This window comes from Flagellimonas lutimaris (assembly GCF_051494225.1).
GTDB lineage: Bacteria > Bacteroidota > Bacteroidia > Flavobacteriales > Flavobacteriaceae > Flagellimonas > Flagellimonas lutimaris_A.
On record NZ_JBNPYE010000007.1, the window covers coordinates 1 to 57,671 of the forward strand.

Sequence of the window (57,671 nt, forward strand, 5' to 3'; positions counted from 1 at the left end):
TCCATGCCCATTAGGAACTGGGGCATCATTTTAAACCAGTTCCTAACGATCTATGAAAAAAGGGTCAGACTCTAATAAAGTCAAACCCCCGTTATTTTTAAATTACACACTTATTGGGATAGTGTCCCTCCTTTAAAGGAGGCTTTTATGTTTTCTGAAGAACTTCTTGTCTTGGTTTCACCTATCTACTTTCAGGCTCATCCCATTTCATTTTATAACAGATATCCGTTATTTTTCCATTGGAGTCTACAGTAATTTCAAAGCCTTGTTTTGTCCGGAAATAAGCATCCCGCAAAAAGTACCATTTACCATTTTTAAAAAAGAACTCTCTTTTATCAGGTTTCCAATCTTCGATGGGATATATATAATCCAAAAGAGCTTGAAAGTGTGGCGCGGTATCTGGATTAAGCAAAAAGTCCTCTCTAATATAAGTTGTAAGTTCTGGCAGATTGGTATTGGTTTTTATATATTCAAACCGCTTTACTTGATCACCATTGTCAATAACAATAAATTCATTGACTTGTTTTTTCTTTTCACCATAAATATTTCTGGTCTCTTGGGTAATGTAGAAAACTTTGTGCTTCAGGATATTTTTCACGGACTCTGAGGTAATCTCTTTAAAGTCTGTTGTACAGCTTTTATTTAAGAAGTTGTCCAATCTAAGGGTACGCTCCATATCCTCTTGGCAAAATAATAAAGAGACAGAGAGCAGAAGGATACCAAAGAGGGATTTGCTAACTAAGCTTTTACAGATTTGGGCCATTTTTGCTAAAAGTTTGATCAATATGTCTCAAACTTATATGTAATGGACGGATTTTTCGGGTGCTAATTGATGGATGGGGTGTTTGACTAGATCGAATTAGGTTTTGAATTTTTTTTGTCCTTTACTCATCTCAATTGAATGTGTTAATTGGGATTATTAAAGAGGTGGTCCAGTAACATAATAAAGTTCTCTTCTTTTTTTAAATTCAATCTATTGTTTTTAATGTATGTTTTCGATTGCTTTCGTTTTTTTTCAAACAAATTAAATACGGCTTTCTTATTTAGTTCAAAGGGATTGCTCAGTGTTTCATTTTGGTATAGAAAATATTTGTTTGTCAATTTATAGTAATCATTCTCAGTAGTTCCCTTCATAACATTGGTTCTCCCTTTTTCTATATGGCAATCATATCCTTTCAATAAAGTAATTTTTTTGTTTTTATGTACAATTTCATAAAATGAATTAGAATCAACTTTTTTGAATTTTCGATCTGCAATTTTTAGGGAATCGATCTTATTTTTTTCTAATATTAAAATGGAATCTTTACCTATTTTAAGTACTATGTCCTGGTTCAGGGCGTCTATGTTTAGACCAGACATTGTATGCGTCTTTCCTCCTGTATAAATAATTCCTGGTTCTTGGAAGTTTTGAAATAAAAAACGTGAACCTTTAATGCGTTTTTGTGGATTTAAAAACTTATTTATATTATTTGAAAGAATAGGGTTGTAGCTATGCATTTGTCCCGACCTTAGATTAGGGTCATTTTTCTGACTATAAGAAATAACAGTTAAGAATACGGCAATTAGTGTAATTATTTTTTTCATAATAGATTAAAAAAAGTCCAGGACCCTTTAGGAATCCTGGACATATTAAAGAATAAATTAAATTGTCATGACTAAGGAAAGGGATAGCTTAGTTTCCTTCTCCAACAATATCCCAAAAGACCCTTGAGCTTTTTAAATCGCCACCCATAGCTTGACTGGCAGCCTCATAGTTTACGCTGTTGACATCGCCATCATCATTGCCGTATAAATATCTACGTGGGACAGCTTCACCTGAAACTTCCGGTCTTGTAAATGTATCCGGGTAGTCCAAAAGTCTCCAAGAGGACCAAGCTTCAAACCCTCTACCATATAGTGCTATATATTTTTGTATGCCTATTGACTTTTTCCAGTTTGCCGCATCATATGCTACACTTGCTTGGGCCATATAGTTGTCCGCGTCTTCTTGGGAACCGCCCCAGTACAAAATCGAAGCTGTAATCCCATTGTAATAGTGGGTTCCTGCATCTCCGGTTATCAACCCTCTTTCAATGGCTTCTGCCAACAAAAACTCCACTTCGTCATAGCTCAATATGACTCCTTCCAAATCGGGAGTATGCCATAGGTCGCCAATATGTGTGAAATCCGTATAAGCACTACCAGTCCCGTAAGTACCTCCTTCATAAGGGGTTATGTTGTCATCCATAAAAACGGATGCTCTAGGGTCGTTCAGGGGCGAGATTATATCCACAAAGGTATTTGCCATAACAAAGTCATTACGCCCTGATTGTACCAGACTTGTCCAAATTGGATTTGTGTTCGGAGGGGCTGTTTCAAAAGGGAATGATGCATTATCTGCATTAGAAGTGAAAACCCCGGAAGAAACAGCTTCCGTGGCCAGTTGCTGTGCGGTGGCATTGTTATAATCGGATATTCTTACGGCCATTCTTAATTTCAGGGAATTGGCAAATTTTCTCCACTGCGCCGTTGATCCATTATATATTAAATCGGCAGCACCGAAAGATTCGGAATCGGCGCTCAACATTTGGATAGCCTTGTCCAAGCGAGTGAACAAATCAGCATAAATTACGCTATCTTCATCATACACCGGGGTTAGATTTTCAACGCCCATCAAGGCTTCGGAATAAGGGATATACCCATAGGTGTCCACCAGAACATGCCAAGTGTAGACTTGGAGGACTTCCACTACTCCGGATTGGGTCGATTTGAGGTTGGCATTCAAGGAAGCATCTTCGTCTATAAGTTGTTGGGCTTCCCTGAGGTCGTTCAATATATCACGGTACAGGTATAGGAAAAAGCCTCCGCCGATATCCCTGCCTCTGATATTGTAATTTACTTCGTCCGTATACTGGGTTTCATTCCAGTATTGCGCAAATAATTTGAAAATATTATAGTTCACGCTTGTACTGCTCATTCTTGTGAACAAATCCTTTTCGGCACTTGTCAGAAGATAGTTGGCAGGAACGGAACTGGGGTTTTTCTCGTCAATATTCCAGTCCTCAAAATCTTGACAACCAAATGTGACCCCTAGTACTAGGATTATATATATGATTTTTTTCATTGTCTCTTTTTTTAAAATTCTAATTTTAAGCTGAACCCATAATCCTTGGTGGTTGGATAGGCCCCTGATTGATACCCTTGAAGGTTACCTGAGCTCAAGCCGGCCTCTGGGTCACTGTAGGGTATATTTTTATGGATGATCCATAGGTTTCTACCTGTAGCGGATAGGGTTATTCCTTTGATAAAAGTATTGGCGATAAGGTTCTTGGGCAATGAGTAGGATAAAGCAACCTCCCTTAGCTTGACATAGCTTGCATCGTATACATGCAAGGCATGGGGTGCTCGGGCATAGCCCAAAGTATGTGCATAGTAATCCATTCTTGCCCTTATGGTGTTGGGAGTGCCATCCGCTTGGACACCATCCAATAGGATACCTCCGCTATCAGGACCATCCGTCACAGGGGTTCTTACAGGATTGCCCAGTTCGTTGAGGCCTGCTGTCTCTGGATATAGGCCCGTTGCCATTCCGTACCATGTATCCAAGGAGAATACCTTGCCCCCTTGTTGAACATCTATTAGAAAGCTTAAAGAGAGACTCTTGTATTTGAAAGTGTTTTTGAGTCCACCTTTCCAATCTGGTTGAAAAGTGCCCAAATTTTCATTTTGACTTTCTGTAACCGCATAATTACCATTTTCATCGATTACCCTTTCACCATCCAGATAAACAAAATCGGACCCATATAGTGTCCCGAAAGGCTCCCCGACAACTGCGTTGATCGAAAGACCGGATTGGACGCTTGCCAATTGTAGGGCCGGAAGTCCTTGTGGCAATGAAAGAACCTTGTTTTTATTTTGTCCCCAGCTTACATTGATGTTCCATGAAAAATCTTTTGTTTGCAGAGGTATTGCCCATAGTGCCACCTCAACACCTTTATTTTCCATTTCGCCTGTATTGATCCACTGGCCGGAATATCCAATTGCGGGAGTAACGGCAATGTTGTTCAATAGATCGAACGATCTTTTATCATAAAGCGATAGGTCAAAACCTGCCCTTTTGTTCTTGAATGCCATCTCCAGACCGATTTCCTTTTCTTCCGAACTTTCGTTCGTCAAATTTGAATTGTTGTTGGTGGAGGGCAAAGATCCAGAGGCTTGGCCCCCGACGGGAGTGTTCAAATCATATGTGTTGTAAAGGGTCAATGGACTTGCGGAGTTACCTGTTTTCGCATATCCCAACCTTAATTTACCAAAGGGAATGATTTTTGAATCAAGTAGTTCGGAGAAAACAAAACTCCCCGATATTCCATAATAATCATAACTATTGTTATCGGTCGGCAAGGTGGATGAGACATCATATCTATACGATCCTTCCACAAAGAAGAAATTGTCATACCCGATAGAGGCGTTTGCATAATATCCATCGACACCCATAGAATACTCATATTGATTTGGAGCATTGATGGGGTTTACGGAATTGCTCAAGGCAAATAGCCTATCAACATTTATACCCCCATTGGTAGAAGCATAAAGTGTAGAATATTTCTGCCGCATAATGTTTGTCCCCAAAGTCCCTCTCAAAGCTACCTTGTCACTTAGGTCCTTATCAAAATTGAGCATCAGGTCATAGTTCATCTCGTTAAAGCTCTCGTTGTATATGCTGTATTGGGACACTGAAGTGCTATGGTTGTTTATTCGCTCTTCCTGATTGCCGGAATAGTTGTCCAATGATACCCTGCCAAAAACATCCAGCCAATCAGTGATCTGGTAGTTAAGGGAGGCATTTCCGTACACCCGATTTCTAAGATCGGTCTCATAGTTCTCATAACGCATCCAATACACATTGTCGTGGTAGATGGGGTGTAGGTCATGGTTGATATAAGAAGTGTTCCAAGTTATATTGTCCCCGGTCGCAAAATAAGCGGCCCTTTGTTCTTGAACGTCCACATTGGTTTGCCACCATTGTCTTGCAGTTTGCATAAAGTTTTGGGAATCGTACCCTGTCCCGTAGCGGCCTTTTCCTTTGGTTTTTACATAAGTTATTTTTGCGGCAGCGGTAAGTTTGTCATTCAAGTTGTGACTGGCGTAAAAATCAAAATTGTCCCTTGTGATTTTACTGTTTGGCATGATGCCTTTTTGGTCCAATTTGGTGTACCCGATCTTAAATTGACCGTCTTCATTTCCTCCATCCAAGGAAACACTGTTGAACAAGGTGACCCCAGTTTCAAAGACAGATTCTGGCCCATTTTTTGCTGCGACCCATGGAGTTGCTTTGCCATAGGTTCCTTCAAGTTGGGGATAAAAGGAATTCCATTGGTGGACCAATAAGTTCTCATTAAAGGGAACAACCCCAAATGACCCGTCCCAATCGGCAAGTGTATAGGCTTCGTCTACACCATCATTGTTTTGGTCTTCAAAATAAAAGCCGCCCGGATGAAAACCATCATAATAACCTGCCCCATATTCTTTCTGGTACTTGGCAAAGGTATCAGGGTTGAATTTGTTAAAAGTGGTGGACGAATTTATGGTCACCCCGATTCCTCTGTTCCTTTTCCCTTTTTTAGTGGTAATAACGATCACCCCGTTGGAAGCGCGGTACCCGTATAGGGCCGTTGCGGCACCTCCCTTTAAAACGTTGATGGATTCAATGTCCTCAGGGTTGATATCGGCCGCTGCGTTACCGTAATCATAACCACCCCTACCGGTTTGTTGACTGCTGCCATTGTTGTTTACATTGCTGATCGGTACACCGTCGACAACAAACAAAGCCTGATTGCTGTTGTTGATCGAGGAGTATCCCCTGATAATTACGTTTGATGAACCTCCCAATGTACCGCTGCTCTTGATATCGATACCGGCAACCTTTCCGGATAACGAGTTTACAAAGTTTGCCGCTTTTACGGTACTGACTTCATCACCCTGGACCTCTTGGGTCGCATACCCAAGCGATTTTTTTTCCCTGGCAATACCCAAAGCTGTTACCACAACCTCTTCAAGTGCTTGGGCATCATCTTCCATTTGCACATTGATCATTGCGGATGTGCCAATGGTCCTGTCCACTGTTTTTTGACCAATGTAACTGAAACGAAGTACTTGGCCCGTACTTGCCATAATGGAATAGTTCCCATCAAAATCTGTCTGGGTACCGTTGGTGGTGCCTACCGCCAAAATGGAGACTCCCGGAAGGGGCAATCCATCCTGGTCGGTCACAGTTCCGGTAACATTTTTTTCCTGTGCCAGTGTTGTAGCGCATAAGCATATCAACAACACCAGCAACATGCCATAGTTTTTTGCTTTCATAAATTAAAAAATTTAAAAGTTAGTTAGTGCAATCCGACAAAATGGGAGGTAAATCTTTTTGTAGCTAATTCAAATAATCTTCCTAAAACAATGATCTAGAGAAGAATGGATTCAGGGCTCCCACCTTGTAGATTGCGGCGTAAAAAAAAGGAAAGAAATATGGGGCATTGTAAGCGCTTATTAACCTTTACGTATTTGCCGAAGGAAATTAACATTAACAATTGGACATGATGCTGTCCTGTTCTCGCAGATATTCTTTTGGGGTGATGTTGGTAACCTTCTTAAAAGCCTTATAAAATGAAACCCTATTATTAAAACCGCATTGATAAGCGATGTCAGAAATACAGATTGGTGATTTTATAGAAGAAGACAGCAACCGTTTGGCCTCCTCAATCCGATATGTGTTTATATATTCATAAAAACTTACCTCAAAATTTTCGTTGATGACTTGTGAAGCGTGGTGTCTTGAGATATTCAATTCTTCAGCAAGGTCACAGAGTTTTAATCCATGATTCAGATAAAGTTTTTGGTCGTTCATAAGGCTTTCAAGTTTGCCTCTTAATTCGTGGGAAAATGATTCTGAAAGCCCTGTTTTTTCATATTTGATATTTTTCTCGTCCAATGTTACAACAGGAGGATGTTGTTCGTAGAATCTATCGGGATGTTTAATATATAAGTAGATGAGCAAACTCATTAGCAATAAAATGACGGAAAGAGCGTACACAATTAGGTTCTCAAATCCATTCCCCAACTGAACCAAGCTATATAAAACCAAAATGGTATTGTAGGTAAACAGGAATAGAAGGAGAAAAAGCTTGTTTTTGAGTAGATTTGCTCCTTTTTTTAGTGCCAGGTATAGGGTAAAAAGAAAACCAAAAGCAATAAAAAATATTAAAGTGTACTTCCAAAAAAATAGCATAATATTTTTTTAATTCTGGAAGATTTTTTTTGAGTTAGCTACTTTCTTCGTAGGCAAAGTTATAAAAAACCTACAAGTAAATCTAGCCGATTGATGAATGTAGTATTTGAATGTATCAATGAGTGGGTTTAACTAATTTAAAATAAAGTAGAAATAAAAGTCTTAAATTTTTAAAAATATTTTCTTACAGCTATTTCAAACAATCATCTTCGAATAAGGAATCACGGTGTGGTGCCCTTTCGATTTGAAGTAGGATATAGTTTTGTCATCACCAGTGGCCAACACAAAATCGCCTCCCCATGCCCCCAGGCTTTTTACCATCCCAAAATAGTCAGGGAAAAGGCTTTGTTTTACAGGCTCTATATTTAACACGTTGGAAAGTAATTTTTCATGCTCTTCCATTAATACTTCAAAACCGGACAAGGTGGATGCATCTATCAATTTTTGAGTAATACTGGAAATACTTTTTACAAGTTCGGACTTGTCAAACTGTTGCTCTCTGTAGTTGGCAATGGCTTCTTTGCTACTTTGCTTCTGGTTGAGATGCACAAAAAACAGCGAGTCCTTAAAATTGGGAGCAAAATTAATTTCCTCAACATTGGGTTCGCCGTCTTTGAGTTGATATGTAATGGGGGAGTTATGTTGTGCACAAGCGATATCATAACCACTTCCGCCAAAAGCGTTCCATAAAAGTTGATAAGCATCGACCCGCGCCCATTGGGCCAAGTTGTTAATAAGGGTTGATGATGTGCCCAACCCCCAGAATTTTGGAAAAGTTAAATGTGTTTCTATATCGAAGCCATCACTATCGGTCAACAATAATGGATTTTGGGTATTGGCCTCTAAAAGTAGTGTGATTAAGGTTTTGGCCACTGTTTCGTCCGTAGTGGAAACAACATTTAAGTTGGTCAGGTCAAATTTTGCTGAGAACCAAATATTTTTGTTTTCGTCAAAACTGGTCCATTCCAAAAAACCGGATGTTGTCGGAGTTACATGGAGCGATTGCCCATAGCTTGTAGGAATGGCGAGTCCCACTGCTCCATCCAAAATAGCATACTCGCCTGAAAGTAATAACTTGCCATTGCTGTAAAACTCCTTCTCCATTATTCTGATTTAATCTTTTCCAACGCTTCTTTTACCGAGGCATTGGTTACGGTTTGGTCCTTAAAATAGGTGACTAGTTGCTGCTTTTCAGATTCGGTAGCGCCCATTTGATTGAGCATATTGAGCAAGTGCATCTTCATGTGGCCTTTTTGAATGCCCGTTGTAACAAGACTACGGACTGCTGCAAAATTCTGGGCCAATCCAGCTACTGCAACAATTTGCATTAATTCTTTTGCGGTTGGATTTTGTAGGATTTCCAAAGCAAGTTTCACTAAGGGATGCAAGGAAGTCAATCCTCCTACGGTGCCCAAAGCTAGGGGGACTTCAATCCAAAACTTGAAAATGCCATCTTCAATTTTGGCATGAGTCAAACTTGAATACTGCCCTTCTTTTGCCGCGTATGCGTGTACACCAGCCTCAACTGCTCTAAAATCATTTCCTGTGGCGAGGACCACGGCATCAATGCCGTTCATAATGCCCTTGTTATGGGTTACGGCCCGGTACGGTTCAATATTGGCAATGTTTACGGCCTGCACAAACTTTTCGGCAAATTCTTCGGAGGGCATATCCGCATTGCCCAAGTCAGAAACAGGGCAACTAACTTCAGCTTTTACCAAACAATTGGGAACGTAGTTGGATAAAATACTCATCACTATCTCGATGTCTTTCTCCTTATCGGTAAAAGCATTAAAAGAAAGTGCCTGCTCTTTTAAAGTCTTGGCGAATTGCTCCAAACAGGAATTGATAAAATTCGCACCCATGGCGTCCAATGTCTCAAAAGTGCAATGGAGCTGGTAGTAACCTTTAATTTTACCGCTTAAATCCCTTAATTCAATATTATTGATACCTCCTCCACGTTTTTCCATGTTTTGAGTGATGGAAGCAACACTTTTAAGCAACTCAGGTTTTACAAAATTGAAGAAACCTGATAGTTTCTCTTTATCACCTTTATATATAAAGTGTACCTGCCCTACTTTTTCCGTTCCAATAATCTCGGCCTTAAATCCGCCGCGTTCCAACCAAAATTTGGCAGCCTTGCTGGCTGCAGCCACCACGGAACTTTCCTCTATGGCCATGGGAATGGCCAAATAGTCCCCATTGATCAAAAAATTGGGTGCAATGGCAAAGGGCAGATAGTAATTGGATATGGTATTTTCTATAAACTCATCGTGCAATTTTTGCACTTTGGGGTCGGCATTCCAAAATTGTTCCAATAACCTTTTGGTATTTTCTGGGTCCTTGGTGCAATTAGTGGCTATCCAATCTATTTTTTCAGTTTTGGAGAGTTTGGAAAATCCTTGAACGGGAGTCTTCATAAAGCTGGGTTAAAGCTTTCAAATATACGGATATTGACCATTTAGGCGAGAGGCGTGGTTATTTTGAAAGATTAACGGTTGCCCAAAGGTTAAAATTTGTTGCAAACGCAACATCAAAATTTATTTTTCCGATAAATATTAGTAAACTTGGGAGTTTTTAATCAGATAAACCTAGCGAAGCAATGTTATTTGGTTAGGTGCAATTTGAAGCAAAATGTCATGTCGAACGCAGTCGAGACATTTTTTTTCAGCCTTTTCGACTAAGCTCAAAGTGACCAAAACGTTTTTTTGACATTTAAGAGAATATTTAATCAATTTTTCATTTCATGAACAAACAGTCTTTTCTATTCCTATTCCTTTTGGGAGTTTTTACTTTTTCCACAGCACAAAAGAAAAAAATAACCCTTGAAGAGATTTGGGGAGGAGAATTCAGGACAGAATACATGGACGTTCTCCGGTCCATGAACAACGGTACACAATACACTATTTTAAATACAACACGTTCTCCCCGTTCCAGTAGTTTGGACAAGTACGATTATGAAACCTTGCAAAAGGTGGAAACCATTGTGGCTTCATCCGATGCTATTCCATATTTTTCTTCCTTCACATTTAGTGAAGATGAATCCCAAGTGTTGTTGGCAACAGAAGTAGAACCTATTTTTAGACGTTCCCGTCTGGGCATCTATTATGTGTATGACATTGCCTCAAAGGACTTGGTGAAAATTGCCGAGACCAAAATTCAGGAGCCAACGCTTTCCCCTGATGGAAGCAAAGTGGTCTATGTTTTGGACAATAACCTGTATGTTTTAGACCTGGCGGACAGAACCACCAAACAAATCACTACCGATGGAAACAAAGGTACCATCATTAATGGCGTAACCGATTGGGTGTATGAAGAGGAATTTGGCTTTGTACGTGCTTTTGAGTGGAACAGCGATGGAACAAAAATCGCATTTCTAAGGTTTGACGAGACCGAAGTCCCACATTTTTCCATGGATTTTTACGGAACTGGACTTTATCCATATCAATATGAGTTTAAATACCCAAAAGCTGGGGAAAAGAATTCCATAGTATCATTGCATATGTATGATGTTACTTCGGGAAGTATTTCCGATGTGGATTTGGATGACCCCTACTATATTCCTAGAATCGAATGGATGCACAACCCTAACGATTTGAGTGTTCAGACCTTGAACAGACATCAAAACGATTTGAAGCTATACGCGGTGAACGCAAAGGATAATTCCGTTTCTCTTTTATTGGAAGAAACCGACAAAGCTTATGTGGATGTTGATGATGACCTTACCTTTTTGGATGATGACAGCTTTATCTGGACAAGCGAAACTGATGGTTTTAATCACCTTTACCTATATGGGAGAGATGGGAAGCTTAAAAATCAAATAACCGAAGGGTCCTGGGAAGTGACTCGTTACTATGGTTATGATGAAAAACATGACCGTATTTTTTATCAGTCCGTAGAAAACGGCTCCATCAATAGGGGAGTTTACAGTATTTCTACCAAAGGAAAGCGCAAGAAGGCACTATCTACGGAAGAGGGAACAAATTCTGCCGCCTTCAGTAGTGATTTTACCTACTATATCAACACATATTCAAGTGCGACAACCCCGTACAGATTTACTTTGCATAAAGCTTCTAATGGTGAATTGGTGAAGGAAATCAAGGATAATTCCGCTTTGTTGAAAAAATTGGATGGGTATGAGATAGCTCCCAAAGAATTCTCTACCATCAATGTAAATGGGTACGACCTCAATATGTATATGATCAAACCAGCCGATTTTGATCCCAACAAAAAATATCCATTGTTTATGTTCCAATATAGTGGACCTGGCTCACAACAAGTGGCCAATGGGTGGATGGGTAGCAACGATTATTGGCACCAGCATTTAGCATCGCAAGGCTATATTGTAGCCTGTGTAGATGGTAGGGGAACTGGATTAAAGGGACGTGACTTTAAAAAAGTTACCCAAAAGGAATTGGGCAAATACGAGGTGGAAGACCAGATTGCCGCAGCCAAAAAATTGAGCGAGCGTTCTTATATTGATGAAAACCGAACTGGAATTTGGGGATGGAGTTATGGTGGCTTTATGTCTACCAACTGCTTGCTGAAAGGCAATGATACTTTTGAAATGGCCATAGCGGTAGCTCCAGTGACCTCATGGCGATTTTACGATACTGTTTATACAGAACGTTATATGCAGACCCCACAAGAGAACCCAACAGGATATGATGATAACTCACCATTTAACTACCCAGAATTATTAAAGGGAAAATATTTGTTGGTTCACGGTTCCGGTGACGATAATGTGCATGTACAGAACACCATGCGAATGATCGAGGCATTGGTGCAAGCCAACAAGCAGTTCGATTGGGCAATTTACCCAGATAAAAACCATGGAATATACGGTGGCAATACACGTTTGCACCTATATACCAAAATGACCAACTTCATTAAAGAAAATCTTTAGAATATAAACCAATACAGATCCGTTATGTCAGAAGTATCCAAACCAGAAAGTGAAAAGCAGTTATTTGGGCATCCGCGAGGATTGTTTTACCTCTTTTTTGCAGAGTTATGGGAACGTTTCAGTTTTTATGGAATGCGGGCCCTTCTTACACTCTACATGGTGGAAGTTATTTTCGAGGCCTTAATGGAACGGGATTATGCCACTGCGGCGGTATATTCCTCTTATGGTTCTTTGGTTTACGCCTCAACTGTAATAGGTGGGCGTATTTCGGATAGTATTCTAGGAATGCGAAAATCCATTTTTTTGGGAGGAATCCTAATGTCGTTAGGACATTTTGTGTTGGCCATAGAGAATCACGTTACTTTTTTTATAGCCCTTTCACTGATTATAGCTGGTAACGGTTTCTTTAAGCCAAACATTTCAACATTTGTTGGTTCACTTTATAAGGATGGAGACCCCAGAAAAGATTCTGGATTCACCATTTTTTATATGGGAATAAACATAGGCGGTTGGGTAGCTCCATTGCTGTGTGGTTTCTTGGCAGCCAAATATGGTTGGCACTACGGATTTGGACTAGCAGGAATAGGCATGCTTACAGGGTTACTTGTTTTTTGGAGCGGAATTAAAAAAGGAGTCTTTGGAGATAAAGGACTACCGCCGGAGAATGGAAACATCGATAAAAAGGTATTTGGCCTAAAACAAGGAGTACTTGTGCCCGTTTTGGCATTTGCCTCAGTTCCGGTGATAGCCTATTTATTGTCTGCATATAAAGCATTGGGTGCGGAAGGAACTTTCTTTGATGACCAGAATATCGTTAACGTAATTTTTAAATTGATAGGATTATCTATATTGGTTTATTTGGGTTACATCATGTATAAAGCTACTGTGGATGAGCGTAAAAAACTCTTTGTAGCCGTTCTGATTACCTTTTTTATGACCATTTTTTGGGGCTTTCATGAACTTTCGGGTAGTGTCATCACATTATTTGCAGCTCGAAATGTAGATTTGGAGGGCATCATGTCCGCTTCCCAAACCAATTCATTGAACTCCATGTGGATTATTATTTTGGCCATTCCGATTTCTTTAATGTGGCAATGGCTGTCCAAAAAGAAACTCAACCCAAGAACTCCTTACAAGTTTGGAATGGGGCTTTTGTTTGCGGGAATCAGCTTTTATGCTTTGGCCGTAAGTGGAGCAAGTGCCAATGAGAACGGTTTTGTTCCCTTCACCTATCTATTGTTGATGTATTTCTTGCTGTCGGTAGGGGAATTGTTTATGTCTCCCGTAGGATTGTCAAAAATTACAGACCTATCACCAAAGCGCATTGTTGCCTTTATGATGGGGGTATGGTTCCTTTCGTCCGCATTTGCATTTCAGGTAGTTGGATTTATCGGCAAACAATTGGCTATAGAAAGTACGGATGCTGATATAAGTGGATTTAACACCCTTACCATTTACACGGATGGTTTCATGCTCATCGCCAAATATGCTTTGGGAGCTGGTGTTTTAGTGATTTTAGCTTCGCCATTGATTAAGAGATTGATGGGTAAGGTCCACTAGAGACTTCTTAAAAATCAAAAACATAATATCCCTTTTCACCGGTGTAGTGGAAGGGGATTTCTTTTTGGTTACAGGTTGCTTTCCATTTTCGAATTAAACTAGGATAATTACTTCCATCAGCAAATATCTTTTTGGGCTTGATAGAATCCAACAACCGTTCTAGATTGAGCTTTGGAGATTGGGTGAGCAATAAATAATCTGGACGCTCTTCCAAAGGAAGAATGGCCAAGCTGTCCACAATAAATAATCTCTCATCCCCAATGAGGTAACTATTCTTCAATATTGATGTATCCACCTTTTGAATCGTTTCTGCCACAGCGTAATTGTCAATAACGTTACCAAGGTTGGTTTTGTCAGATGTAAGGATGGAAAGTGAATCCCCCAATTGATGAAATAAAATTGTATTTCTAGAGCGGTGCGCCAAAATAATCGCTTCCTTTTCTTGAACTAGCATTTGGCCCCAAATAATCCAGCTTTGAAAGGCGATGATTCCGCCAAACAACACCAAAGCTACTTTCCATTTGGGTTTGGATAGGAAAACCACCAATACAGTAATAATGAGATATCCCAATAGCAGCTGAACTGAATCAAAAGGAATATTTTTGATGATGAAACCTTCTTGCTGTGCGACCCAACCAATAACAGAATTCATCAGTTTAATGACCCAATTAAAGCCATCTGCCATAAATTGAGGCAAGAAGTCGATCAAAGCCAAGACAATGACCAAGATCCCTAAGCCCAAAATCAACCCTAAAAATGGAATGACCAGCAGGTTGGAAATAAAAAATAGGGCTGGAAATTGATGAAAATAGAACAAGCTAATCGGCAATACACCCAATTGTGCCGCAACGCTAACCGATAACAATTGCCACGTTTTTCGTATGATGATATTCTCGGGAAACCAAAGTTTTTGCAGCTTGGGATAAATCCAAACAATGGCAAAAACGGCAGCATAACTCATTTGAAATCCAACCTGAAATAAAAACAAAGGCTTCACCAGCAAAATGAACAACATGGATAGAGCGATGATGTTGAACGAATTGGTGGGTCGGTTTAGGTAAAACGCATAGGCCACAAAAGAAAACATGGTAACCGCACGGACAATGGAAGGAGAGAGTCCTGCCACGAAAGCATAACTCCAAAATAGCAACACAACCAATATCAATTTGATGGTTTTACCTTTAGGTAATCGCTCCAATGGGGACAAGAAAAATTCCAAAAGGAAAAGGATAATCCCTACATGAAGTCCGGATACTGCCAAAATATGAACGGCTCCTGCATTTTTGTAGTTGTTGTAGGTGGTCTCGGAAATGTCGTCCCGTTTTCCCAGAAGTAGTGCTTGGATAACGCCCATTTCTTCTGATTCGAAGTTTTTTTTCTCTAATTTGGAGATAATATGTTCCCTAAAGTTGCTGGCAATCCCGAACAAGGTATTTGATGCCTTTTCTTTTTTCACGATAGACCCATGGTCAGTTCTGATTTGATGTAGAATACCTTGTTTTTCAAGATAACTTTTGTAATCAAACTGATGTGGGTTTAATGGTGAACGAATGCTTTCAGGCTTTGCATATATCAGAAATTCATCATCAACCTGCAATGGTTTTACCGTTGAATCTGCCGAAATACTGAAGAGCAATTTTCCAGATGCTTGCTCGTCATCTGTAGCTATAATTTGGGCAATGTATCTGTGGGAGAACGAGTTGGGTTTAAGTACTTCCCTCACTTTTAAGTGCCAAACTTTTTCTTGGTTCAAGTCTAGTTTAGTGTAATGGTTGGGCATACCGCTTCCTACGGAAATCCCAACTACAAAAACACCCAAACAGATGGTAATGATAGAAGTAAGTATCTCAAAATACGGGAACCCTTTTCTTTGTTGCTTTTTACTGACCCAATAAACTACAGGCAGCAATACTAGCATGGTAATTAAGGGCAAAAATGGAGCTACTTCATAATAAAAGCCGATGACAATGCCCAAAATAACACACAGGGTGAGTTTTATGGACACAAAATTAAGTTGGCGCACTTTACAGTATGCGCATGGCCTTTATAAAAGCGCTGTTCCAATATCCCTCCCGTAAAGAGGATACCAGTACGCCTCTTGAGGTTGTGGCGTGAATAAATTTAATGTCATCTCCATCCACATCGACTACCAGGCCAACGTGATTGATGCGTCTTCCAGTTTTACTGGTCTTAAAAAAAAGGAGATCTCCTTTTTCTACATTGTTCACCCTAATTTTTTCACCTTCCAAGGCCATTTGGTAGGAAGTTCTCGGGAACATAATGTCATTTTCCTTTAAGGAAACATAGACCAGTCCGGAGCAATCCATACCCTTTTTAGTGGTTCCCCCGTATTTATAACGAGTTCCTGAAAAAGTTAATGCCGTGGAAATTATTTCGCTTGCCTTAGCATTTTTACGCCCCTCTTTTTTGGGTTTTCTTTTAGGGGAAGTGTCGGTGGTGGACCCCTCTACCGTAACGGTTCGGGTCTTGCTGTAGGTGCGTCGTTTTTTACCTGGGCCACAAGCGGCGATGGTAAAAAGCAACAGTAAGATTATGGTTTTTCGTAACATCCAAGAATAGATTTACTTTCTTGGAAGATAAAACTACGCATTTTTCACAATTAATTGGGCGGCCAATTGACTGGCGCCTTTTCCTCCCAATTTTTCTTTCAATAATTTATAGTCGGATAACATGCGTTCGCGTTCTGGTCCTTTTACAATTTTGGTAAGCTCTGTTTTGAGATTTTTTGAGGTTAAATTATTTTGAATCAATTCTTTGACAACTTCCTTTTTCATGATTAAGTTGACCAAAGAAATATAATCCAAGGTGATTATTCGCTTCGCAATCTGATAGGAAATCCAATTTCCTTTATAGCATACCACTTGAGGGATGCCAAAAAGAGCAGTTTCCAAAGTGGCCGTTCCACTGGTTACCATTGCAGCATGGGAATGCTTTAAAAGTGTATAAGTTTTGTTGGAAACATACTCAACTTTGTCGCCTTTGAGAAATGGGCTGTAAAATTCATCGGGAAGACTTGGAGCTCCCGCAATCACAAATTGGTAATTTGGAAAATCCTTTTTCACGGAAAGCATCACCTCCAACATTTTTTGCACTTCTTGTTTCCTGCTGCCCGGCAGTAAGGCAATAATAGGTTTGTCAGGGTCCAGTCCGTTTTCTTTTTTAAACGTTTCATTATCCTGAAGAGGTGTGTTTTCTATGGCATCAATTAACGGATGACCAACAAATTGTACAGGATAATCATGCTTTCTCTCATAAAACTCCTTTTCAAAAGGAAGGATTACGTACATATTGTCAATGTCACGCTTAATTTTTGAAATTCGACCTTCCCTGGAGGCCCAAATTTGGGGAGAAATGTAATAGTTGGTTTTAAAACCGTTTTCTTTCGCCCACTTGGCAATCCTTAGATTGAAACCTGAAAAATCAATAAAAATTATTACATGGGGATGGAAGCTTTGAATGTCTTCTTTGCAATACGAAATGTTTTTAAAGATGGTAGGAATGTTCATGAGTACTTCCAAAAAACCCATAAAGGCCATATCCTTGTAATGTTTGGCCAATTCCCCGCCGGCTTGCTGCATCAAATCACCGCCCCAACAACGAATCTCCGCTGAGGTGTCCTCTTTTTTTAGGGCCTTTATCAAATTGGACCCGTGCAGGTCCCCCGATGCTTCACCAGCTATGATGTAATATTTCATTGGATAGGTACTAAAACTAAGCCATTACTTTGTATAATAGGATAACAAGTGCAGTCACTAAGGTAGCCAGCATAACCCCTTTGGCCCGTTGATCTCTTTTAATTCGTAAAAAACCGAAAAAAGCTATCAAATTTAAAATAGCCCCCAAGGCCAACAAACTACCAATATGACCTTGGTCAATGGCGGCATTAAAAGTGTCCGTTATGCTCAAATCCGAAAATAACAGAATATAGAGCAAGGTCCCAAAGGTATTTGCAATGATTCCCACTATAAATCCTATAATGATCTCTTTCTTATTGTTCATTTAAGTTCCAATTGTTTATTTGTGGTATGACATGGTGTGCCGTAAGGTCGAATTGGGTAGGTACTACCGAAATATAGCCCTGCTCCAAGGCCCACTCATCAGTATCTTCACCTTTGTCCAAAAGTTCAAATTCTCCTGAAAGCCAATAGTAATCCTTTCCGGATGGACTGGTTCTTTTGTCAAATTCCTCTTTCCAATTACCCCTGGCTTGTCTGCATACTTTCACACCTTTAGGTTCTTCTGCTGTTTTGGGAATATTGACATTTAATACGGTTCCCTTTGGGATTCCATTGTTCAAGGCTTCCGAAACAATCTTTTTGATGTAATCCAGTGCAGGCTCAAAATTGGCGTCCCATGAATAATCGCATAAAGAAAATCCTATGGCCGGGATACCTTCGATTCCTGCTTCAATGGCAGCACTCATAGTTCCCGAGTAAATCACGTTTATCGATGAATTGGAACCGTGGTTGATGCCACTAACGCAGATATCAGGCTTTTTGTCCAAAATAACCTGGAGTGCCAATTTCACACAATCCGCAGGTGTGCCACTGCAACTATACTCGCTTGGCGCGCCTTCTTTATGGTCCACGACCACTTTTTTGGAAAACAAAGTGCTATCTACCGTAATGGCATGTCCCATACCGCTTTGTGGGCTGTCGGGGGCTACCACAACAACATCTCCGAGCTGTTTCATGGTGCGTACCAATGCCCTAAGTCCAGGAGCGGTAATTCCATCGTCATTGGTAACAAGAATCAGTGGTTTTTCCATTTTGGATAATTAACGGCATAAAAATACGTTTTTCATAAGGATATGAAGCTTTACGCGTTTAACAAAAAATTAAATGTAGCGTACAGGACTGGCACGGTTTTTTCTGTATATTAGGGAATTCATACAATTAGAAACGACGGATGACGCAATGCAGATTTGACAGTATGAGGTCAGATTATTTCGCTCCAGAAAAATCACATTATGAAAAAGAACTTTATTTTGGCACTTTTGGTTATTCTTGTTGCAGTTGCCTCCTGCAGTTTTACCAATAAGTCTTTTGGGAATGACGACAAGGATAAACTTTTACTTGATTTAATTACCTATGTTTTGGAAAGAGGGCATTATGAGCCTAAAGAAGTGAACGATAGCTTCAGTTCCAATGTCTTCGATGATTTTATAGATGTCATTGACCCTACCAAGAGATATTTCCTAGAAAGTGATATTAGGGAATTTGAAAAATACAGGTTTATGATCGACGATGAGATCAGAAATACCGATATTACTTTTTTCAATGCAGTATACCAACGTTTGATGGTCCGCATGGATGAGGCCAAGGAGATATACAAAGAAGTGCTTGCTGCACCTTTCGATTATACAGTTGATGAAGTTATTGAAATCGATTACTCCGAGCAAGATTTTGCAGCCAACAAAAAAGAACTTAAAGAACGTTGGAGAAAACAGCTGAAATACAATACACTAAACGTTTTTGACAATAAAGTGGATAATATGATTTCTGATGCAAATCAGGAAGCAAGTCTAGATTCCAATGCTATCTTGGCGTTTAATGATATCCCCGGCACGGTTGACAAAGTTACCACGGAAGAAGAAGCAAGGGAAGTAACCAAAAATACCTTGGACGAATTTTTCGATTTTGTAGGTGATTTGGAACGTAAAGACTGGTTTGTCCAGTATTTGAATACCATAGTAGAGGAATTTGATCCCCACACTTTCTATTTTGCTCCAGAAGAAAAAGAAAAATTTGACATTGGTATGTCCGGTAAGTTTGAAGGTATCGGAGCCCGATTGCAGAAAAAGCCGGAAGGAGCCAAAATCGTTGAGATTATTTCCGGTGGCCCCGTTTGGAGAGATCAGTCTCTGGAAGTAGGGGATGAAATTTTAAAAGTTGGACAACAAGGTGAAGAGCCCATCAATATTGTTGGAATGCGATTGGAGGATGCCATTAAATTGATTAAAGGTCCAGAAGGCACCATAGTGGATTTAACGGTTAGAAAAGTTGATGGAACGATTGAAACCGTTTCCATAACCAGAGATGTTGTGGAGTTGGAAGAATCATACGCAAAATCAGCGACCATTGATGCTGGAGATATAAAATATGGACTAATCGATCTTCCAAAATTCTATGTGGATTTTGAAGATTATGCAGAACGAAATGCCGCTACCGATGTGGCCAAAGAATTGGAACGCTTGAAAGAGGCCGGTGCAGAAGGAATTGTACTGGACTTGCGCGACAATGGTGGAGGTTCGTTGAAAACTGTTGTTGAAATGGCAGGATTGTTCATCAAAGACGGTCCTATCGTTCAGGTGCGCTCCTCCGGACAACGTAAAGAGGTACACGAGGATAAGGATGAGCGAATCCAATGGGATGGTCCTTTGGTAATCTTGGTTAACGAACTATCCGCATCAGCTTCAGAGATATTGGCTGCAGCCATGCAGGATTATAAAAGGGCGGTAATCATTGGAAGTAAGCAGACCTTTGGAAAAGGAACCGTACAAAATGTGATACCGCTGGATAATATTGTGAGAGGTAACGAACACGGAGATTTGGGGGCCATAAAATTGACTACCCAAAAATTCTATAGAATAAACGGTGGTTCTACTCAGTTGGAAGGTGTAAAAAGTGACATTGTTGTTCCGGACAGATATAGCTACATTGATCTTGGTGAACGTGACCAGCAAAATCCACTTGGTTGGGATAAAATTACCCCAGCGGAGTACAAGGTTTGGGACGGATATATTGATTTTGATGATGCCATTAAAAAGAGTAATGCACGTATGGCCAATAATGAGCAGATTAAACTCATTGAGGAAAATGCCAAATGGTTGAAGGAGCAACAAGATGAGAATTTGATTTCCCTTAATTACGACGTATACGTAAGCAAAGAAAGAGAGGTCAAAAAGCGTTCAGAGAAGTTTAAGAGCTTAAGAGATTACGATTCCAAATTGTCTTTTAGCTCATTGCAATACGAGAAGGAACTATTTACCCAAGATTCCGTACTTAGGGAAAAACGAGACAGATGGCACAAGGATTTGGCCCGTGATATTTACGTGGAAGAGGCAGTAAATGTGCTTAAAGACCTTCACAAGAATAATATTAAGAAAAAAGAAAATGAATTGGCTAGTGTAAAAGGTTAGTTGATTAAGTGATTATTTTACATAGAAAAAGCCAACTCCTCAGAGTTGGCTTTTTCTATGGAATTTTAATGGTAAAGTTTTTCCAAATTGAAGAATAAATGAAGAATAGGACCATATACACTATACTCTTGGCATTGTGTATTGTTGGCTTTTGGTTGTTCGATAATTTTTATACCCCGGCCACATATTCCAATTCCGATGGTTCTAGTATTGATTTGGTAGAACCCAATTTATTGCCCAGTTCCACAACCGGTGATGTAGTGGAACATACCTATTATACACTTTCCTATCGTGAGTCCCATGAACAGTCAGAATGGGTAGCATATAAGCTAAAAAAGGAGCACCTAACGTATGATGATAGGGAACGTCCATATTTTATCGAAGACCCAAAGGTGAGAACAAAATCGGCCGATTGGAAGAATTACAGAGGATCAGGATACGATAGGGGACATTTGCTTCCGGCAGGCGATCGGCGATTTTCTGAACAGGCTTACAATGAAACTTTTTACACGAGCAACATAAGTCCACAGGATAAATACTTTAATGCAGGTATTTGGAACCGATTGGAAAAGAAGGTACGTTATTGGTGTAAAAAATACGGTGATTTAATAATCATTACAGGAGGGGTGTTGGATGATGATCTAGTTGAAATTGGCGAAGAAGATGTTGATGTACCCGATGCTTTTTATAAAGTTGTATTTAGGAAAAAAGGTGATAAAGTATGGGTTCTAGCATTTTTGATTCCCGCTAAAGAAAGTCAAGAATCACTGCAAAAATTTTTGGTGCCCATTGATGTGGTTGAAGAAAGTACAGGGCTTGATTTTTTTGAAAAGCAACCTAAATCTTGGCAACATGCAATAGAAACTTCTGTTAATACCAAAGGCTGGAAATTCTAAATACCATCTTTTAAACGGTTGGAATCCAGTTTTAGAAAGATGAACAACAACATCGTGAAGAAAATCAATCCAGAACCTCCATAACTAAAAAAGGGCAATGGAACTCCAATGGTGGGCAATAACCCAATCACCATTCCAATATTGATAAAGTAGTGGAACACTAAAATGGAAATTACCCCGTAACCGTACATCCGGCTAAAATCACTTTTTTGTCGCTCTGCAATATAGATTAGCCGTAAAAAGAACAACGAGAATAGTAGAATAACTGCAGATGTACCTAAAAAGCCCCACTCTTCGCCCACTGAACTGAAAATATAATCCGTGTGTTGCTCTGGTACAAAATCACCTTTTGTTCGGGTTCCTTCCATAAATCCTTTACCGGTAAAGCCACCAGATTCTATGGCTTTTTCGGATTGGTAAGTATTGTATCCGATAGTTTTTTGGATTTCATTTAGTTTTTCTTCATCCTTTTCCAGACTCAACCATAAGGCAAAGCGGTCCCTATGACGTTGTTCAAAGACATTTTCAAACACAAAGTTTACCGATAGGGAAAAGAGTATGGAAACGAGAATAACCCCAAGAACCGGAAGTATGGGAATTTTTACAGATGCTTTTTTGAAGGTATAGAACAATAAGGCAAGAATAATCAATCCGATGGCTACCCAAACCGTACCGAACATTAAAGTGGTGGCAAACAAGACCACGGCAAATATTAGAATTCCTAAATAATAGATTGGAAACCCTTCCCTGAACAACACAAAAAAGAGTGAAAAATAGATGAGCGAACTTCCTGGATCAGGTTGGGGCAAAATCAACAAGGCAGGTATTAGAATTATTGCCAATGCGTAAAGTTGATGCTTGCCCGTTCGGATATCAGTTTGTATGTCGCTCAAAAATTTAGCGAGCGCCAAAGAGGTGGCCACTTTGGCCAATTCTGAAGGCTGAAGATTAAAAAAACCTAGATCGTACCAAGAAGTTGCTCCTGCAATAGTTTTTCCAAATACAAATAGGCCCGACAGCAGAACAATAGAAACAATATAGAAAAGGGAACCAAAACGCTCAAAAAAATGGGATTCCACGAATAGTACGAAGATGATGCCCAATACGGCAAGACCAATAAAAAAAAGTTGTTTTCCATATAAAGTGGAAAAGTCAAAAATTGAAGTGTGCGCTTCCCCAACAGAAGTGGAATAAATATTGATCCAACCAATAAAAACCAAAAGTGCGTAGAGGATTACGGTAACCCAATCCAACCTACCGAAAGGTCCTCTACCAGACATACTCGTTTATTTCGAAGGGTTCACCGCTATAAGGTTTGGCATACTCGTGTTCCAATGTTTTTTCCAGCATACGCTTTTCCAGATCTTTTCGCGTAATTTCTCCTTTGATGTATTTTTCGATCAAAAGTGAAGCGATATGTCCTGCGTAGCGAGATCCGTAGTACCCATTTTCAATATAAACGGCCAAAGCAATTTGTGGGTTTTCAACCGGGGCAAAAGCCACAAAAACCGAGTGATCCGTCAATTGCATACGTTCACCATCAACCCTAATATAGTTTTCTACTGTACCTGTTTTTCCGGCAATATCAATACCTGGAATTTTAACCCATCTGGCCGTTCCGTAATTGTAAACATTGGCCATTCCATCAATTACTGGATCAAAGTGTTTCCTGTCAATTGTGGTATAACGTGGTTCGGTGTATTTAGGATCGATCTTGCCGTTATTTCCAAAACTCTTAATTATATGAGGTGTGTAAAAATAACCCCTGTTTGCTATAGCGGCGGTCATATTGGCCAATTGTAAAGGTGTGGCCGCAATTTCTCCTTGACCTATGGAATTGGATATAATGGTGGATGCCGCCCATCTGCCATCCCCGTACCATTTATCGTAATAAGCTACATCTGGAATTCTTCCAGGTGCCCCTGTGGGAAGGTCGGTACCAAGAAAATCACCAAGACCAAAACTTTTCATGTGTTTTTCCCAAACATCCATACCTTCATCCGTAGTTTCATATTTGTCGAAAATTTTACGGAAAACCCCGGCAAAATAGGCGTTACATGATTGATAAATACCAGAGTTCAAATCTCTTACACCGCCACCGCAATGACATCCTCTAAGTGTATTTCCCACATAGAAACCATGATAACACCTAAATTTAGTATGTGTGTCTATAACGCCTTCTTGAAGGCCAATTAAAGCGTTGAGTGTTTTAAATGGTGAGCCTGGAGAGGGTTGTGCCAGAATGGAACGGTCCCAAGTAGGTTTTGATATAGTATCGTAGTGAAGCTTGCTATAATTTTTGGATCGTTGTCTTCCTACTAAGAGAGCTGGATCATATGTTGGACCCGATATCATGGCCAAAATCTCACCAGATTTGGGTTCGATCGCTACAATGCCGCCTCTTTTACCATGCATCAATTTTTCTCCATACTCTTGGAGTACCTTGTCCAAGGTAATCTGTATTTCTTTGCCTTGCTGGGGAAGAGTATCCAACTTACCATTTTTATAGGGTCCGATATCTCGGTTAAAACGATCTTTTTGAATATGTTTGACTCCTTTTCGGCCCCTTAATATTTCTTCATATTGCTTTTCAATGCCCGTTCGTCCTTTTAATTCCCCAGCAACGTAATATGGATTGTTTTTGAGGTCCCATTCATTTACCTCACTAATATAACCAAGCACATTGGCTGCACTTTTAGTATTGTAATATCGGAGTGATCTTTTTTGGATATAAAAACCGGTGAAATGGCGCATTTTTTCCTGTAGCTTGGCATAATCCTCTTTGGAAAGTTGAGGCACCAAAACAGAAGGTAAACGAGGAGAATATATTCTCGCTTTTTCCATTTTGGAAAGAAACTCAGGTTTATCAATCCCTAATAGGCTACAGAATTCTACAGTATCCAAAGGTTTCACCTCCCTTGGGATCACCATAACGTCGTATGCAGGTTGATTCCCTACCAAAAGTTTACCGTCCCTGTCGTAGATATAGCCTCTTTCAGGATAGTCGTAGACTTTTTTAATGGCAGGATCATCCAATATTTGATCGGGAGAAAACCGAAACAGCTGCAAATAGGACAGCCTACCAATAAAGGTGAATCCTATTAGAATAACAACGGATGAAAGCAATAATTTTTTCATGAACAACCTAAATTCGCGGGCCCAACATATATATCAACGATAAAAAATACGTATTTATTCGCTTTTTGGACTAAATAGTGAACTGAATAATATACAAAGTATTAAAGTTACAGTGCCTGTGGCAAAAACTTTCTTCAAAATCAACAGGATATGGGCGATACTTAAAATTTCAAATGAGAAGAATATAAGATGATGAACCAATATAAGCAAGCCCAAAAAGGTAATGCGCTGGACCTTGGTCGTATTCTTAAAACTAAAATTTTGGAAATCATAGTTCACTCCAAAACAAAAACGCATAATTGCAGGTCTCGCATAAGCAATTGTTACCGATGCCAAAGCATTTAACGCAAGGGTATCCGAGAAAATGTCGATGACCAATCCCAGTAAAAACGCAGTTAGCATAAAAATGGCCCTATTTACTTTGATGGGATACCAATAAAAGAAGAGGACATAGATAAATGGGTTGATAAAACCCAAAAAATTCAAGTTATTGAATATCAGAACCTGTGTGATGACCAACAACACAAATCGTAGAATATTTATGATCAAGGTATTGTTCATTGTATGGTTCTGGATTCTAGTTCCTCAATTTCTTCTTTATCCTTGTTCTCAATTAAGTAAACATTTTTGATGTTTGCCATATCCGAGAATAGCTCAACATCAATGTTGTAAAAGCTTTTGGATACATTAAGGTCATATTTTTTAATGGTTCCGATGGGTACGTTCTCGGGAAAAATACTGGACATGCCCCCTGTAACTATGGTATCTCCTACAACCAATGGAACCAATCTAGCGATATCGATCAGTTGTACCTCGGTATAATCTTTTGTATCCCAAACCAACGATCCAAAATATTCCGTGCCCTTAATTTTTGCATTGATGTTGGATTTGGTGTTGAGTACACTTTGAACCGTAGCAAAATTGTTGGATACATTTTCCACAATGCCCAAAATACCGTCAGTGGTTATTACTCCCATATCTTGATGAACCCCATCCTTTTTCCCCTTGTCAATTGTAATGTAATTTCGGGGAGAGGTAAAACTGTTTTTGATGAGCCTGGCGTTTAAAACCTCGTATACTGCCAAGGTTGAATCCAACGGTTGTATGCTATCCTCTTGAGAATTAAACAACATTTTTCTTAACCGCTGATTTTCCTCGATCAACCTTTGGTTTTCTTCTTGCAAATTGAAATACGAAGATACATCGGATCCAGCACCATAAATGCTTCCGGTGACCCATCGGGATGAATTAAAAAATTTGGATTGATGGTAAGAATGAGATCTAATCGTCACCACCAACGAGATAAACGCAAAAAAGGCATACAAAAATGCATTTCGATAGCGTAGAACAAAATTGATGATGCGTTGCATGCAATCGTATCGTTAAGAAGGTTTTTTGAACTCCTTGAAGTTAATGGAACTGTTGAAAATACAGGTCTATTTTATTAAAATACTTTTATAACGTTCCAAGTTTTTAAGTGCAATACCCGTACCTCTTACCACAGCTCTCAAAGGATCTTCGGCGATGTACACTGGTAAATCGGTTTTTTGAGAAAGCCTTCTGTCCAAACCGCGGAGCATGGAACCGCCACCGGCCAAATAAATACCAGTATTGTAGATATCGGCCGCAAGTTCTGGCGGAGTTTGCGATAAGGTTTCCATTACGGCATCCTCTACTCTTAAAATACTCTTATCCAAGGCCTTGGCAATTTCTCGGTAAGATACCTGAACTTGTTTTGGTTTTCCTGTCAAAAGGTCACGACCCTGAATAGATTTATCATCTGGGGGAGATTTTAAATCCTCGGTGGCCGAACCAATTTCAATTTTGATGGCCTCCGCGGTACTCTCGCCCACATACAGGTTGTGTTGGGTACGCATGTAATAAATTATATCATTGGTGAACACATCACCTGCAATCTTAACGGATTTGTCACAAACAATACCACCAAGGGCAATTACCGCAATCTCTGTGGTACCACCTCCTATGTCCACGATCATGTTCCCTTTCGGTTGCATAATATCTAGACCGATACCAATGGCTGCTGCCATAGGCTCATGAATCAAGTATACCTCTTTACCGTTAACGCGTTCTGCGGACTCACGTACCGCACGCATTTCCACTTCCGTTATACCAGAAGGAATACAGATGACCATTCGAAGGGCAGGAGGAAACCATTTTTTCTTGAGCGCCGGAATATTTTTGATGAACATGCTGATCATCTTTTCCGAAGCATCAAAGTCGGCGATTACCCCATCCTTTAACGGTCGTATGGTTTTGATGTTTTCATGGGTCTTCCCCTGCATCATATTGGCTTCGCGGCCTACCGCGATTATTTTCCCCGATATACGGTCCCTCGCTACAATAGAAGGACTGTCAACAACCACTTTGTCCAAGTGGATGATCAGGGTATTTGCAGTACCAAGGTCAATAGCTATCTCCTCGGTCATGAAATCAAAGAATCCCATAAAAATCGTCTGTTTTTCGGATTAACGGTAAAAATTATCGGCTAAAGTACTAAAATTAATGTTTAAAATGTCGAGTGCCAGTCATCACCATTGCCAATCCATTTTCGTTGCAATAATCAATGCTGAGTTGATCCTTGATGGAACCACCGGGTTGGATCACACTTTTAATGCCCGCATTGTCCGCAATCTCCACACAATCAGGGAATGGGAAGAACGCATCACTGGCCATTACGGCTCCTTCCAAATTAAATTCGAAAGACTTTGCTTTATGGATAGCTTGGTTCAAGGCATCAACTCGTGAAGTTTGCCCGGTTCCACTAGCGCACAATTGCTTGTTCTTGGCCAAAACAATAGTGTTGCTTTTGGTGTGCTTGCACAATTTGGAAGCAAAAATCAAATCTTCAATTTCCTCTGAAGTTGGTTTTTTGTCCGTTACAGATTTTAGATCTTCCTTGCTGTCGGTTTTGGAATCCTTATCCTGAACCAATACACCGTTCAAGCAAGTTCTCACCAAAGTGTCTGGCAATTCAGTTTCATTTTGAATTAAAATGATTCTGTTCTTTTTGCCTTTCAAGATTTCCAAAGCATCATCAGAATAGCTGGGGGCAATCACCACTTCGCAGAATAGTTTGTGAATTTCTTCGGCCGTAGGCTTATCAATTTCAACATTGGAAATCAAAATACCACCAAATGCAGAAACTGGATCACCTGCCAATGCATCAACATACGCTTGATGAATGTTACTTCGTGTAGCCAATCCACAAGCATTATTATGTTTTAAGATAGCAAAGGTCGGGTCGTCATTTTTAAATTCCCCCATTAGGTTTACGGCGGCATCAACATCCAAAAGATTGTTGTAGGATAGCTCTTTACCGTGAAGCTTGGAGAACATCGCATCAAAATCACCAAAGAAGAATCCTTTTTGGTGCGGGTTTTCTCCGTAGCGCAACACTTGACCTCTGGTCTCGCTGATTTTCAACACAGTCTCTTCTTTTTCCTTGTTGAAGTAGTTGAAGATGGCCGTGTCATAATGTGATGAAATATTGAACGCCTTGGTCGCAAAACGTTTGCGATCTTCCAAGGTTGTGGTTCCGTCCCCTTCGGAAATCACATTCAAAAAGTCCTCATAATCCTCCATGGATGAAACACAAAGGACATCCTTGAAGTTTTTGGCAGCAGCTCTGATCAGGGAAATACCTCCGATATCGATTTTCTCGATAATATCTTGTTCCGATGCACCACTCGCAACGGTTTTTTCAAATGGATACAAATCCACGATAACAATATCCAACTGCGGAATGTCAAATTCCTTCATTTGGGACACATCACTATCATTGTCCTGTCTATTCAAAATTCCTCCAAAAACCTTGGGGTGCAATGTTTTTACGCGACCGCCCAAAATGGATGGGTAGCTGGTCACATCCTCAACTGGTACCACATCGATACCCAAGTCGCGGATAAATTTTTCGGTTCCCCCTGTGGAATAAAGAGTTACTCCAAGTTCGTCCAATTTTTTAACAATGGGTTCCAAACCATCTTTATGAAATACTGAAATTAATGCGGCGGAGGCTTTTTTAGCAGTCATCTTCTGTGTCTTAAAATCAATTTATTAAGCGCACAAAAGTACTTTTTTTGAAGCTAAAAAGCAGAACGGTTTATCAACAAAATTTCAGAAGTTTTACAGAATTTTGGCCACTTCGGCATTGATGAATTCCAAAAAACGCTCATCTTCGGTAGTAAATGGGTCTGGAGTGTTGGAATCAATGTCAATTTGCCCCACATTTTCCCCATTTATAAACAAGGGAACAACAATCTCTGCTTTCACGGTAATGCTGCAGGCAATGTAATTATCCTGAGCGGCCACATCGGGCACCACAAAGTTCTCGTTGCTAACTGCAACCTGGCCGCAAATACCTTTTCCAAAGGGTATAATGGTATGGTCGGTGGGAGCGCCAGCGTATGGCCCCAATTTCAATTCATTCTTATCCCCATTTTTAAAATAGAACCCGACCCAGTCATAATGGTCGACATTGCCGCGTAAAAGTTCACAGATTTCATCTAAACGGGTATCCACTGATTTGGTTTCGTCCTTTACGATTTCAAGCACCTTGGGCTCCAAAGATTTTAGCATGAGGTAATTCTTTTTTACAAATGTATTGAATAGTGGTTTTGTTCGACAAAAGAAAAGAAGCTTACATCCTAAAAAAAGATAAAGTTCTGTTAAGCAAAACAATAAATGTTAATATTTTGTAGTTTTGTAGACGAATGAAGCAGGTTTTTCATCAAATACTATCCTCATTAATGGCCCTTTTGGTCTTGGCCTCCACAGTTTCTTGGACGGTGGACAAGCATATTTGTATGGGCCGTGTGATGGATATTTCCTTATTTGCCCATGCCGACGATTGCGGTATGGACATGAATATGGAAAAATCCTGTTGTGATGATGAATCTTTTACCGTTCAAGGTCAAGATGACTTAAAAATTTCCTTTGAAAACTTCAGTTTGGACCAGCAAGTCTTCTTGGTAAGCTTTGTCCAAACCTATTTTCAACTTTTCGAAATTGATTCTAAAGAACCTACCCCTTTCAGCGAGTACAACCCGCCTCCATTGATACGGGATATACAGGTTCTTGACCAGACTTTCCTTATTTGATTTAAACTTTGATTGAATGTACCCGACCAATTTGGTTGGGCAGTTGCGTTTATACGCGTTTTTGTATCGATCTAATGTTTAAATCAAACCCATATGCTGAACAAAAGCATCAAATTTTTAATAGAAAATAAATTGGTAGCCGTGCTGCTCCTGCTGGTTTTTATGGCATGGGGTATTGTGAGCACTCCTTTTAATTGGGATACAGGGGTTTTGCCGAGTAATCCAGTAGCGGTGGATGCCATTCCCGATATTGGCGAAAACCAACAGATTGTTTTCACCAGATGGCCTGGACGCTCTCCACAGGATATCGAAGATCAGATAACCTATCCTTTGACCACTTCCTTATTGGGTGTTCCAGGGGTTAAGACTGTTCGGAGTTCCTCTATGTTCGGTTTTTCCAGTATCTACATCATTTTTGAAGAAGATGTAGAATTTTATTGGAGCCGTAGCCGTATTCTGGAAAAGCTTAATTCTCTGCCTAATAATTTATTGCCAAATGGGGTAAACCCTACATTGGGACCTGATGCCACCGCTTTGGGACAAATTTTCTGGTACACCTTGGAAGGACGTGACGAAGATGACAATGTAACTGGTGGGTGGGATTTACAAGAATTGCGAAGTGTGCAGGATTACTATGTAAAATATGCGCTTTCTTCAGCATCGGGCGTGTCCGAAGTAGCCTCTATCGGTGGATTTGTTCAGGAATATCAAATAGATGTAGACCCCGAACTGATGAAACAGTACAACGTGGGGTTGGACCAAGTAGTCAAAGCCGTAAAACAAAGTAATCGGGATATTGGAGCACAAACTTTGGAGATCAATAAAGCGGAATATTTAGTTCGTGGACTTGGCTACATCAAATCTTTGGACGATATCAAAAATGCAGTTGTGACCGCAACGGATTACACTTCCATTAGAGTGCAAGATGTGGCACATGTTTCCTTGGGGCCAGCAGTTCGGCGTGGAATTTTGGACAAAGAAGGGGCTGAGGTAGTTGGTGGTGTGGTTGTAGCACGATATGGAGCCAATCCGTTAGAGGTCATCAATAATGTAAAAGAACAAATAAAGGAATTGAGTGCGGGGCTTCCGTCCAAAGAATTGAAGGATGGAACCACTTCACAGCTCACTATTGTTCCTTTTTATGATAGAACCGAGCTCATCCAAGAAACATTGGGAACGCTCAACGAAGCCTTGACGCTCGAAATTCTCATTACCATTTTGGTCATCGTGGTCATGGTGTTCAATCTTAGAGCATCCATTTTGATATCAGGTCTTTTACCTGTTGCGGTTCTTATGGTATTCATTACCATGAAACTATTTGGGGTAGATGCCAATATTGTGGCTTTATCCGGTATAGCCATAGCCATTGGAACCATGGTCGATGTTGGGGTAATTCTCTCCGAGAATATTATTCGGCACATGGATGAGGACAACCAAGACCTACCAGTCAATGAAGTGGTCTACAATGCCACTTCCGAAGTTTCTGGTGCCATTTTAACAGCGGTGTTGACGACCATCATTAGTTTTATCCCGGTATTTACAATGGTGGGTGCAGAGGGGAAATTATTCCGCCCCTTGGCGTTTACCAAGACGATGGCCTTGACCGCTTCAATAATTGTTGCCCTCTTTTTGATTCCACCTTTTGCAGCGATAATTTTTAGAAAGAAAAGCTCTGATCAACTATTTAAGTATATCTGGAACGGCATTTTGATTGTTTTGGGATTGGTTGCCATCGGTTTCGGATATTGGTTAGGTTTAGCATTGATGGCTTTCGGTGTTTCTGGGATTCTAAAATTGAGAAAAATTCTGGAGGATAAACAAGCAGGGATGCTCAATGTGGGTATCTGCGTTGCAACGATTATTTTCTTGTTGGCTACTTATTGGAGGCCCTTGGGCTTTGATCGTAGTATTGCCATCAATCTACTTTTTGTAGGTTTGATATGTGGGGTGTTATTGGGAGTATTTTACCTCTTTAGACAATATTACAGCCGTATTTTGACATGGGCATTGGAAAACAAACTGCTATTTCTTTCTATTCCTTCTGTAATCGTTGTCTTCGGATTTATGATTATGCGCAACACAGGGGAGGAATTTATGCCCTCACTTAACGAAGGCTCGTTTTTATTGATGCCCACTTCTTTGCCGCATGCGGGCGTTGAAGAAAATAAGAGGGTGTTACAGCAATTGGATATGGCCGTTGCCACCATTCCCGAGATTCAAACCGTGGTTGGGAAATCGGGACGAACGGAATCTGCCTTAGACCCTGCTCCACTTTCTATGTACGAGAACGTAATTCAATATCGTTCAGAGTATCAAAAAAATGAAACTGGAAGCCCGCAACGATTTAAGGTCAATGCTGACGGTTATTTTGTGTTGAGCAATGGGAAAGTACTTGCCAATCCAAATTTGGAGGTTCAAAATGAGAAAAACTATTCACAAAATCATGTAAGCGAACCGTTGCGAATAGATAGAGATCTTTTGATTCCAGATGATGATGGGGAATATTTCAGAAACTGGCGTCCCGAGATTAAAAATCCTGATAATATTTGGGATGAGATTGTAAAAGTGACCAAATTGCCCGGGGTTACATCGGCGCCTAAGCTGCAACCCATTGAAACACGTTTGGTGATGCTTCAAACAGGGATGAGAGCCCCAATGGGAATTAAGGTAAAAGGTCAGGATTTAAAGGAAATCGAAAATTTTGGTCTTCAACTGGAACCCATTTTAAAAGAAGCCGTCGGGGTTAAGGACGAAGCTGTTTTTGCCGATAGAATTGTTGGAAAGCCATACCTTCTTATTGATATTGACCGTGAAAAACTCGTTCGCTACGGTCTGGTGATTGAAGATGTCCAGCAAATTTTGGAGGTTGCCCTTGGAGGGATGACTTTGACCCAAACCGTGGAAGGAAGAGAACGTTATGGAGTTCGCGTACGCTATCCGAGAGAACTTCGGGAAAGCCCCACAGATATTGGAAACGTTTATGTTCCCGTGCAAAAAGGGAGTCCTGTTCCCTTGAGCGAATTGGTGACCATCCGGTACGAGCAAGGACCACAAGCCATTAAAAGTGAAGATACCTTTTTGGTAGGCTACGTGCTTTTTGATAAACAAGATGGGTATGCTGAGGTGGATGTGGTGGAAAATGCCCAAGCTAAGATCCTGGAAAAAATAGAAAGTGGCGAATTGACAGTACCCAAGGGAATCAGCTACCAATTTACCGGAACTTATGAAAATCAGTTACGGGCAGAGAAAACCTTGTCCGTGGTGGTTCCATTGGCGCTATTGATTATCTTTTTGATCCTGTACTTCCAGTTTAGGTCTGTGGCAACATCTCTTATGGTGTTTTCTGGAATAGCCGTGGCTTTTGCTGGTGGTTTTTTAATGATTTGGTTTTATGGTCAAGATTGGTTCCTAAACTTCAGTTTTATGGGTGAAAACCTGCGGGATCTTTTCCAAATGCACACGATTAACCTGAGTGTAGCTGTGTGGGTCGGTTTTATTGCCCTGTTCGGAATTGCTACGGATGATGGTGTGGTAATGGCCACCTACCTTACCCAAACTTTTGATAAGAACAAACCCGACAATTTAAAAAGCATCCGTGCCTCGGTTTTGGAAGCTGGTGAAAAGCGTATCAGACCATGTTTGATGACTACGGCGACCACTATTTTGGCACTTCTGCCCGTGCTTACCAGTACAGGAAGGGGTAGTGATATTATGATTCCCATGGCCATTCCAAGTTTTGGAGGGATGTTGATTGCATTGATCACCTTGTTTGTGGTTCCCGTGCTATACAGTTGGAAAAGTGAGTTGCAACTTAAAATGCAAAACCGATGAAAAAGAAATTCATTTACTTAGTATTTGCTTTAGCGGCTTTTGGGGCAAACGCCCAGTCCTTAGAGGATTATCTGCAGGAAGCTGAATTGAACAGTCCCAAGATTCAAGCCTTGGAACTCCGCTATAACATCGCAAAGGAAAAGGTGAACGAGGTGAACACTTTACCCAATACCACCATTGGCGCTGGGTATTTTGTAAGCGAACCAGAAACCAGGACAGGCGCTCAACGTGCCAAGTTTTCAGTGTCACAGATGTTGCCTTGGTTCGGTACCATCACAGCCCGTGAAAATTATGCAACCTCCATGGCAGAGACCGAGTATGCGGAAATTGTGATCGCCAAACGAAAATTGGCCCTTTCCGTTGCGCAATCCTATTACAAATTGTACGAGATCAAAGCCAAGCAAAAAGTATTGGAGGAAAATATAGAACTGTTAAAAACCTACGAGAGCTTGGCTTTGACTTCTGTTGAGGTGGGTAAGGCTTCTGCGGTTGATGTTTTGAAACTTCAAATTCGTCAAAATGAATTGCAACAGCAAAAAGAAGTGCTGGAGCAAACCTATATATCTGAGCAGGCCGTTTTCAATAATTTATTGCATAGAGATGAAAGTATTGGAGTTGAGGTAGTGGATGAAATGGATATTCCTGTGTACGACCCCATTTTCAACAAAGAAGATTTGAGTCTTAATCCAGAGTTGCTCAAATACGATGAATTATACGAGTCGGTCACGCAATCGGAATTACTGAACCAAAAGGAAAATGCTCCAAGTTTTGGGATAGGGTTGGATTATATACCTGTTTCGGAACGGGATAATATGGTTTTTAGCGATAACGGAAAGGATATTGTAATGCCGATGGTCACTTTTTCCGTACCCATTTTCAATAATAAGTTTAAATCAACCACTAAACAGAACGAGCTTCGTCAAAAAGAAATCGAACTGCAAAAAGAGGAGCGGCTGAACGTATTGGAAAATGCCTATGCCAATGCCATTTCGCAACGAAACCAAGCTCGTATTGCGCATCAAACCCAAGCAAAAAACCTAAAACAGGCCAGAGATGCCGAAGAAATCTTGATCAAAAACTATGAAACCGGCACCATCGACTTTAACGATGTGTTGGACATTCAGGAGTTACAATTAAAGTTTCAGACAAATCAAATACAATCGGTGCAATTGTATTATCTACAATCTGCTATCATCAATTATTTAATTAACAAGTAAATTTAAAATGTCAAAAATGAGAACAAACATTAGAACTATTATCGGGATCGCATTTGCTTCAGTATTGGTACTTACCGTATCGTGCAAGGGAAAAACCGAGGAAGCAAAAGAAACTTCTACGGAGGAAACCATGGACCATGACATGGAAAAGATGAATCATGAAGGGCATGACATGGAAGGTATGGAAACCGCGAAAATGGAAGGCAAGGAATATACCTCCAAATATGTTTGCCCAATGCATTGCGAAGGTAGTGGAAGTGATGAAGAGGGTAAATGCCCAGTTTGCGGGATGACCTATGTATTGAACGAGGAGCACATGGCCGACGGACATACCCACAATTAATAAAGATTTAAATTGTACCAGCGATGCGGATTAAAGTAAAAAATATGGTTTGCGATAGATGCAAAGACGTTTTGAAACAGGAGTTTCAGAATGCGAACATCGAGGTGGTACATATGGATTTGGGAGAAGTCCAATTTTCTGATGGGGCACAAAAACAAATGGAGCGTATTCGGGAGATTTTGGTCAAAAATGGTTTTGAATTGATTGAAGATGTAAATGATAGCTATATAGCTGACATTAAAAAACACTTGATCAATGCTTTGAAAGACGATATGCATCAAAATCTCTCGAAATACCTGTCAGAAAAAATGAACAAAGATTATTCGGTGCTTAGTAAAATGTTCAGTGCCAAGGAAGGCCTCACCATCGAAAAATACTTTATTCTCTTGAAAATTGAGCGGGTAAAGGAAGAAATCCAGATGGAGAACAAGACATTTTCTGAAATAGCTTATGATTTGAACTATAAGAGCAGTAGTCATTTGGCCAAACAGTTTAAATCCATAACAGGGATGTCCATGAGTGAATATCGAAAAGTGCAAGATTGGAATCGGACGCCTTTAGATCAAATTGTATAAAAGATACCCAGAATTGTGAAAAGCTTCCAGCTGTTGTTCAGCTAGTTTTGAATAAAAAACAAACAAGATGAAACATACCTATCACATACACGGAATGAGCTGTAATGGCTGTAGAAATCATGTAGAAGGAACCCTTTCCAAAGTGGATGGGGTCAATGCTGTTGAGGTGAATCTGGAAAAAGCAGAGGCCGTGATTGAGATGGAGGAACACATTCCAATCAAAAAGTTCGAGGAAGCTTTGGAAAAAGATGGTGGCAGTTACAGTATTCATGCCGGAGGCCATCATCATAAACCAAGGAAAGAAAAGAAGAAACCTGTTTCCAATGGAAATGGCACTTTTTATTGCCCTATGCAATGCGAGGGAGACAAAACCTACGATAAACCTGGCGATTGTCCTGTTTGTGGGATGGATTTGGTGGAGGAGCAAAATACGGCTGCGGGTTCTAAACAACTATGGACATGCCCCATGCACCCCGAAGTAGTGGAGGACGGTCCGGGTTCCTGCCCTAAATGTGGAATGGACTTGGTTCCGAAGGAGCCCGAGGCCAGCGCAGAGGAAAAAACATATAAAAAACTGCTCAAGAAGTTTTGGATAGCCCTTGCTTTTACCTTGCCTATTTTTCTCATCGCCATGAGCGATATGATTACCAATAATCCATTGCACAATTTAATGGCACCAAAATATTGGAACTGGGTTCAGTTTGCTCTATCGCTTCCTGTGGTTTTTTATGCTGCCTGGATGTTTTTTGAAAGAGCTTATCGAAGTATCAAAACATGGAACCTGAACATGTTCACGTTAATTGGTATCGGTGCGGGTGTGGGATTTGTGTTTAGTGTACTCGGGATATTGTTCCCAGGATTCTTTCCTGACCAGTTCAAGGGAGAAACTGGTGCGGTACATGTTTATTTTGAGGCGGCCACCGTAATCCTCACCTTGGTGCTTTTGGGACAATTGTTGGAGGCTAGAGCGCACAGCAAAACCAACAATGCGGTAAAGGAATTATTGAAATTGGCTCCCAACAAGGCCATTAAAGTTGTGGATGGGGAAGAAGTTGAGGTAAGCATTGACGATATTGAAAAGGGTAATATTCTACGTGTGAAGCCTGGAGAAAAAATTCCTGTTGACGGTATCATTACAGAAGGAGACACTTCGGTGGATGAATCGATGATTACAGGAGAGCCTATTCCAGTTGAAAAAACAGTGGATGATAAAGTAAGCAGTGGAACCATCAATGGGAATCAAACCTTTTTGATGAAGGCCGAAAAAGTAGGTAGCGACACATTACTTTCACAAATCATCCAGATGGTGAACGATGCCAGTCGAAGCCGCGCACCTATTCAGAATTTAGCTGATAAGGTATCCGCCTATTTTGTACCAACGGTTGTGATTATTTCAATCTTGACTTTTGCTGTTTGGGCCATTTGGGGTCCAGAGCCAACTTATGTTTATGCCTTGATCAATGCCATTGCGGTTTTAATTATCGCTTGCCCTTGTGCACTTGGTCTCGCCACACCCATGTCGGTAATGGTCGGCGTAGGGAAGGGTGCCCAAAATGGAGTCTTGATCAAAAATGCGGAAGCATTGGAAAAAATGGCCGATGTGGACACCCTTATCATTGATAAAACAGGAACCATTACCGAAGGCAAGCCTACTTTTGATTATTTGGAAGCCTTTTCAAGCGATTATTCAGCAGAAGAATTATTACAATATTTAGTGTCTGTCAATACCAATAGTGAGCACCCTTTGGCACAAGCGACGGTGAATTATGGCAAAGAAAAGGATGTCAAAATTCTGAAGACGGAATCTTTCAATGCAGTTACGGGTATGGGTGTTGAAGGTAGAATCAAAGATTCTGAAATTCATTTGGGGAACATTAAATTGATGGAAAAGGCCAATGTTGAAATCTCTGATGAGATGAAGGAAAAGGTCAAAAAAGCGCAAGAAAAAGGTAAAACGGTTTCCTATTTGGCAGTTGATGGTAAATGTCATGGTTTTGTAGCCATTGGGGATAAAATAAAAAAGACAAGTGCCAAGGCAATTAAGGTTATTCAGGAGAAGGGGATAAAGGTGATAATGCTCACGGGCGACAATACCACGACCGCCAAAGCGGTGGCCAGTGAGTTAAATCTAGATGATTTCAAAGCCGAAACCTTGCCCGAGGATAAAATGAAAGAGGTTGAACGCTTACAGGGTGAAGGAAAAGTTGTGGCAATGGCAGGTGATGGAATAAATGATGCTCCAGCCTTGGCAAAAAGCGACTTGGGCATTGCCATGGGCACAGGAACCGATGTGGCCATTGAAAGTGCGATGATAACTTTGGTAAAAGGTGACCTCCATGGTATAGTAAAAGCACGGAATCTTAGTGAGACCGTCATGAAAAACATAAAACAGAACCTATTTTTTGCATTGATATACAACACTATCGGTGTTCCAGTGGCTGCTGGTGTGCTCTATCCCTTCTTTGGAATATTGCTTTCACCCATGATTGCGGCCCTGGCCATGAGCTTTAGCTCGGTTTCTGTTATAACCAATGCATTACGATTACGAACTAAATCAATCGACTAAAACTAAAATGGTAAAACGAACAACAGCGGTTAAGATTAGAAAAGCCCATAGATATTTGGGAATATTTTTGGGCCTTCAATTCATTATGTGGACAGCTAGTGGACTCTACTTTAGCTGGACGGATATTGACGAAATCCATGGAGACCATTTTAGGAACATGGATCATGAACCCGTTGCTTTTGATGGGCTTATTGGTCTTTCGGATATAAATATTCCATCTAAAATAAGTTCGTTGAGCCTAAAGGAAATAGCGGGCAAGCCCTACTACTGGATTAACAATGAATTTTTGGTTGATGCGAAAAGCGGCAACTTAAAAAAAGGTGTTTCGGAACAAGAAGCCTTGGCCGTTGCAGAGCATCAAATGTCACCAGAATTAAAAGTTAAAGGGATTGAGGTGATCGATGAGACCGATAAACATCACGAGTATCGGGAAAAGAAATTGCCGGCCTATGTGATTTCGTATGATTCTCCCGAAAATATTAAGGCCTATGTTTCGGTGGCCGACGGGTCTTTTCAAACGGTGCGACATCAGAACTGGAGGTGGTTCGATTTTCTTTGGATGACCCACACCATGGATTATGAAAGTAGGGACGATTTTAATACCACTGTGCTTCGTGCTTTCTCCCTGTTGGGATTGATTACCGTGTTGAGCGGATTTTTACTTTGGTTTACCTCGTCACCAACGATGAGAAAGGTTATAAAACGAAAAAAATAATAAGATGAAAAAGGAAAATATCATATACATCGGAATTGCCGTAGCGGTGGGATTGTTGGTCGGCTATTTCCTGTTTGGAAGTGGTCCCGATACGACAAACGGAGCGGAGCATGACCATAGCACGGAAATTGCTTCGGGCGAAATGTGGACGTGTTCCATGCACCCGCAAATTATGCAGCCAGAGTCAGGATCGTGCCCCATTTGTGGTATGGACCTTATTCTAGCAGAAAGTAGCGGGGAGGGACTGATGGCGAATCAAATTAAAATGACCGAAAATGCAATGGTTTTAGCTGGTGTGGAAACCGTTATGGTAGGTTCAGGAGCAACAGGGAAGAATCAAGTTAGGGTTTCGGGTAAAGTAGCGGTCAATCAAAAATCAGATGCGGTTCAATCCGCTTATTTTGATGGGAGGATCGAAAACATTTTTATCAATTTTGAAGGGGAAGAGGTCCGAAAAGGCCAAAAACTGGCCACGATTTATGCTCCAGCTTTGGTTTCGGCTCAACAAGAATTGTTGACCGCTGCCAGTCTGAAGGAATCCCAACCACAATTATATAAAGCGGTTCGCAATAAATTAAAGCTTTGGAAATTGTCCGAAGCACAAATCGACCAAATAGAAAGCTCCGGACAAGTGCTTGAATATTTTCCGGTGTATTCCAATGTAAGAGGTGTGGTTTCCGAAATCATGGTAGAGGAAGGTGATTACATTAAAACAGGTTCACCTTTGGTAAAAGTGGCCAATTTGAATTCGGTTTGGGCGCTTTTTGATGCGTATGAAAACCAGTTGAGCTTGTTCGAGGAAGGGCAGACGTTGAACGTTACCACAAAATCATACCCTAATGAAGCATTCCCGGCAAAAGTATCCTTTGTTGCTCCCGTATTGAACAAGAACACGAGGACCTTGGAGGTCCGTGCAGAACTTGATAACAAAAATGGGTTGCTCAAACCTGGAATGTTTGTACAGGCCGAAGTTGAGGTTTCAAATACTGAAGATGGATCGTTGACCATTCCAGAAAGTGCTGTTTTGTGGACAGGAAGGCGTTCCTTGGTATATGTTCAGCCCAATCGGGACAATGCCATTTTTGAAATGCGAGAGGTGGAGCTAGGAAATTTAATGAATGGGAGCTATGCTGTCAATTCAGGGTTACAATCGGGAGACTTGGTAGTGGCCAAAGGTACTTTTACGGTAGATGCTGCAGCTCAATTACAAGGTAAAAAATCCATGATGAACCAAGAAGGGGGAACCATGCAAATGGGTCACGAAGGCCATTCCGAAATGGGTGGCACCATGAAAATGGAATTTTCTCCAGAGGCACAATCAGAGTTCAACGACCTTTTAAATATTTATCTGGATTTGAAAGATGCCTTGGTTGCATCAGACCAAACAAAAACGCAAACATTGGCACAAAAGGGAGCAGGAATAGCCGCAACCATCACTGGTTTGCAAATGGATGATATGGGCAAGAGACATATGTCAAAATTGGCAATTCAACTTAAGGAGATGGGTTCAAAAGGAGATTTGGAAAACCAACGTGAGGATTTTGTCATGCTTTCTCAAAATATGATTCAGATAGGGCAACAAATGAATGAACTGGAGACAAAACTCTATGTGCAGCATTGCCCAATGGCCAATAATGACAAGGGTGCCGACTGGCTCAGTTTAGAGGAGGAAATCCGAAATCCATATTATGGAGATGCTATGCTGACTTGTGGTAGTGTGCTTGAGGTAATCAACTGAAGCTGTTTTAGTTAATATTTAGCCAATTAAATTTTTTGGATTCAAAACTAAAATACATTTACTCCAACATTTAATTTATTGACTGATGAAAAAAGCAAAGTCAAATGGAAAGTCATCTCCTGCAAAAGCTATAAAGCCTGTTGCAAAGAAGACCACCCAAGCTACTGGTAAGAAGAAGTAACTTGGTTTTAGGTTCTTATGGAGAACCGTTCAACTAGAAAAAAGAAAACGCCCCGATGCAAATCGGGGCGTTCCTATTTTTAATCCGAATGGGATGATATTACATCATGCCTGGCATTCCACCGCCACCTCCCATTGGAGGCATTGCAGGAGCATCTTCCTTAATATCGGTCAATGCACACTCTGTAGTAAGAATCATACCAGCTACTGAAGCTGCATTTTCCAAAGCAATACGTGTAACTTTCTTAGGATCAATAATTCCTGCTTTAAGCATATCCACATATTGGTCGGATTTGGCATCGTAACCAAAGTCTTTTTTGCCTTCCAATACTTTAGCGATAACTACAGAACCTTCACCACCAGCATTCTCTACGATGGTACGTAAAGGAGATTCGATTGCCTTGGCTACGATTTGTACACCAGTAGTTTCGTCCAAAGAGTCGGTTGCCAATTTTTCCAGAACTTTTTTGGCTCTTACCAAAGCAACACCACCACCAGCAACGATACCTTCTTCTACAGCGGCACGGGTTGCGTGCAAGGCATCATCCACACGGTCTTTTTTCTCTTTCATTTCTACTTCAGAAGCTGCACCCACATAAAGTACGGCAACACCACCGGCCAATTTGGCCAAACGTTCCTGAAGTTTTTCTTTGTCGTAATCCGATGTTGTAGTCTCGATTTGAGCTTTGATTTGGTTCACTCGGGCTTTAATGTCGTCTGCATTTCCGTTACCATTAACAATTGTAGTATTGTCTTTGTCGATAGTTACGGTTTCAGCAGTACCTAGCATATCCAAAGAAGCATTTTCCAAAGAGAATCCTCTTTCTTCAGAGATTACAGTACCACCGGTTAAGATTGCGATGTCTTCCAACATAGCTTTTCTTCTATCACCAAAACCTGGAGCTTTTACAGCGGCAATCTTAAGTCCACCTCTCAATTTGTTTACTACCAAAGTAGCAAGGGCTTGCCCTTCTACGTCTTCAGCAATAATCAAAAGAGGTCTTCCGGATTGTGCTACTGGCTCAAGGATAGGAAGAATTTCCTGTAGATTGGAGATTTTCTTGTCAAAAAGAAGAATGTATGGGTTCTCCAAATCTGCAATCATTTTGTCGGTATCGGTAACGAAGTAAGGAGAAAGGTATCCTCTGTCAAACTGCATACCTTCAACTACGTCAACATAAGTATCGGTACCTTTTGCTTCTTCTACAGTGATTACGCCCTCTTTTCCAACTTTATCAAATGCCTTGGCGATAAGATCACCAATGGTTTGATCGTTGTTTGCAGAGATAGAAGCAACTTGCTTGATTTTATCAGAGTTGTTACCAACTTCTTTGGTTTGTTTTTCCAAATCGGCCACCAAAGCTTCAACAGCCTTGTCGATTCCACGTTTCAAATCCATTGGATTTGCACCAGCGGCAACGTTTTTAAGACCTTCTTTTACGATCGCCTGAGCTAAAACGGTAGCAGTAGTAGTACCATCACCCGCTTGATCGTTGGTTTTGGAAGCAACTTCCTTCACCATTTGCGCACCCATATCTTCTAGGGCGTCTTCCAATTCAATTTCTTTTGCAACAGAAACACCATCTTTGGTTACTTGTGGTGCTCCAAAGGACTTGCTGATGATTACGTTTCTACCTTTTGGTCCCAAGGTAACTTTAACGGCCTCGGCCAATTTATCAACGCCTCTTTTCAGTCCATCACGTGCATCTATATCAAACTTTATATCTTTTGCCATTTCTTTCTAGTTGATTTTTAGTTATACAATTGCCAAAATATCGCTCTCGCGCATCATCAAATAGTCAGTACCGTCAAATTTAAGTTCGGTACCGGCATATTTTCCATAAAGAACGGTATCACCCTCTTTAACGGTAACTTTTTCGTCCTTGGTTCCAGGACCAACGGCCACAACAGTTCCTTTTTGTGGTTTTTCTTTTGCGTTGTCCGGGATGATGATACCGGAGGCAGTTTTTGTCTCGGCCTGTAGAGGCTCAATCAAAACCCTGTCTGCCAATGGTTTGATATTTACTTTAGCCATATTTTAAATTTTAGGTGTTTGTTTTAAAAATTCTTGAATCTTAAGGACAGAAATTGTGCCAATGCTCAAAAACTGACATTCTGGAAAACAAAAATGCCAGCTTGTCATTCAAGCTGGCATTTTTCTATACTTTGTCACTTTTTATTATCCAATAGTATCTACTGGACTTGTAGTGTCGGCAGGCGGAAGTTGTTCAGGTACTTCCTCTGGAATTGTTTCTGGTATTTCCGTATCGTCGCCTTGAAGCAATTTGGAATCTGCTTGACTGTAGTTTCCTTTTAATGAAACATTGGAAACCAATATCAAAACAATCAATAGTGTGGCAAGGGTCCATGTACTTTTATCAAGAAAGTCCCCGGTCTTTTTTACACCGCCAACAACTTGGTTGCCACTTCCTCCGAAGGACGAGGACAAACCACCACCTTTAGGATTCTGGACCATAATGACCAAGACCAACAAAAGGCACACGATAATTATCAGTATCAAAAAAATTCCAAACGTGCTCATTTCTTATCTTTTTCTTTATGCAGTTTCTTCACTGCCTGAATTTGGTCTGCAAAGAAACCACTTTTTTCTGGATATTTCAAACTCAATATTTTAAACGCTTGAATGGCTTTTTTGTACTTTTTTTGTTCAAGGTAAACTTTGGCCAAAGTTTCCGTCATCAACTCGTTTTGGTTGATTTTGGTGGACTCTTTTATATTGACTTTAGGATTGGATTCCTTTGGAACTATCTTGGGGTTGTTCTCAATAAACCTGTCCAAGAGTTCAAATTTCTTTTTACGTTCCAGTTCGTCCATCACATTTTCTTCCTGATGGGCCTCATTATTTTCTTGCTCTTCTGATGGTTCTTCGGAAGTGGATGTTAATTGAAGCCACTCGGTAAATGAATGTTTCTCTTTTTTGGTGAACGGGATGGGTTTTCCCAAATTTAAATCGGTATCCAGTTCCTTTTTGGGTTCCTCAACTTTTTCAACTTGTTTTTCAGGTGTTCTGGATTCGAAAAGTTTAGGATCCAGAATTTGCTCTGCATCGTTCAAATTTTGGGGTAGTGCAGGTTCATTGGACTCCGAAAGCATACTAGCTGTATTTGGGTTGGGCTGAATTTCTTCAGAAACCGCTTCTTGGTCTTCAAGTTTGGAACCTCTTCCGGCAATGGTATCCGCAATATTGTTTTGAATGAATTCTTTGGAAGTTATATAATCGAAAAGCACATCCCTGTCGGAAGTATGGGCAGCAGTTACCTTTAAGGCATTATTGTACTTATAACTGTCCAGATTTTTGAGTCCCTTTAGATGCAGTGCACGAGCGGCCTGAAAATAAGGGTATTCCTCAATGATATCTTCTAACTCCCTTGTTTGTTTAGGAGATAAGATGGTATTCGAGTTTTGAAGAATATGTATAAAATCCGAAACGTTCATAAAGTATTACCAATTTCCCAAGGACGCATTAAAAATGTCCTGGGTAAGTCGTTCAAAAATCTCTTCGTGGGCTGCAGCTTGTATGGATGGCAATGAAGCTGCGGCATCAAAATCGTAAAAGAATGAAAACCGCTTTTCAAAATCAGCATCATCCTTAGTGGTGTTGTAAAACCGAACATTTACACTCATGGTCAGACGGTTTTGTGAGGTACGCTGATCTGCCGTGGCCGTCATGGGAATAACCTTGTACTCTACAATTTCACCTTCGTATAGTAAATCACCGTTGTTTCCGGTAAGGGATAAGCTTGTAAGGTTATTGATCATATCCTGAAGCGCCAAGGTGAAATCCCGACCCAATCCAGGTACAATGGTAGAACCCGGTGTTTGGTCCGCATAATTCTGGAAAAAGTTCACTTGAAAACTCTGTGCGGTACCGATATCTGCACCGGAAAAATTATACGCGCCACAGCTGGATAGAAAGAAAACCAATCCTAGTAGTCCAATCTTCATCCCTTTTTTTATCATCATTTTCTTCAAACTTTTTTATTAAAGATCGTACTGCTTTATTTTTCTATATAGCGTTCTTTCCGAAATTCCAAGCTCGGCGGCAGCGGCTTTTCGTTTTCCCTTGTTACGCTCCAATGATTTTTTGATCAGTTCAATTTCCTTTTCCTGTAAAGATAGGGTTTCTTCCTCTTCAATCTCTTCTGCAAAATGATACCTGTCTTCTGATTGTTGAAGTACAGGACTTGGTGTGGTTGCTTCTACCACAGGCTCGGGAAGGTGAAGTAATTCTGGCGTGGAACTTTCTTCGTGCTCTATATCCTCTTCTTCCTGATTCCCATAGATTTTACGAATCAAACCTTCATTTTCCCGTTGTACTTTGTTGGAATCATTATCCTTGAGAAGTTCAAGCGTTAGTTTTTTGAGGTCGTTCAAGTCACCTTTCATATCAAAAAGGACCTTGTACAAAATTTCCCGTTCATTGCTAAAGTCCCCTTCTTTTTTGGATCGCTCTATCACGGCGGGCAGATTGGAACTGCTCGCATCTGGTAAATAACTGTTTAGGGTAGCTGCCGAAATACTCCGCTTTTCCTCGAGCACGGATACTTGTTCTGCTATATTTCTCAGCTGACGGATATTACCGGGCCAGCGGTACCTTATTAATAACTGGATGGCATCATCCTCCAAACGGATAGTGGGCATTTTGTATTTCTGCCCAAAGTCAGAAGCAAATTTTCTGAACAATAAATGAATGTCTTCCCTTCTGTCGCGAAGTGGTGGTAAATGAATTTCTACGGTGCTCAATCTATAATAGAGGTCTTCCCTAAATTTCTCTTTTTTAATGGCCTCGAACATGCTAATGTTGGTGGCTGCCACAATACGAACATCAGTTTTTTGCACTTGGGATGACCCCACTTTTAGGAATTCGCCATTTTCTAGAACACGAAGCAATCTAACTTGGGTGGTCAATGGTAGTTCGCCGACTTCGTCCAAAAAAATTGTTCCACCATCTGCTACTTCAAAATAACCGCTACGGGTTTGGGTAGCTCCTGTAAAGGCTCCTTTTTCATGTCCAAACAATTCACTGTCAATGGTTCCCTCTGGAATGGCACCACAGTTTACGGCAATGTATTTGGCATGCTTTCGGTGAGACAGCGAATGGATGATTTTCGGAATGGATTCCTTTCCCACACCACTTTCACCAGTCACCAAAACCGAAATATCGGTGGGCGCCACTTGTATAGCTTTTTCTATAGCTCGGTTGAGTTTGACATCGTTTCCGATAAGCTCGAACCGTTGTTTTATGGATTGTACACTTTCCATATGTTATCATTCCTACGTAGGCAGGAATCTTATTTTTTTGGATTCCGCATCGTACTTCGACTACGCTCAGCATCTGTGCGGAATTACAAAAGATTATTAATTATTTTCTGAATACCCTACAGCTTCTCCAATAAGAGTTGCGGAGGTGCATTCGTTGATTTTCACGTTCACAAAATCGCCCACTTTGTAGTGTTCCTTTGGAAAAACTGCAACAGTGTTCTGTGAATTTCGGCCCATCCAGTGGGTATCCGATTTTTTCGAAGTTCCCTCGATGAGAACTTCTTGGGTTTTTCCCAAATGTTGTTGGGTGCGATAATGACTGTGCTTTTGTTGCACTTCGATGATTTCCGATAGACGTCTTTTCTTGGTTGCTTCTGGAATGTCATCTTCCATTTTACGCTCCGCTAAAGTTCCAGGCCTTTCGGAATAAGCGAACATGAAACCAAAATCATACTTCACGTATTCCATTAAACTTAAAGTGTCTTGATGATCTTCCTCCGTTTCTGTTGGAAAACCAGTAATCATATCTTGGCTAATTGCACAATCTGGAATAATTTTTCGAATGTTGTCGATCAGTTCAAAATATTCTTCGCGGGTGTGCAAGCGATTCATCGCTTTTAATATGCGGTTGCTTCCACTTTGTACGGGCAAGTGAATGTATTTGCAAATGTTTTGGTGTTTGGCCATGGCCTCGATTACATCTAAGGTCATATCCTGTGGGTTGGACGTGGAGAAGCGGATACGCATTTTTGGCTGGGCCTGTGCCACCAGCTCCAACAATCCTGCAAAGTTTACCGATGTGGCTTTTTGCATATCCGAAGCTTTGTCAAAATCCTTTTTTAGACCACCACCATACCAAAGGTAGCTGTCCACATTTTGACCTAAAAGGGTGATTTCTTTGAATCCTCTTTCCCAAAGGTCATTCACTTCTTCCAAAATAGATTGTGGGTCACGGCTTCGCTCTCTTCCGCGGGTAAAGGGTACTACACAGAATGTGCACATATTGTCGCAACCTCGGGTAATGGAAACAAAAGCAGAGACTCCGTTGGTGTTCAAACGTACCGGAGCTACATCGCCATAGGTTTCATCCTTAGAAAGGATGACGTTTACGGCATTCCTGCCTTCGTCAATTTCTTGGATAAGGTTGGGCAAATCTTTGTAGGCATCGGGGCCTACCACCATGTCCACGATTTTTTCTTCTTCCAGGAACTTGCTTTTCAATCGTTCGGCCATACAGCCCAAGACCCCGACCTTCATGTTGGGTTTGGTTCTTTTTACGGCATTGAACTTTTCCAGTCGCTTGCGAACGGTTTGTTCAGCTTTTTCGCGAATGGAACAGGTGTTTACCAAAACAAGATCGGCATCGTACAAGTTTTGGGTGGTATTGAAACCTTCCTTGGCCAAAATAGAGGCAACAATCTCGCTGTCGGAAAAGTTCATCTGGCAGCCATAACTCTCTATGTACAGCTTTCTTCCGTTCTTTCCGTTATTGTCAAGCGACAAGGCACTTCCTTGTTGGCTTTCATCTATTACTTTTTCTACAGTGTTATCCTTGATCATAAATGTTTCAATGGGGTGCAAAGATAGTGCTTATTCCATTTTAGTGACAATATGGCAGTATTTTTTAAGAATATATTGCGGAATCGGCTGTTAGTATTACCTTCAAGCTTAAAACATAACCATTTTAACAGATGAATTTTACTAACCTTACCCAGAGGATAAATCAAAGCGCCCCGGTAGAGTTTGGGACCGTGTTCAATAATTCCATTGAGCTTTTTAAAAAAGTGTGGCTTCAAGGATTCATTACGCTTATACTGACCTTTGTTAGCATTTTACCCTTTTACTTAATGATTTACCTACCTATGATTGCCATGGGGATAAGTAATCCGGATGTGTTTGACCATCAAGAAATGCCTCCGGCTTTCGCAGGATTGATGTCTTTGATCATGCCGATATCTACTGTTGGTGTCATGACTATTGGAATTTGTTTGAATGCCGCGTTTTTACGCATTTGTAGAAAGTACGATTTGAATGAATTGGGCAGGGATGATTACTTTTTTTATTTCAAAAAAGAGTATTTGACCAAAGCGTTGATTCTTTCCCTGATAATGGTGGGGTTGTCCTTTTTAGGTATTCTGGCCTGTGGTATTGGAATTATATATTTGGTGGTTCCCATGTCTTTGTTCCCGGCATTTTTTGCTTTTGATAAAGAACTTAGTGCTCTAGAGATTGTAAAATCAGGATTTGCACTTGGCAATAAAAATTGGTTGATGATTTTTCTTTTGGTTCTAGTAGCCGGATTGGTCTCACAATTAGGTGTGATATTATGTTTGGTGGGAGTCTTGTTTACGGCTATGTTCAGTAAAATCCCAATTTACTTTATTTATAAAGATGCTGTGGGGATTTCCATGGATGCATAACAAAAAAAGTAAAATAAAAAAGCGCCCTTTTTCGAGGCGCTTTTATTTTGAATGAAGTTTGATTCTATTCTGTGGAAATCATTTTAATTTGATTTTCATCTACCTTTTGGTTGATCAATGTGGCTTGTTTTTCGACTAAAGCGTTTAAATCATTGATTTCCTTATTGAGTTCCTTGGTCACCTCCACAAAAAACTCTTGGGCTTGTTTTGTCGGCTTTTGGTCCCCACGTTGTGAGTCCACCATCAAAAATGCCAGCCTGTTATTGATTCTTATTCCATAATTCAAAGGATCTTGTCTACTCTGATTTTTGGTCATGTGAATGTTGTTCTCAATAACCGAGAGCTCTGTTTCAAAATCCTTTGCCATTTTCTGGATTTCGGCATTGTCCTTTGTTTTCTCCTTTAAATAAGCCAAATCCTTTTTAATGTTCCTAATATTGATGATGGCATTGTTGGCACGGCTAACTTGATCGCGCACCTTCATTACAAAGTCAAATTGATCTTGAAAATCTTGTTGGTTGAGTTTTACTCTTGGGTCTTTAACAATGGTGAAGGTTTGCTCTACAGAGTTTCCGTTAACGGTGAGTCTTGCTTTGTAGTTACCTGGAACCGCTTTTGGTCCCATGTTGGGCGAGGAATAGAATACCATTCCCTTGAACTCTTGGTAGCCGGGATATCTCATATTCCAGATGAATCTGTTACCTCCTTCGGAAACCTCCAATTTTTGAGTTGAGGTCGGGTCCAATTTATCGGGTTCGGCATGATTGGAAAAACTTTGAATGACGCTCCCATCGGTTTCCAAAATTTCCATGTTGACGGTATCTGTTTCTTTTAAACTTTTCAGATAAAAATTGATAATGGCTCCATCAGGATGATTTTCGCCCACCAATTTGGTGTTAGGTGCTTGCCAAGATCTAGCTTGGTGCATTCTGTATGCCATATCGGGCTTGTACAGATAAAAATCACTATTGGCTACTTCTTCGGACAATTGGTGCAATGGAGTTAAATCATCTATCATCCAAAAGCCTCTTCCGTGTGTGGCAGCAATCAAATCATTGTCCCTAACATGAAGATCTCGGATTGCGGTAATTGGCAGATTCAATTGGAACGGTGTCCAGTTTGCTCCATCATCAAAAGAAACGTACATGCCCCATTCCGTACCGGCATACAATAATCCTTCTCTTACTTTATCGGAACGAATAGCACGCGTGTAATAATTATCCTTAATGCCATCGGTAATCAAGGTCCATGTTTTTCCGTAATCATCCGTTTTGTATAAATAAGGAGTATAGTCCCCGAACTTGTATGACGTAGCGGCAACATATACCGTTCCAGGTTTAAATGGACTGGCATCGATGCAGTTGATCATATTCAATTTAGGTGACATGGAGGCTGGTGGAGTTACATTTTCCCACGTTGTGCCATTGTCCCGGGTCACATGAATAAGTCCGTCATCACTTCCTGTCCAAATCACTCCTTTTTCCAGAATGGATTCTGTAATCACAAAAACATTGGAATAGAATTCTGCTCCAGTGTTGTCCTGGGTGATAGGTCCACCAGAAGATTCAATGGTTTCTGGAATGCCCCTTGCCAATTCTGGAGAAATGGTTTTCCATGATTGACCACCATCCGTTGTTGCATGCAAATAGTTTGAACCCGCATAAAGTACATTGGAATCGTGTCGGCTAAAAGTCAATGGATAATTCCAATTGAACCGGTATTTCATTACCTCCGCCCCGGAACCTGCAGGGTTGTCGGGCCATACGTTTGTGGAGATGGTTTGTCCTGTGGTATGGTCTAAACGGTTCATGTACCCTTTATAGGTTCCACCGTAAACCAATTGATTGTTTTTAGGGTCTGGTGCCAAGTGTGCACTTTCGCCCCCTGCAGTTGGCTCCCAATCATTTTCTGTGATGCTTGAACCTGAAGAGCGATGGAAAACACGCAAGGCGGTATTGTCCTGCTGCGCTCCGTATATTCTGTAAGGAAATATGCTATCCGTTGCAATGCGATAGAACTGCATCGTGGGTTGATTGTAATAGGTGGTCCAGTTATTTCCGCCATCGTTGGAGATTTGAGCACCACCGTCATCCGCAATAATCATTCTTTGGTTATTGTTCGGGTCTATCCAAAGATCGTGATGGTCTCCGTGGGGTGCATTTTTTAAAGTAAAAGTTTTTCCGCCATCTGTAGAAACGCCATAACTTACATTCATAACCCAGACCTTGTCTATGTTTTGGGTGTCGGCATAAATTCTACTGTAATACCAGGCTCTTTGTCTTAGTCCTCTATTCTCGTTCACTTTTTTCCAAGTTGCCCCGGCATCATCGGAACGGAAAACTCCACCATTTTCGGCCTCGATTATGGCAAATACCCTATCAGAATCGATAGGCGAAACGGTTAGTCCAACAATTCCCCATGGAAAACCAGGTAACCCTGAATTTTCTGAAATATCTTTCCAAGTGTTTCCGCCATCGGTGCTTTTAAACATTTTGCTGTCTGGGCCACCACTATCCATGCGGTACCCATTTCGTTTCATTTGCCAAGTAGCAGCGTAAAGAATTCTACTGTTGTTCGGATCCATGATCAGATCACCAGCACCAGCGTTATCACTCACGTATAAAATCTTTTCCCAATTTTTTCCTCCGTCCGTAGATCGGAAAACACCACGTTCCTCATTGGGTTTCCATAGATTTCCAATGGCGGCTACATATACGATGTCAGGATTTTTAGGGTGAATGCGTATACGGGCAATGTGTTCTGAATCTTTAAGGCCTATGAATTCCCAGGTTTCTCCGGCATCCATACTTTTCCAAAGTCCTTTGCCGGAAGAAACGTTTCCACGTAAAGTCTGTTCGCCTTCCCCTACGTAAATAATGTTGGGGTCGGATTCTGCTACGGCCACAGCTCCGATGGAACCTCCGTAGTAACCATCTGAAATGCATTCCCAGGAATTACCGGCATCTGTTGTTTTCCAGACGCCACCACCTGCGGTACCCATATAATATAGGTTAGGGTCGTTGGCCACACCTGTAACAGTTCCGGCCCGGCCTCCTCGGTGCGGGCCCACCATTCTCCATTCCATTCCGTTATAGAGCGATTCCTTAAATTGAGGAGTGTTGTTTTTTTTATTTTTTCGTTGTGCGTTGGTGGGATAAAAACATAGTAACGCAAGTACTATGATTAGAATGCGGTTGGTCATTTTGGTTGGGTTATCGAGTTAGTCTCCCTAAAAATAAGAATTATTTTGCCCAGTATCGCCAGAGAATTTTATTAATGTGAGTTTCCAAAATTGCATGATGTTTTTTTGATTTTAATATCAAAAGCATACCGGTGAATGCTGAAGTTTAAATTTTAATATACTTTTGTTGAGACAAAACCCAGTGCATGCCAAAGAATTTAGTTATTGTAGAGTCCCCCGCCAAGGCGAAGACCATTGAGCGATTTCTAGGAAAGGAATTTCAAGTAGAGTCTAGTTTTGGGCACATTGCCGACCTTCCATCAAAGGAACTCGGTGTAGATGTGGAGAACGATTTTAAGCCAAAATATACTGTTGACAAGGAGAAGAAAGCCTTGGTGAAAAAACTTCGGGACTTGGCTAAAAAAGCCGAAACTATATGGCTCGCAAGTGACGAAGACCGTGAAGGAGAGGCTATTTCCTGGCACTTGGCAGAGGAGTTGGGATTGGATAAAAGCAAAACAAAACGAATTGTTTTTAACTCCATTACCAAATCGGCCATTCAAAAGGCCATAGAAAATCCAAGGGACATTAATTATAACTTGGTCAATGCGCAACAGGCACGTAGGGTGTTGGACCGATTGGTGGGATATGAACTATCACCAGTACTTTGGAAAAAAATAAAACCGGGACTTTCTGCAGGTAGGGTGCAATCTGTTGCGGTACGCTTGATCGTGGAACGTGAACGGGAAATTGAAGGATTTACTCCAGAGGCTTCTTTCCGAATAAAAGCGGAATTTAAAACTGATGGAGGTAATGCATTTGCTGCCAAGCTGAACAAAACATTCCCAACAAAAGAAGCTGCCGAGAAATTTCTAAAAGAAAATATAGGGGCGGACTTTTCGGTTTCCGATTTGGCCCAAAAGCCAGCAAAAAAATCACCTGCTGCACCATTTACTACATCCACTTTACAACAGGAAGCTTCAAGAAAGCTTTATTTTTCGGTAAGCCGAACCATGCAAGTGGCGCAACGTTTGTACGAAGCTGGTCTTATTACTTATATGAGAACCGATAGTGTGAATCTTTCCAGTGAAGCTTTATCAGCCGCCAAGGATGCCATTGTGGAAAACTATGGTGAAAAATATAGTCAAACCAGAAACTTTACGGGCAAATCCAAAGGAGCACAAGAAGCTCACGAAGCGATTCGACCTACGGATATGAAATTACAGTCGCCCCAATTGGAGCGGGACCAGGCGAAATTATACGAACTGATTTGGAAACGTACCCTGGCTTCGCAGATGAGCGATGCCCAGTTGGAACGTACCAATGTAAAAATAAAAGCAAGCACCCACAGCGAAGAATTCTCAGCCAATGGAGAAGTGGTGAAGTTTGATGGTTTCCTTAAAGTATATCTGGAAGGAACCGATGATGAGGAAGGCGAAGAGCAAGAAGGAATGCTGCCGGCCATGCAGATTGGGGAGCCACTTCAAAACGTATTTATTTCCGCCACCGAAAGATTTTCAAGACCACCTTACCGCTATTCGGAAGCTTCTTTGGTGAAGAAATTAGAGGAACTGGGTATCGGTCGACCTTCTACTTACGCACCGACCATATCTACCATTCAAAATAGGGGGTATGTAGAAAAAGGCACCGTTGAAGGTTCTGAACGTAAATATGCACAGTTGGTTTTGGAAGATGGAAAAGTATCCGATAGCCAACTGAGCGAAATTGTGGGTTCCGAAAAAGGAAAGATTGTCCCGACTGATATCGGTATGATCGTAAATGACTTTTTGGTAACGCATTTCACTCAAATTCTCGATTACAACTTTACCGCCCAGGTAGAAGAAGATTTTGATGAAATCGCTTCAGGTGATGAAGATTGGCAAGAAATGATGAAAAATTTCTACAAGGATTTTCATCCCAATGTACTGGAAGTTGAAGAAAATGCCGAGCGTGCCAGCGGAGAACGTGTTTTAGGTACAGACCCGGAATCTGGTAGGCAAGTATCCGTGAGATTGGGCCGTTTTGGGCCGATGGTGCAAATTGGTACTGTGGATGACGAGGAAAAACCTCAGTTTGCCAGTTTATTGCCAGATCAATCCATAGGAACCATCACTTTTGAAGAAGCCATGACGCTTTTTGAGCTTCCAAGAAAATTGGGAGTGTATGAAGGTGAGGAAATCGAAGCAAATGTGGGTCGCTATGGTCCGTATGTTCGGTTCGGAAAAAAATTCATTTCCCTAGCCAAAGGCGAAAGTGCTTTTGATGTAGATATGGATCGTGCTATTGAACTGATCAAAGAAAAGCAAAAGGCCGATGCACCAATTGCTGTCTATGAAGGAAAAGATGTTACCAAAGGTAAAGGTAGATTTGGACCTTTTATTAAGTGGGACGGCATGTTCATCAACGTGAACAAAAAATACGATTTCGATAATCTTTCCGATGGGGATATTGCTGAATTGATCGAGGCCAAAAAGAAAAAAGAAGAGGAGAAGCTCGTTCAAGAATGGCCCGAGGAAAAAATCAGGATAGAAAAAGCCCGTTGGGGAAGGCATAATATTATAAAAGGTAAGGTAAAGGTGGAAATTTCCAAAGATGTGGATGCCACAAAAGTGACTTTGGAAGAAGCACAAGCCTTATTGGAAAAGAAATCACCAAAGAAAAAAGCCAAGACAAAAGCAAAAGCTAAGAAATAGTATGGCCTTCGATTTTCTGGTTCCGGTTAAGGACAAGGTATTGGCACATTCCGAATTGTTGCCAGAACAAGCATTGGGCAAGAACATCCATATGCACACGGAAAAGGATGGGCTTCCGGTATTCGCCCATGCAGATGTAGCCATATTTGGCGTATTGGAATCCAGAAACGCATTCGAGAAAAAGCCTGAAAAACTGGACTTGGATGAAGTTCGAATCCAACTCTACAGATTAATGATGGGTAATTGGAACTCCAATATCATCGATATAGGGGATGTGGAAGAGGGCAATACAGTTGAGGATACCTACTTTGTGGTAAAGGAAATTGTAGCTGGACTTCTCGAAGAAAACATTATACCTATAGTATTGGGGCTTACCCAAGACATTACATTCCCAACATATCGCGCTTTTGATCAAATAAAGAATATGGTAAACCTAGTCTCCATTGATAGTCGTTTTGACTTCGGTGAGGACGATGAGCTTATTTCATCACATTCTTATATGAGTAGAATTATTACAGACAAACCAAATAATCTTTTCAACTTTTCGAACATTGGGTATCAAAGTTATTTCAATGCACAAGAAGAAAAAGATTTGATGGAACGTCTTTTTTTTGATGCTTATCGGTTGGGTGAGGTAGTTGCAAATATAGAATTGGCTGAACCCGTATTGCGCAGTAGCGATATTGTAAGTTTGGATTTAAGGGCTATACGGGCAAGCGAAATGGGTATGACCCAAAATTTTTCCCCCAATGGTTTTACCGGAAGGGAGATATGTGCCATTGCCCGCTATGCCGGAATAAGCGATAAAGTTTCCCTGTTTGGCATCTACGAGGGGGAAAATTCGCATCAGGCATTCCAGATGATCGCCCAGATCATATGGTATTTTATCGAGGGCCTGAGTTTCAGAATAAAAGAATACCCAAGCTCAAAGAGCGAAGACTTCACAAAGTTTACTGTACCCACGGACACGGAAGAATTGATCTTCTTCAAAAGCCATGTCACAGAAAGATGGTGGGTAGAAGTGCCAACAATTTTAGCAGAACATACTAAATCAAATTCGGTGGCGTTATTACCTTGCACCGAGGAGGACTATTTGGATGCTTGCAACCAGAACATTCCCGAAAGGTGGTTCAAAGCCTACAGAAAAGGCTTGAACTAATTAAATTAAATTTTGACCATTAATTGTTTTTACACAATAATTTATTCAAAATTCAGTTTTGAGAGTAATGAATATGTGTAGTGCAGTTATTAAATCTTGAATCGAATAATTTAACCTAAAGTATGAGAAAGCTATTCTTTTCATCTATAGCACTTGTTTTTTTGCTTAGCAGTTGCGGCTCTAAATCAAGATCAAAAGGTGAACTAGTTGGGGTCCAGGGAAAAAAGTGGCATCCAGAAAAGCCCTATGGGATGGAACTGATTCCTAGAGGTGCCTTTGTAATGGGGAAAGCCGAAGAGGATCAAGCAAAAGTATTGAACGCTCCCACAAGAACGGTTACCGTACGTTCCTTTTATATGGACGATACGGAAATCACCAATAGTGAGTACCGCCAATTTGTGGAGTGGGTCAAGGACTCCATTGTAAGAACAAAATTGGCCATTTTGGCCGACGAGCTGGGCATAAGTCCAGAGGATGAAGGTATTGGTGAATACGCCTTTAAAGATACCGATACCACCGAACTTTCCGTTTACGATAAGTATATGCTCGATAACTATGCAGGTCTTGGAGACACCGGATATGAAGGTAGGGCACTGAACAAGGATGTTGATCTAGTATGGGACACTTCCGAATATCCAGATGAGTACTACGCTGAAGTAATGGACTCCATTTATCTTCCAGAAGAAGAAAGCTATAATGGATTAAGGAGTGTGGACGTTACTAAGATTAAGTATAAGTACAGCTGGATGGACATTGAATCTGCTGCACGGGCAAGATCCGGAAACAGAAAAGACTTCATCAAACATGAGGAATTGGAAATTTATCCGGATACTACGGTATGGATTCGAGATTTTGAATATAGCTACAACGAGCCAATGCATAACGATTACTTCTGGCACGATGCCTACAGTGATTATCCTGTAGTAGGAGTAAACTGGATGCAAGCCAAGGCTTTCTGTAACTGGAGGACAAAATTTAAGAACGACGATCAAAAAAGTCGTGGAAAACAATTCGTAAACCAGTTTAGGTTGCCTACCGAAGCTGAGTGGGAATATGCTGCAAGAGGTGGTATTGAAGGAGGCTCGTATCCTTGGGGTGGTCCGTATGTGATCAGCGACACAGGATGTTTTATGGCCAACTTTAAACCACAACGTGGAGATTATGCAGCCGATGCGGCCTTGTATACCGTAGAAGCAAAATCTTTTGAACCAAACGATTATAACTTGTATAATATGGCAGGTAACGTATCCGAATGGACCAACTCCAGCTTTGATGCAGGAGCATACGAATACCTATCCACCATGAACCCGAACATTGGGTCCCAAGACAATCAGCGTAAAGTAATACGTGGAGGTTCTTGGAAAGATGTTGCGTACTTCCTACAGGTAAGTACACGTGATTATGAATACCAGGATTCTGCAAGAAGCTATATCGGTTTCAGAACCGTGCAGGATTACATGGGTGAAGAAGATTCTACCGAAGGAAGAAGCGGATTATAAGAAAACAACGAGAGAACATTATATAAACAAGTAAGAGTAGTAACCAAATACTTATTTTTTATATAACTTAATTAAAACTAGAATTATGGCGCAGTCAAAATCAACAAAAAAGCTGTTTAATATGGCCTACGGGCTTGGAGCATCGGTAGTAATTATTGGTGCATTGTTCAAGATCCTTCACTGGGAATTTGGACCACTTACAGGTGGACTTCTTCTTGCTGTTGGACTTATAAC

Annotated in this window: 44 protein-coding genes (1 of these 44 running past the window's edge); 17 read left to right on the plus strand and 27 right to left on the minus strand. The window is 40.8% G+C overall.

Going from position 1 to position 57,671, the window contains the following annotated elements:
• Positions 1-181: 181 nt before the first annotated feature.
• The 7 genes from ACQQ5U_RS13255 to ACQQ5U_RS13285 all read right to left on the minus strand — a co-directional run bounded on the left by ACQQ5U_RS13255 (position 182) and on the right by ACQQ5U_RS13285 (position 9,678).
• Entirely contained in the window at positions 182-763 is a 582-nt protein-coding gene (locus ACQQ5U_RS13255) for a hypothetical protein (RefSeq protein ID WP_437398210.1), read from the minus strand.
• 143 nt (positions 764-906) lie between these two features.
• Positions 907-1,584 (minus strand): hypothetical protein, encoded by a 678-nt coding sequence (locus tag ACQQ5U_RS13260; RefSeq protein WP_437398211.1) that lies wholly within the window; start codon positions 1,582-1,584, stop codon positions 907-909.
• An 88-nt stretch (positions 1,585-1,672) separates the two neighbouring features.
• On the minus strand, positions 1,673-3,103 hold the full coding sequence (locus ACQQ5U_RS13265) for a SusD/RagB family nutrient-binding outer membrane lipoprotein (RefSeq protein WP_437398212.1): 1,431 nt from the start codon (positions 3,101-3,103) through the stop codon (positions 1,673-1,675).
• Positions 3,104-3,114: 11 nt separating this feature from the next.
• Complete coding sequence (locus ACQQ5U_RS13270; protein WP_437398214.1) at positions 3,115-6,339, minus strand: SusC/RagA family TonB-linked outer membrane protein; 3,225 nt, start codon at positions 6,337-6,339, stop codon at positions 3,115-3,117.
• Between the two features lie 214 nt (positions 6,340-6,553).
• Positions 6,554-7,258, minus strand: coding sequence for a helix-turn-helix domain-containing protein (locus tag ACQQ5U_RS13275; RefSeq protein WP_437398215.1), 705 nt, complete (start codon positions 7,256-7,258; stop codon positions 6,554-6,556).
• Between the two features lie 195 nt (positions 7,259-7,453).
• On the minus strand, positions 7,454-8,362 hold the full coding sequence (locus ACQQ5U_RS13280; protein ID WP_437398217.1) for a GYDIA family GHMP kinase: 909 nt from the start codon (positions 8,360-8,362) through the stop codon (positions 7,454-7,456).
• Positions 8,362-9,678 (minus strand): hydroxymethylglutaryl-CoA reductase, degradative, encoded by a 1,317-nt coding sequence (locus ACQQ5U_RS13285; protein ID WP_437398218.1) that lies wholly within the window; start codon positions 9,676-9,678, stop codon positions 8,362-8,364. The genes ACQQ5U_RS13280 and ACQQ5U_RS13285 overlap by 1 nt, the downstream gene beginning before the upstream one ends.
• Positions 9,679-10,004: 326 nt before the next feature.
• Here ACQQ5U_RS13285 and ACQQ5U_RS13290 point away from each other — a divergent pair, with 326 nt between their 5' ends.
• Together ACQQ5U_RS13290 and ACQQ5U_RS13295 are read left to right on the plus strand one after the other, a co-directional pair.
• Positions 10,005-12,164, plus strand: coding sequence for a S9 family peptidase (locus ACQQ5U_RS13290; RefSeq protein ID WP_437398220.1), 2,160 nt, complete (start codon positions 10,005-10,007; stop codon positions 12,162-12,164).
• Between the two features lie 24 nt (positions 12,165-12,188).
• Entirely contained in the window at positions 12,189-13,724 is a 1,536-nt protein-coding gene (locus ACQQ5U_RS13295) for a peptide MFS transporter (protein ID WP_437398222.1), read from the plus strand.
• A gap of 7 nt (positions 13,725-13,731) precedes the next feature.
• On the opposite strand, the gene ACQQ5U_RS13300 is transcribed toward ACQQ5U_RS13295, so the two are convergent.
• Genes ACQQ5U_RS13300 through surE form a run of 5 tightly spaced genes read right to left on the minus strand, consistent with a single transcriptional unit; the run spans position 13,732 to position 18,513 of the window.
• A complete protein-coding gene (locus ACQQ5U_RS13300) occupies positions 13,732-15,729 on the minus strand; it encodes a ComEC/Rec2 family competence protein (RefSeq protein WP_437398224.1) in 1,998 nt (665 codons plus the stop codon).
• A 19-nt stretch (positions 15,730-15,748) separates the two neighbouring features.
• Positions 15,749-16,294, minus strand: a complete 546-nt coding sequence (locus ACQQ5U_RS13305) for a C40 family peptidase (RefSeq protein WP_437398226.1) — start codon at positions 16,292-16,294, stop codon at positions 15,749-15,751.
• 33 nt (positions 16,295-16,327) lie between these two features.
• Positions 16,328-17,440 carry a lipid-A-disaccharide synthase gene (gene lpxB / locus ACQQ5U_RS13310; protein WP_437398228.1) on the minus strand — a complete coding sequence of 371 codons (1,113 nt, stop codon included), beginning with the start codon at positions 17,438-17,440 and terminating at the stop codon, positions 16,328-16,330.
• A 16-nt stretch (positions 17,441-17,456) separates the two neighbouring features.
• Entirely contained in the window at positions 17,457-17,744 is a 288-nt protein-coding gene (locus tag ACQQ5U_RS13315; protein WP_437398230.1) for a hypothetical protein, read from the minus strand.
• Positions 17,734-18,513 (minus strand): 5'/3'-nucleotidase SurE, encoded by a 780-nt coding sequence (surE, locus tag ACQQ5U_RS13320; RefSeq protein ID WP_437398232.1) that lies wholly within the window; start codon positions 18,511-18,513, stop codon positions 17,734-17,736. Before surE ends, ACQQ5U_RS13315 begins: the two co-directional genes overlap by 11 nt.
• Before the next feature lie 201 nt (positions 18,514-18,714).
• Between surE and ACQQ5U_RS13325 the strand changes: the two genes are divergently transcribed.
• Positions 18,715-20,886, plus strand: coding sequence for a carboxy terminal-processing peptidase (locus tag ACQQ5U_RS13325; RefSeq protein WP_437398234.1), 2,172 nt, complete (start codon positions 18,715-18,717; stop codon positions 20,884-20,886).
• Between the two features lie 98 nt (positions 20,887-20,984).
• Positions 20,985-21,782, plus strand: coding sequence for a DNA/RNA non-specific endonuclease (locus tag ACQQ5U_RS13330; protein WP_437398236.1), 798 nt, complete (start codon positions 20,985-20,987; stop codon positions 21,780-21,782).
• On the opposite strand, the gene rodA is transcribed toward ACQQ5U_RS13330, so the two are convergent.
• From rodA to ACQQ5U_RS13365, 7 genes are all read right to left on the minus strand, one after another.
• Positions 21,779-23,062: a rod shape-determining protein RodA gene (rodA, locus tag ACQQ5U_RS13335; protein WP_437398237.1), complete on the minus strand. Its 1,284-nt coding sequence runs from the start codon at positions 23,060-23,062 to the stop codon at positions 21,779-21,781. The genes ACQQ5U_RS13330 and rodA overlap by 4 nt on opposite strands.
• Positions 23,052-24,920 (minus strand): peptidoglycan D,D-transpeptidase FtsI family protein, encoded by a 1,869-nt coding sequence (locus ACQQ5U_RS13340; RefSeq protein WP_437398238.1) that lies wholly within the window; start codon positions 24,918-24,920, stop codon positions 23,052-23,054. The genes rodA and ACQQ5U_RS13340 overlap by 11 nt, the downstream gene beginning before the upstream one ends.
• Before the next feature lie 54 nt (positions 24,921-24,974).
• Complete coding sequence (locus ACQQ5U_RS13345; protein WP_437398239.1) at positions 24,975-25,481, minus strand: rod shape-determining protein MreD; 507 nt, start codon at positions 25,479-25,481, stop codon at positions 24,975-24,977.
• Positions 25,478-26,290 carry a rod shape-determining protein MreC gene (gene mreC / locus ACQQ5U_RS13350; protein ID WP_437398240.1) on the minus strand — a complete coding sequence of 271 codons (813 nt, stop codon included), beginning with the start codon at positions 26,288-26,290 and terminating at the stop codon, positions 25,478-25,480. The genes ACQQ5U_RS13345 and mreC overlap by 4 nt, the downstream gene beginning before the upstream one ends.
• Positions 26,291-26,356: 66 nt before the next feature.
• The gene (locus ACQQ5U_RS13355; protein WP_166249266.1) at positions 26,357-27,385 is read right to left on the minus strand and encodes a rod shape-determining protein; all 1,029 of its coding nucleotides are present in this window, start codon (positions 27,383-27,385) and stop codon (positions 26,357-26,359) included.
• Between the two features lie 55 nt (positions 27,386-27,440).
• Positions 27,441-28,970 carry a bifunctional phosphoribosylaminoimidazolecarboxamide formyltransferase/IMP cyclohydrolase gene (gene purH, locus ACQQ5U_RS13360; protein WP_437398242.1) on the minus strand — a complete coding sequence of 510 codons (1,530 nt, stop codon included), beginning with the start codon at positions 28,968-28,970 and terminating at the stop codon, positions 27,441-27,443.
• A gap of 93 nt (positions 28,971-29,063) precedes the next feature.
• Positions 29,064-29,516 carry a GAF domain-containing protein gene (locus tag ACQQ5U_RS13365; RefSeq protein ID WP_437398243.1) on the minus strand — a complete coding sequence of 151 codons (453 nt, stop codon included), beginning with the start codon at positions 29,514-29,516 and terminating at the stop codon, positions 29,064-29,066.
• Between the two features lie 134 nt (positions 29,517-29,650).
• Here ACQQ5U_RS13365 and ACQQ5U_RS13370 point away from each other — a divergent pair, with 134 nt between their 5' ends.
• From ACQQ5U_RS13370 to ACQQ5U_RS13405, 8 genes are all read left to right on the plus strand, one after another.
• A complete protein-coding gene (locus ACQQ5U_RS13370) occupies positions 29,651-30,037 on the plus strand; it encodes an HYC_CC_PP family protein (protein ID WP_437398245.1) in 387 nt (128 codons plus the stop codon).
• Positions 30,038-30,130: 93 nt separating this feature from the next.
• A complete protein-coding gene (locus ACQQ5U_RS13375; protein WP_437398246.1) occupies positions 30,131-33,868 on the plus strand; it encodes an efflux RND transporter permease subunit in 3,738 nt (1,245 codons plus the stop codon).
• Positions 33,865-35,085 (plus strand): TolC family protein, encoded by a 1,221-nt coding sequence (locus ACQQ5U_RS13380; RefSeq protein ID WP_437398248.1) that lies wholly within the window; start codon positions 33,865-33,867, stop codon positions 35,083-35,085. The genes ACQQ5U_RS13375 and ACQQ5U_RS13380 overlap by 4 nt, the downstream gene beginning before the upstream one ends.
• Before the next feature lie 16 nt (positions 35,086-35,101).
• Entirely contained in the window at positions 35,102-35,428 is a 327-nt protein-coding gene (locus ACQQ5U_RS13385) for a heavy metal-binding domain-containing protein (RefSeq protein WP_437398250.1), read from the plus strand.
• A 23-nt stretch (positions 35,429-35,451) separates the two neighbouring features.
• A complete protein-coding gene (locus tag ACQQ5U_RS13390) occupies positions 35,452-36,003 on the plus strand; it encodes a helix-turn-helix domain-containing protein (protein WP_437398252.1) in 552 nt (183 codons plus the stop codon).
• Positions 36,004-36,070: 67 nt separating this feature from the next.
• Complete coding sequence (locus ACQQ5U_RS13395) at positions 36,071-38,569, plus strand: heavy metal translocating P-type ATPase (protein WP_437398253.1); 2,499 nt, start codon at positions 36,071-36,073, stop codon at positions 38,567-38,569.
• A gap of 7 nt (positions 38,570-38,576) precedes the next feature.
• Complete coding sequence (locus ACQQ5U_RS13400; protein WP_437398255.1) at positions 38,577-39,284, plus strand: hypothetical protein; 708 nt, start codon at positions 38,577-38,579, stop codon at positions 39,282-39,284.
• Positions 39,285-39,288: 4 nt separating this feature from the next.
• The gene (locus ACQQ5U_RS13405) at positions 39,289-41,022 is read left to right on the plus strand and encodes an efflux RND transporter periplasmic adaptor subunit (RefSeq protein WP_437398256.1); all 1,734 of its coding nucleotides are present in this window, start codon (positions 39,289-39,291) and stop codon (positions 41,020-41,022) included.
• A 280-nt stretch (positions 41,023-41,302) separates the two neighbouring features.
• Here the strand turns inward: ACQQ5U_RS13405 and groL are convergent, their stop codons facing one another.
• The 7 genes from groL to miaB all read right to left on the minus strand — a co-directional run bounded on the left by groL (position 41,303) and on the right by miaB (position 48,045).
• The gene (gene groL, locus ACQQ5U_RS13410; protein ID WP_437398257.1) at positions 41,303-42,937 is read right to left on the minus strand and encodes a chaperonin GroEL; all 1,635 of its coding nucleotides are present in this window, start codon (positions 42,935-42,937) and stop codon (positions 41,303-41,305) included.
• A 21-nt stretch (positions 42,938-42,958) separates the two neighbouring features.
• Complete coding sequence (locus ACQQ5U_RS13415) at positions 42,959-43,237, minus strand: co-chaperone GroES (protein ID WP_100816345.1); 279 nt, start codon at positions 43,235-43,237, stop codon at positions 42,959-42,961.
• Between the two features lie 144 nt (positions 43,238-43,381).
• On the minus strand, positions 43,382-43,744 hold the full coding sequence (gene secG, locus ACQQ5U_RS13420; protein WP_119606586.1) for a preprotein translocase subunit SecG: 363 nt from the start codon (positions 43,742-43,744) through the stop codon (positions 43,382-43,384).
• Positions 43,741-44,658, minus strand: a complete 918-nt coding sequence (locus ACQQ5U_RS13425) for a hypothetical protein (RefSeq protein WP_437398259.1) — start codon at positions 44,656-44,658, stop codon at positions 43,741-43,743. The genes secG and ACQQ5U_RS13425 overlap by 4 nt, the downstream gene beginning before the upstream one ends.
• A gap of 6 nt (positions 44,659-44,664) precedes the next feature.
• A complete protein-coding gene (locus tag ACQQ5U_RS13430; protein ID WP_437398260.1) occupies positions 44,665-45,186 on the minus strand; it encodes an LptE family protein in 522 nt (173 codons plus the stop codon).
• An 18-nt stretch (positions 45,187-45,204) separates the two neighbouring features.
• Positions 45,205-46,485, minus strand: a complete 1,281-nt coding sequence (locus ACQQ5U_RS13435) for a sigma-54 interaction domain-containing protein (RefSeq protein ID WP_437398262.1) — start codon at positions 46,483-46,485, stop codon at positions 45,205-45,207.
• Between the two features lie 96 nt (positions 46,486-46,581).
• Positions 46,582-48,045, minus strand: coding sequence for a tRNA (N6-isopentenyl adenosine(37)-C2)-methylthiotransferase MiaB (miaB, locus tag ACQQ5U_RS13440; RefSeq protein ID WP_437398264.1), 1,464 nt, complete (start codon positions 48,043-48,045; stop codon positions 46,582-46,584).
• Positions 48,046-48,176: 131 nt separating this feature from the next.
• Here miaB and ACQQ5U_RS13445 point away from each other — a divergent pair, with 131 nt between their 5' ends.
• Positions 48,177-48,905: a hypothetical protein gene (locus tag ACQQ5U_RS13445; RefSeq protein WP_437398265.1), complete on the plus strand. Its 729-nt coding sequence runs from the start codon at positions 48,177-48,179 to the stop codon at positions 48,903-48,905.
• Positions 48,906-48,969: 64 nt separating this feature from the next.
• Here ACQQ5U_RS13445 and ACQQ5U_RS13450 read toward each other — a convergent pair whose 3' ends face one another.
• Positions 48,970-52,107, minus strand: coding sequence for a VPS10 domain-containing protein (locus ACQQ5U_RS13450; protein WP_437398267.1), 3,138 nt, complete (start codon positions 52,105-52,107; stop codon positions 48,970-48,972).
• 185 nt (positions 52,108-52,292) lie between these two features.
• Between ACQQ5U_RS13450 and topA the strand changes: the two genes are divergently transcribed.
• From topA to gldL, 4 genes are all read left to right on the plus strand, one after another.
• On the plus strand, positions 52,293-54,779 hold the full coding sequence (gene topA, locus ACQQ5U_RS13455; protein WP_437398269.1) for a type I DNA topoisomerase: 2,487 nt from the start codon (positions 52,293-52,295) through the stop codon (positions 54,777-54,779).
• Between the two features lies 1 nt (position 54,780).
• On the plus strand, positions 54,781-55,938 hold the full coding sequence (locus ACQQ5U_RS13460) for a formimidoylglutamase (RefSeq protein WP_437398271.1): 1,158 nt from the start codon (positions 54,781-54,783) through the stop codon (positions 55,936-55,938).
• Positions 55,939-56,060: 122 nt separating this feature from the next.
• A complete protein-coding gene (gene gldK / locus ACQQ5U_RS13465) occupies positions 56,061-57,437 on the plus strand; it encodes a gliding motility lipoprotein GldK (RefSeq protein ID WP_437398274.1) in 1,377 nt (458 codons plus the stop codon).
• An 85-nt stretch (positions 57,438-57,522) separates the two neighbouring features.
• On the plus strand, positions 57,523-57,671 hold the beginning of the coding sequence (gene gldL / locus ACQQ5U_RS13470; RefSeq protein WP_437398276.1) for a gliding motility protein GldL. It continues 508 nt past the right edge of the window; only the first 149 of its 657 coding nucleotides appear in the window; its start codon is at positions 57,523-57,525; its stop codon lies beyond the right edge, outside the window.

Bases quoted from the DNA above. Each gene is read 5' to 3' on its own strand.
- ACQQ5U_RS13305 (WP_437398226.1), bottom strand. From the start codon at position 16,294: ATGTTACGAAAAACCATAATCTTACTGTTGCTTTTTACCATCGCCGCT.
- ACQQ5U_RS13330 (WP_437398236.1), top strand. From the start codon at position 20,985: ATGAAGAATAGGACCATATACACTATACTCTTGGCATTGTGTATTGTT.
- ACQQ5U_RS13255 (WP_437398210.1), bottom strand. From the start codon at position 763: ATGGCCCAAATCTGTAAAAGCTTAGTTAGCAAATCCCTCTTTGGTATC.
- ACQQ5U_RS13365 (WP_437398243.1), bottom strand. From the start codon at position 29,516: ATGCTAAAATCTTTGGAGCCCAAGGTGCTTGAAATCGTAAAGGACGAA.
- ACQQ5U_RS13290 (WP_437398220.1), top strand. From the start codon at position 10,005: ATGAACAAACAGTCTTTTCTATTCCTATTCCTTTTGGGAGTTTTTACT.
- ACQQ5U_RS13460 (WP_437398271.1), top strand. From the start codon at position 54,781: ATGGCCTTCGATTTTCTGGTTCCGGTTAAGGACAAGGTATTGGCACAT.
- ACQQ5U_RS13355 (WP_166249266.1), bottom strand. From the start codon at position 27,385: ATGGGATTCTTTGATTTCATGACCGAGGAGATAGCTATTGACCTTGGT.
- ACQQ5U_RS13265 (WP_437398212.1), bottom strand. From the start codon at position 3,103: ATGAAAAAAATCATATATATAATCCTAGTACTAGGGGTCACATTTGGT.
- ACQQ5U_RS13275 (WP_437398215.1), bottom strand. From the start codon at position 7,258: ATGCTATTTTTTTGGAAGTACACTTTAATATTTTTTATTGCTTTTGGT.
- ACQQ5U_RS13450 (WP_437398267.1), bottom strand. From the start codon at position 52,107: ATGACCAACCGCATTCTAATCATAGTACTTGCGTTACTATGTTTTTAT.
- ACQQ5U_RS13395 (WP_437398253.1), top strand. From the start codon at position 36,071: ATGAAACATACCTATCACATACACGGAATGAGCTGTAATGGCTGTAGA.
- ACQQ5U_RS13295 (WP_437398222.1), top strand. From the start codon at position 12,189: ATGTCAGAAGTATCCAAACCAGAAAGTGAAAAGCAGTTATTTGGGCAT.
- ACQQ5U_RS13340 (WP_437398238.1), bottom strand. From the start codon at position 24,920: ATGAAAAAATTATTGCTTTCATCCGTTGTTATTCTAATAGGATTCACC.
- ACQQ5U_RS13270 (WP_437398214.1), bottom strand. From the start codon at position 6,339: ATGAAAGCAAAAAACTATGGCATGTTGCTGGTGTTGTTGATATGCTTA.
- ACQQ5U_RS13435 (WP_437398262.1), bottom strand. From the start codon at position 46,485: ATGGAAAGTGTACAATCCATAAAACAACGGTTCGAGCTTATCGGAAAC.
- ACQQ5U_RS13280 (WP_437398217.1), bottom strand. From the start codon at position 8,362: ATGGAGAAGGAGTTTTACAGCAATGGCAAGTTATTACTTTCAGGCGAG.
- ACQQ5U_RS13345 (WP_437398239.1), bottom strand. From the start codon at position 25,481: ATGAACAATACCTTGATCATAAATATTCTACGATTTGTGTTGTTGGTC.
- purH (WP_437398242.1), bottom strand. From the start codon at position 28,970: ATGACTGCTAAAAAAGCCTCCGCCGCATTAATTTCAGTATTTCATAAA.
- ACQQ5U_RS13380 (WP_437398248.1), top strand. From the start codon at position 33,865: ATGAAAAAGAAATTCATTTACTTAGTATTTGCTTTAGCGGCTTTTGGG.
- lpxB (WP_437398228.1), bottom strand. From the start codon at position 17,440: ATGAAATATTACATCATAGCTGGTGAAGCATCGGGGGACCTGCACGGG.
- rodA (WP_437398237.1), bottom strand. From the start codon at position 23,062: ATGTCTGGTAGAGGACCTTTCGGTAGGTTGGATTGGGTTACCGTAATC.
- surE (WP_437398232.1), bottom strand. From the start codon at position 18,513: ATGGAAAAACCACTGATTCTTGTTACCAATGACGATGGAATTACCGCT.
- ACQQ5U_RS13385 (WP_437398250.1), top strand. From the start codon at position 35,102: ATGAGAACAAACATTAGAACTATTATCGGGATCGCATTTGCTTCAGTA.
- ACQQ5U_RS13285 (WP_437398218.1), bottom strand. From the start codon at position 9,678: ATGAAGACTCCCGTTCAAGGATTTTCCAAACTCTCCAAAACTGAAAAA.
- mreC (WP_437398240.1), bottom strand. From the start codon at position 26,290: ATGCAACGCATCATCAATTTTGTTCTACGCTATCGAAATGCATTTTTG.
- ACQQ5U_RS13430 (WP_437398260.1), bottom strand. From the start codon at position 45,186: ATGATGATAAAAAAAGGGATGAAGATTGGACTACTAGGATTGGTTTTC.
- ACQQ5U_RS13315 (WP_437398230.1), bottom strand. From the start codon at position 17,744: ATGAACAATAAGAAAGAGATCATTATAGGATTTATAGTGGGAATCATT.
- ACQQ5U_RS13400 (WP_437398255.1), top strand. From the start codon at position 38,577: ATGGTAAAACGAACAACAGCGGTTAAGATTAGAAAAGCCCATAGATAT.
- topA (WP_437398269.1), top strand. From the start codon at position 52,293: ATGCCAAAGAATTTAGTTATTGTAGAGTCCCCCGCCAAGGCGAAGACC.
- ACQQ5U_RS13415 (WP_100816345.1), bottom strand. From the start codon at position 43,237: ATGGCTAAAGTAAATATCAAACCATTGGCAGACAGGGTTTTGATTGAG.
- secG (WP_119606586.1), bottom strand. From the start codon at position 43,744: ATGAGCACGTTTGGAATTTTTTTGATACTGATAATTATCGTGTGCCTT.
- groL (WP_437398257.1), bottom strand. From the start codon at position 42,937: ATGGCAAAAGATATAAAGTTTGATATAGATGCACGTGATGGACTGAAA.
- ACQQ5U_RS13445 (WP_437398265.1), top strand. From the start codon at position 48,177: ATGAATTTTACTAACCTTACCCAGAGGATAAATCAAAGCGCCCCGGTA.
- ACQQ5U_RS13390 (WP_437398252.1), top strand. From the start codon at position 35,452: ATGCGGATTAAAGTAAAAAATATGGTTTGCGATAGATGCAAAGACGTT.
- gldK (WP_437398274.1), top strand. From the start codon at position 56,061: ATGAGAAAGCTATTCTTTTCATCTATAGCACTTGTTTTTTTGCTTAGC.
- ACQQ5U_RS13370 (WP_437398245.1), top strand. From the start codon at position 29,651: ATGAAGCAGGTTTTTCATCAAATACTATCCTCATTAATGGCCCTTTTG.
- ACQQ5U_RS13405 (WP_437398256.1), top strand. From the start codon at position 39,289: ATGAAAAAGGAAAATATCATATACATCGGAATTGCCGTAGCGGTGGGA.
- ACQQ5U_RS13375 (WP_437398246.1), top strand. From the start codon at position 30,131: ATGCTGAACAAAAGCATCAAATTTTTAATAGAAAATAAATTGGTAGCC.
- ACQQ5U_RS13325 (WP_437398234.1), top strand. From the start codon at position 18,715: ATGAAAAAGAACTTTATTTTGGCACTTTTGGTTATTCTTGTTGCAGTT.
- ACQQ5U_RS13260 (WP_437398211.1), bottom strand. From the start codon at position 1,584: ATGAAAAAAATAATTACACTAATTGCCGTATTCTTAACTGTTATTTCT.
- ACQQ5U_RS13425 (WP_437398259.1), bottom strand. From the start codon at position 44,658: ATGAACGTTTCGGATTTTATACATATTCTTCAAAACTCGAATACCATC.
- miaB (WP_437398264.1), bottom strand. From the start codon at position 48,045: ATGATCAAGGATAACACTGTAGAAAAAGTAATAGATGAAAGCCAACAA.